This window comes from Actinomycetota bacterium (assembly GCA_019347575.1).
Taxonomy (GTDB): Bacteria; Actinomycetota; Nitriliruptoria; order Nitriliruptorales; family Nitriliruptoraceae; genus JAHWKY01.
This window is the reverse complement of sequence record JAHWKY010000002.1, coordinates 173,014-216,316: the sequence shown is the minus strand read 5'-3', so window position 1 is coordinate 216,316 and position 43,303 is coordinate 173,014. Positions and strand designations below refer to the sequence as shown.

Here is a 43,303-nt window from a genome sequence, read left to right as displayed (position 1 = left end):
GCCGTGGGCTCTCCCCACCCCCCCCCCGCCCCCCCCCCGCAGCGCCCGCGACGGGCCGGCGAGTCCGCCGCGGTCCCCCCCCCCCCGGCCCCCCTGCCCCCGCAGGGGCCCGCCCCCCCCGTCCCCCACCGGGGTGTCCCCACCCCCGTGGGGGCCCCCCCCCCCCCCCACCACTGGTCCACCGGCACAGCGCGCCCCGACGGTCTCCGACCAGGAGTACCCACGTATGGGCAAGCTCGGCACCACCACTCACTCCGTCGAGATCGACGGCAAGCACATCACCTTCGAAGGCGGCAAGCTCGCCGCCCAAGCCGGAGGCGCGGTCGTCGCGTCGCTCGGCGAGACCACCATCCTGACGACGACCACCTCCTCGTCTCAAACCAAGGAGTTCCTCGGCTTCTTCCCGCTCACGATCGATGTCGAGGAGCGGATGTACGCGGCGGGCAAGATCCCCGGCGGCTTCTTCAAGCGCGAGGGGCGTCCGTCCGAGAACGCGATCCTCACCTGTCGTCTCACCGACCGACCGCTACGTCCCACGTTCGAGGACGGGCTGCGCAACGAGATCCAGGTCGTCAACACGATCCTGCAGACGACCCAGACCGACCCCTACGACGTGCTGGCGATCAACGCCTCGTCCGTCTCCACGATGCTCGCGGGCGTGCCCTTCCACGGGCCCGTCGCGGCTCTGCGTTACGCCATGCTGCGTGACGGCAGCTGGGAGGCGTTCCCCAACTACGAGACCCTCGAGAACGAGGCCGTGTTCAACATGGTCGTCGCCGGCCGCGTCACCGACGGGGGCGAGGTCGCCATCCTGATGGTCGAAGCCGACGCCACCGAGAACGCGTGGCGGATGATCGAGATGGGCGCCACCAAGCCGACCGAGGAGGTCATCGGGCAGGCGCTCGAGGACCTCAAGCCGATCCTCAAGCAACTGTGCGAGGCGCAGCAGGCCTTCGTCGACGAGATGGGCGTCCGCGAGACCGCGGAGTTCACGCGCTTCCTCGACTACACCGACGAGGTCTTCGAGGTCGTCGATGCGTTCGCCAACGACGGCGTCGCCGGCATCTACGACCAGCATGGCCTCACGAAGGATGAGCGCAGCGAGAAGCTCGGCCAGTTGCGTGACGAGTCCGTCGCGCACGCGGTCGAGAAGGGCGTTGCGGACCTCGACACCGAGGCGCTGACCAAGCAGGCGAAGGAGGCCTTCCGGTCGGTCGAGAAGAAGATCGTCCGCAAGATGATCTCGGAGAAGGGCGTCCGCATCGACGGTCGCGCCCCGACCGACATCCGCTCCCTCGAGGCCGAGATCGACCTGCTTCCGCGGACGCACGGCAGCGGCTGGTTCCGTCGTGGCGAGACCAACGTCCTGACGGTCCTCGCGCTCGGTTCCATGCGCGCCGCCCAGCGGCTGGACACGCTGTCGCCGGAGGAGGAGAAGCGTTACCTCCACCACTACAACTTCCCGCCCTTCTCGGTGGGAGAGACCGGTCGCATCGGCTCGCCCAAGCGCCGAGAGATCGGTCACGGAGCGCTTGCCGAGCGAGCGCTGCTTCCGGTGATCCCGGATGAGGACAGCTGGCCCTACACCATCCGCCTGGTGTCGGAGGTGACGTCGTCCAACGGCTCGACCTCGATGGCGTCCGTCTGCGGATCCACCCTCGCGCTCATGGACGGTGGGGTGCCCATCCACGCTCCGGTGGCCGGCATCGCGATGGGTCTGATCAAGGAGGGCGACACCTTCACCACCCTGACCGACATCCAGGGCACCGAGGACTTCTACGGCGACATGGACTTCAAGGTCGCCGGCACCGCCGAGTTCGTCACGGCCCTGCAGCTCGACACCAAGCTGACGGGTATCCCGTCGGACGTGCTGGGGTCGGCGCTGTTGCAGGCCAAGGACGCCCGCATGCAGATCCTCGAGGTCATGCTCGGGGCCATCGACGAGCCCCGCGCCGAAGTCAAGGACGGCGCCCCGCGTGTCATCAACCTCACCATCCCGCGCGACAAGGTCGGCGAGGTCATCGGTCCGAAGGGCAAGGTCATCCGCGAGATCACCGAGGAGACCGGCGCCGAGATCGATGTCGACGACGACGGCAGGGTCGGCACGGTGCGCATCTACGCCGACAACAACGCGGCCGCGGCGGCTGCGGAGCAGCGCATCAACGCCATCGCCAACCCCACGATCCCCGAGGCTGGGGAGCGCTACCACGCGACAGTGGTCAAGACCGTCGACTTCGGGGCCTTCGTCAACCTCACACCCGGGATCGACGGGCTGGTCCACATCAGCAAGCTGAGCAAGATCGTGGGCAAGCGCCTCGACCACGGCGAGGAAGCCGTGAACGTCGGTGACAAGCTCTGGGTCGAGGTCCTCGAGGTCCTCGACGGTGGACGCAAGTTCAAGCTCGACCTCGTCGAGGGAGGCGAGGGCGACCGTGGCGCCGGTGACCGCGAGGAGCCAGCCGGGTCCGACCGTGACCAGCAGCCGGACACGCCCGCCGCCGAGCGGTCCAGCGACGACGACGCGCAGGATGCTGGGCGCTCGGACGACGACGATGCGAAGGATGCTGGGCGTTCGGACGACGATGACGGAGCCCGACGCGAGCGCAAGCGCACGCGCACGCGTTCCCGCGACTGACGCGTGGACTTCCTGACCGCCGAACTCGACTCGGGCATCCGGGTCGCGACCGAACCGATGCCGAGCGTCCGCTCCGTGGCGCTCGGCTTCTGGTTCGCGATCGGGTCGCGTGACGAGGGACCGGACGAAGCCGGTGCCAGTCACTTCCTCGAGCACCTGCTCTTCAAGGGCACCGAGCGCCGCACGGCGAGGCAGATCGCCGAGGAGCTCGACGCCATCGGGGGCGACCTCAACGCCTTCACCTCGAAGGAGTACACCTGCTTCTACGCGCGTGTCCTGGATCGCGACCTCCCGGTCGCTGCTGACGTCCTCGGTGACATGGTGGTGAACGCGACCAACACCGCCGACGACGTCGAGGCCGAGCGGCAGGTCGTCCTCGAGGAGATCAACATCCACTTCGACTCCCCCGACGATCTCGTACACAGCGACTTCGCACACGCGCTGCTCGGCGACCACCCGCTGGCCCTCGAGACGCTGGGGACCCACGAGTCGATCACGGGCATGTCGCGGGACACGATCCACGACTACTTCCTCACGCACTACCGCCCCGAGAACCTCGTGGTCGCGGCGGCTGGCAACGTCGACCACGAGGCGGTGGTCGCGCTGGCCGAGGGCATGCTCGGCGATCTGGGCCGCCCAGGTGGGCGCGCCTCCACCCGCCAGCGCCCCGACCGTTACATCACCTCACCGGTCACGGTCCGCACCCGTCCGACCGAGCAGGCGCACGTCGTGCTCGGCGGGCGTGGCCTCGAGCAGGACGACGACCGTCGGTGGGCGTTGCGTGTCCTGAACGTGGCCCTCGGCGGAGGTATGAGCAGCCGACTCTTCCAGGAGATCCGTGAGGAGCGCGGTCTGGCCTACGCGACCTACAGCTACACCCAGACCCACACCGACGGCGGGGCCTGGGGCGCCTACCTCGGCACCGCCCCGGGGCGGGTCGACGAGGCGCTCAAGGTGCTCGTCGACACCCTCGACGGCGTGATCGACGACCTGACGGTCGCGGAGGTCGAGAGGGCCAAGGGCAGCCTCAAGGGAGGGATGGTCCTCGGTCTCGAGGACACCGGGTCGCGGATGAACCGACTCGGCAAGATGATCTCGACCGGAGCTGAGCTGATCACCGTGGACGAGGCCATCCGCCGGACCGACGAGATCGATCTCGACGCGGTCCGTGCGGTCGCACGTGACCTGCTGGCGCGCCCGCGCTGCCTGTCCGTGGTGGGACCGTTCGCCGCCGACGAGACCGACCGCTTCGCCGACTACGTCGCCTGAGGCTCCCGGAGCGAGGTTCGCGGACAGACCCGTCACGCGCTGGCCCACCGCCACGCCGCCTCGGGCCCGTCGGCGAGGGCCTCACGCAGCTCGTCTGAGGGATGCCGGCCCCGGCGCGTGAAGCGCTCCAGGAACTCCTCTGCGAGGCCGGCCTGGGGGATGGCGAGGCGTTCCGCGCCCGCGAGCGCGGCCTCCAGCACGGCTCGCGCGAGGGGTCCCAGGTCCTCGTCGCCCAGACCCCGTGTCGCGGCCCGCTGCAGCAACTCGGGGAGTCGCGCGCGGTGGGGTCGCAGCCGATCGAGGGCCGCCTCCATGGTCCGGTCGTCGTAGAAGAGACTCGTGACCAGCGTGATGGCGGCGGGGAGCCACCGTCCGGGGAGCGCGTCCACCCCGCGGATCTCGACGTAACCACGCAGGCGGGCCTCGGGGAACAGCGTCGTCAGGTGCAGCGAGAGGTCGGAGGCGCGCGGGTGGCCGTAGCGGGGATGGCCCTCGGCGACCCATCGCCCGAACCTCCACCCGGGCTCACCCGCGAGGTACCGGCCGTCGCGTTCGAGCAGCATGACGTCGGCACGGAGCGCGTCGGCCACGGCGTGCTCGAGGGGGTCGTCGTTCCCGGCGACCAGCGGGGGCGGCACGCCGGTGCGCGTGGGATCCAGCTTGCGCCAACCCATCGCCCGACCGTTCACGGCGCCGGGGCGGGGACTCGCCGCGAACGCCGCGGTCAGCACGGGGGCGACGAGGTTCGCCAGCAGCCAGCGTCGACGAGCGTGGTCGGGCGGACCGAGGTCGAGGTTCACCTGGATCGATGCCGACGCGCACATCAACAGGTGGCCGTACTCGCCGCCGCGCCGGCCGAAGTACGTGGTCATCGCCTCGTAGCGGGGGACCTCGAGCTGGACCGGTACCTGCTCGGGCCGGCTCCAACAGTCGAGTCCGGCCGCGGCCAGGCCCGCTCCCGCCGCCCCGAACCCCGCCCAGACCTTGGCGAGGACGCCCTCGAGGTCATCGATCGCGGTCGCGCAGTCGGGCTGCGGTGGCCCCGCGAGCTCGAGCTGCGCCCCCGGTTCCTCCGTGACGAGGGTCCCGTCGAGGAACCACGCCGGACGCGCGTCGGTGGCCCCGGGGCTGCGCTCGATCCCGTGGATGTCGTCGACGATCGCGACGATCTCGACGAGCGCGAGACGGGCCGCGGGACGTCGACCCTGCGCGAGCCAGAAGGGGAACAGCTCGAGCTCGAGGCCGACCTGACCCACGACCGGGTTCGACGGACGGGGCGCGTACACGTGCGCGGCCAGCCACGCCCGTACATCGTCGTCATCGTGCAGAACGTCGTCCACCGACGGGAGCCTACGACGCCGGCCCTTCCGGGTAGCGTGATTGCGTCGAGGGAGAGGCGGGATGTGGCGCTGCGGGTCGGTGTCCTCGGAGCTGCGGGTCGGATGGGGCGCACGGTCTGCGCCGCCATCGCGGATGCGACCGATCTCGACCTGGTCGCGGCGCTCGACCCCGGGGGAGCGGGCGAGACGCTGCACGGCGTGGTCGTCACCTCCGACCGGGCGTCGCTCACCGGTGCCGGGGTCGAGATCGCCGTCGATTTCACCCACCCCGACGCGGTGCTCGACAACGTCGTGTGGTGCCTACAGAACGGCATCCACGTCGTGGTCGGCACCACGGGCCTACCCGAGGATGGCCTCGACCGCATCGCCGATCTGGCGTCGCAGGGCACGGCCAACGCCTTCATCGCCCCCAACTTCGCGATCGGCGCGGTGCTGATGATGCACTTCGCACGCCTCGCCGCACCTCATCTGCCGCACGTCGAGATCATCGAGCTCCACCACGACCGCAAGGCCGACGCGCCCTCAGGGACCGCCGTGCGGACCGCGGACCTGATCGCGGACGCGCGGGAGCAGGCACCGGCGACGGTCATGGGCGAGGTGCTCCCGGGTGCGCGGGGAGGGGAACGCCACGGCATCCGCGTCCACAGCGTGCGGCTCCCGGGCCTGGTGGCACATCAGGAGGTGCTGTTCGGTGGCGAGGGGCAGACGCTGAGCATCCGGCACGACAGCACCGACCGAACGTCGTTCATGCCCGGTGTGCTGCTGGCCGTGCGCCGCGTCCGGGACCGGCCTGGCCTCACGGTCGGCCTCGAAGCACTGCTCGGGCTGTAGTAAGCGTCGACAGGTCGCTGGCGGGCGCCCACGGGGAGGTCGGGTGGCACGGTAGCTTCCGTGTGTCCGTCCACCCACTGGGGCCACCCGTGACCACCACCGATGAGGCCCGCTACACCGAGGCGCTGCGCCGCTACGTCGGCGCCGGCGATCCGCGGATGTCGCAGGCCGTGTTCGATCGCATGCGCGACTCCGGCGTCGAGCCCGACGCGGAGCACTACCAGCTCCTGCTCGGCGTGTACACCAAGTCACGCGACCTCACCGGCGCGCAGCAGGTCCTCGAACAGATGCGTGCTGAGGGCTTCGAGCCCGATACCGATGCGTTCGCCCAGATCGCGCTCGGGTACGCCCGCTCCGGGCGCACCCGGGATGCGCTCGAAGCGCTCGACGTGCTGCTCGAGAGTCGCACCCGCCCCAGCGAACGAGCGATCTCGGATCTGCTCGGACTCGCGTTGTCGGCACGTCGCTACGACAGGGCGCGGGTGCTCGTCCGCTGGCTGGCCCACGAGGGGACGGCGGCGCACCCGTCGGAGTACAACGCCCTGCTCGAGGACTGCATCCAGCGTCGCGCCATCAACGACTCCATCTCGCTGGTGCAGACGATGATCGACGTCGGGGCGCCACCGAACCCAGCCCGAGTCAGCGACCTCGTGACCATGATGGCGCGGTCGGGCCACCCCGACCGTGCACGGGAGCTGCTCGACCTCTCCGAGAAGGCCGGAGTCGACTTCGATCCGCACGTCGAGACCGAGTTGCTGCTCAGCTACGCCGGGAGCGGCCGGGTCAAGGACGCACAGGCGAGCTACGACCGGCTACGCCAGGCAGGGGTCCATCCCAACAGCCTCCACCACAACGCGCTCCTGCAGGCACGCCTACAGGTCGGCGACACCGACGGTGCGTGGAGGCTCGCCGAGGATCTGGCGGACGGCGGAGGCGTGCCCACGGTCGCCAACCTCGAGCGTCTCCTCGACCTGTCGGTCTCGGCCGGCCAGCTCGACCGGGCGTGGGGCGCGTTCGACTGGATGCTGCTGCTGGGCATCCAGCCCCACCCGGCGAAGGTGTCGAGCATCATCAGCGGGTTCGTGCGGGCCGATCGCGTGGACGACGCCATCCGGGTCCTCGACACGGCCCGTCAGGCGCACGTCCCACCGGACCGGCGCCAGGTGCGCGAGGTTGTCGACGGGCTCGTCAAGCAGCGGCGCCTGGACGATGCCATCGCGCTCCTCGATCGGCTGCCCACGAACTCCGAGCCGACGCACGCAGGCGACTACGTCGCGCTGCTGGGCGCACTGGCTCGCGCGAAGCGCCACGATGATGCGGTCGCGCTGGTCGATCGGCTCCTGGCCCGTCGCATCGACCCCCCAGCGGCGCAGTCGTCGGCGATCGTCAACGGCCTCGCCGCGGCGAAGCGCCTCGACGACGCCAAGGAGGTGCTCGAGCGCCTGGCGACCGCCGGGGTGTCGATCGACGAGCCCACCTACCGCGAGCTCATGTGGGCGTTCGCACAGAAGGGCAAGGCCGACGAGACCCAGTCCCTCTACGACCGTATGGTCGCCGCCGGCATCACCCCCGACGATCGCCACCAGAAGGCGGTGGCGTGGGCGCGCGGCGAGACCGCGAGGCGGCTCCCCGAGGGAGCCGGCGAGGTCGCGCCACCAGCGCCCGACGTCGCACCGGATCCGGTATCCGATCCTGGCGCTGCGGAGTCGGATCCGTCGGGTGGGTCGGCCGACGGGGTCGCAGCCCCCGACACCGCGTCCACACGGGGAGGTGGCGAGAGCTGAACGTGGACCAGGGCAGCGACCTGCGCGGCCTGTCCGGGCGCATCACGACCGTCGCGGTCGTGGCGAGCGCCCCGCTGGCTGCGGTCGTCGTCGGAGCGGCGGTCGCGCTCGTGACGGCGGGCGCCGATGACCGCACGGCCTCCCTGCTCGTGCTGGTCGCGACCGCGAGCTGTCTGCTCGTGGTCGTCGTCGGGGCGGTCGCGCTGTACCGCGGTGTGGCGCGACCCCTGGCCCGTCTGCGCTCGGTCCTCGCCCACGCCGATCCGGACGCGATGCCGCCCGACGTGCTCGACCGACCCGACGAGGTCGGCGCGCTGGCGCGATCGCTCGCAGGGGCCGTGGCACGCGTCAACGAGCAACGCGAACTGGTCGAGGAGCTGTCGCTACGGGACGCCGACACCGGCCTGTACGCGGTGCGCGAGTTCCGTCAGCGCCTGGAGAACGAGGTCGCCCGATCACGGCGGCACGCCCGCACGCTCACGTTGCTCGTGGCGAGCGTCGAGGGACGGGAGTCCCTGACCACGGCGGAGGCACGGGCCGTTGCCGCACAACTCGAGGCGAGCATCCGGCCCACCGACATCGCCGCGAGGACGGGGCTGGCTCGCTTCGCGGCGATCCTGCCCGAGACCGCCGGCCACGGCGCCGAGGTCGTCGCCGAGCGTCTCCGCACCGCGGTGCGCGAGCTGCCTGACGACCTCGTCCTCAGCGTGGGGTTGGCGGCGTTCCCCGGCGACGCCGGGACAGCTGACCAGCTCGTCATCGCTGCGGACGACGCCACCGGTGCCGCCAGCCTCCGCGGAGGAGACCAGATCCGCCACTACGGCGACCTGTGATGAGCACCTGGCGTGCGAGGGGAGAGCCTGCGCAGGACGATGATGCGCGTCTGTCGCGTGACGTCGCGGCACGCGTGTGGACGTTCGCACGACCGCACCGGCGCAGGTTCGTGGGCCTGTTCGCGGTCGTCGCCGTCTCGGCCGTGCTCGGCGCGATCCCGCCCCTGCTGTACCGCTCCATCATCGACACCGCGATCGCTGACCGGCGCCTGGGCTTGCTCACGGTGCTGTCGCTGGGCGTCATCGTCGTCGCGGTCGCGACCGCGGCCACCGGGGTCGTCGCGCGGTGGCTGTCGGCGACGCTCGGCGAGGCGGTGGTCTACGACCTGCGAGTGACGCTGTTCGAGCACATCCAGCGGCTGCCGTTCGCGTTCTTCACCCGCACCCAGACCGGCGCGCTGACCAGCCGGCTCACCGAGGACCTGCAGGGCGGCTACCGCGTCTTCACCGAGACCATCGCGTCCGTGGCGAGCACCATCCTCGGAGTCGTCGTGACGCTCGGGGCGATGTTTTTGCTCGACTGGCGCCTGACCCTGCTGTCGCTGTCGATCGCCCCGCTGTTCATCATCGTCACCCGCCGTATGCGCGGACGCCTGCACCGATTGATAACGGCCGTCGCCGACGCGAACGCCGCCATGAGCACGCAGATGACCGAGCGATTCCAGGTGGGCGGGGCGCTCCTCGTCAAGCTGCTCGGCCGTTCCGATCGCGAACGTGAGGCCTTCGGGGCGCGTGCGGGACGTGTCCGTGAACTCGGCGTGGACACGGCGTTGACCAGCCGGATCTTCCACGTCGGGTTCTCGCTCGTGGCGACGGTGGGCATCGGCCTCGTCTACTGGGTGGGTGGACGCCTCGTGATCAGCGAGACGGTGACCATCGGCACGTTGGTCGCCTTCGCCGCCTACCTCACCCAGCTCTACGCCCCGTTGACGATGCTCGCCAACGCGCGTGTCGACCTGGCCAAGGCGCTCGTGTCGTTCCAGCGCGTGTTCGAGGTGCTCGACTTCCAGCCGGCGGTGGCTGAGCCCGCCGCGCCCGTCCGCCTGGAACGACCCCGCGGTCATGTCGAGTTCGACCGCGTCTGGTTCCGCTACCCGCGCGCGGTCGACGTGACCCTGCCATCGCTGCGGGGCGAGCTGCCGGTCGAGGAGTCGGACCGTGAGTCCGACTGGGTCCTCCGCGACGTGTCCTTCACCGTCGACCGGGGCGAGACCGTGGCCCTCGTCGGTCCTTCCGGCGCCGGCAAGACCACGGTCACCATGCTGGTGCCCCGCCTCTACGACGTGGTCGAGGGCGCGGTCCGTGTCGACGGCCACGACGTGCGCGAGCTGTCGCTCGACGATCTCGGCAAGGCGGTCGGCATGGTGGTCCAGGACACCCACCTGTTCCACGACACCGTGCGCGACAACCTGCTGTACGCCAACCCCGATGCCAGCGAGCGCGACCTGATCGAGGCAGCGAAGGCGGCACGCATCCACGACCTCATCGCCTCGCTCCCCGATGGGTACGACACGCTCGTCGGTGAGCGCGGCTACCGCTTCAGCGGGGGTGAGAAGCAGCGACTGGCCATCGCCCGCCTGCTGTTGCAGGACCCCGCGATCGCCGTCCTCGACGAGGCCACCGCGCACCTCGACTCGGAGTCCGAGCGGCTGATCCAGCAGGCCCTCGGCGAAGCCCTCGCCGGACGCTCGTCGATCGTGATCGCGCACCGGCTCTCCACCGTCGTCAACGCCGATCAGCTGCTCGTGCTCGATCGCGGCGAGGTCGTCGAGCGCGGCACCCACGGCGAACTCATCGAGGCAGGCGGGCTGTACGCCGAACTGCACCGCATCCAGTTCAGCCAGCCGCACCTGCAGGTCATCGAGGGGGACGTCGAGACGGCTGCCGACCTCGCCGCAGGTGGCCAAGCCTGAGGTGCGTGCTGTTGTAGAGGAGGTTGTCGGTGGACCTGGACCTGACCGATCGCGCGTTCATCGTGACCGGCGGCACGAGCGGGCTGGGGTTCGCGACGGCGCGCGCACTGGTCGAGGAGGGCGCTCAGGTCCTCGTTTCGTCACGAGATCCCGCGAAGGTCGGTGACGCGGTCGAGCGTCTGGGTGGTGGACGGGTGACCGGCCTCGCCGCGGACGTGACCGACGCTCGGACGCCGGGGCGTCTGATCGAGCGTGCCCGTGCGGCGTTCGGTCGCCTCGACGGGGCGTTCGTCAGCCACGGCGGACCTCCCGCCGGACCCGCGTCCGAGCTCGACGACGACCGCCTTGGTCGATCGCTGGAGCTGGCCACGGTGGGCCCCATCCGCCTCGTCCGTGAGGTCGCCGCGGCACTCGAGGATGGTGGGGCGATCGCCGTGCTCACCTCGTCGTCGAGCGTGCAGCCCATCGCCGGCCTCGCTTCGAGCAACGTGGCCCGCCCCGCCGTCTGGGGCTACGTCAAGACCCTCGCCACCGAGCTCGCACCGCAGGGGATCCGCATCAACGTCGTCCTACCTGGCCGGTTCGCGACCGAGCGCGTCGCGCAACTCGACGCGGAGCGTGCCGAACGTGAGAGTCGCTCGGTCGAGGAGATCCGCGCCGACGCCGAGGCGGGCATCCCGCTGCGTCGACTCGGCGACCCACTCGAGCTCGGCCGGGTCGCCGCCTTCCTGCTGTCACCCGCTGCGTCCTACGTGACCGGGGCGGCGTGGGCGGTCGACGGAGGTGTCATCCAGGGCCTGTGAGCGGTCCGTCGGGTCCCGGAGGGCCGTCGCTACCCTCGACCGATCCTGCCCTTGAGGGATGCTGTGACGACGAGCTTCACCGAGGAGGAACGCGCGGTCCTCGCGCGCTTCTTCACCAACCTTGACGAGCCGGTCTTCGGGCTGGTCAACCTGCCGGAGGTGGTCAAGGGCGCTCTGTTCGCCCGGTACTCGCGGTACGGAGGCTCGCTTCGTCGGCTGTTCCTGGACGAGTTCGCCGGCGACCTGTCGGAGCTGAGCAGCTCCCACACCGCCGCCGAGGTCGGCATCGAACGCGCCGAGGGCCTCTACCAGCGCGTGTTCAGCGAGTACGGGGATGACTCGGTGGCCCAGCTCGGCGGGGCGCACGTCGCCATCGAGGGCGTGTCGAACCTGCTGACCAAGCACATCGAGTGGCACCGCCTCGCCGCCTACCTCGAGCAGTCCACGCGCTACATCCCCTACACCGACAAGCGCGACGGCCGCTACCGCTACTACCGCGACCCCGACATCCTCGCGGGGCCGCACGCCGAGGCGTACACGACGGCGCTCGACGCGATCTTCGACGCGTACGCGGCCGCCTACGCACCGACGCTCGAGTGGGTGCGCGCCACCTACCTCCAGGACGAGACCACCTCCGACTTCGTCTACCGCGCTGCGACCAAGGCGAAGGCGCTCGACCTCATCCGGGGGATGCTGCCCGCCGCCACGACCTCCAACCTCGGGATGTTCGCCGTCGGGCAGAGCTACGAGGCCCTCCTGCTCCGGCTGCGCTCGCTCGAGCTGGCCGAGGCGCGCGACGTCGCCGCGCTGCTGCTGCAGGAGCTGCGCCGGATCATCCCCAGCTTCCTGACCCGGGTCGACCGCGACGACCGGGGCGTGGTGTGGTCCCACTACCTCCGCAGCCGACGAGACGAGACGCGGGCGCTGGCCGCCGAGCTCATCGGTGACGAGAAGCCGGACCCGGCCGACCTCGTGACGCTGGTGGACTGGTCGCCACGCGACCCCGACGAGGCCGAACGCGAGCTGTGCGCCGCGATCCTGTACGCCGCCACCGAGCTGCCCGAGGTGCAGCTGCGCGACCGTGTCGCCCAGCTCGCACGTGAGGATCGCCTGCGGCTCATCCGCACCTACGTCGGCGAGCGCGGCAACCGCCGCCACCGTCCCGGTCGTGCGTTCGAGCGGGTCTGGTACCGCTTCGACGTCCTCGGCGACTACGGCGGCTTCCGCGACCTGCAGCGTCACCGGATGCTCACCATCGAGTGGCAGGACCTCACCACGCGGCACGGCTACGACGCGCCGGAAGAACTCGACGACGCTGGCGTCGCGGCAGCGTTCCACCAGGCCCAGGAGCGCTCCGCCGAGTTGCACGCCCAGCTCGTCCCCGACCACCCCATCCAGGCGCAGTACGCGGTGTGCTTCGCCTACCGCGTCCGCTACGTCATGCAGCTCAACGCGCGAGCAGCGATGCACCTCATCGAGCTGCGGTCGACGCCGCAAGGCCATCCCCAGTACCGCGCGATCGCGCAGCAGATGCACCGCCTCATCGCGGAGCAGGCCGGCCACACCGCGATCGCCGACGCGATGGCCCACGTCGACCACGGCGCCGCTGAGCTCGAACGCCTCGAGTCCGAACGCCGCGCCGAGCAACGCCGCAGGCAGACCTGACCCTGTAGAGGTTGTCGCCGGGGTTGTCCCCAGTTCTCCACACATCGGTGGATCGGGTCTCGACGTGTCACACGCCGAGGGTACGTTCGGGCTATGAGTTCGCACCCCCGCCCCGACAGCCTCGGCCCCGACGACCAGCCCTTCGTCGTCCCCCTCGCGCCGCCTGCCGTGGCGCTCGAGCTGCCCGACGACGCCGCCACCGTCCCCGAGCTTCGTGAGGTGCTCGACATCCTGGAGGCGGAGTCGCGGATCATCGCGCGGGCGGTGGAGCTGATCTCTCGGATGCTGGCGTCGGGGGATGTCGAAGCCGCGACCGGGGTGCCGTTGGAGCTGTGGCTCAGCCAGCTCGGGCACGCCACCCGCGCGGACCGGCGGATGCTGCTCAAGGCCGCCACCACCCTGGTGGACATGCCGGCCACGTTCACCGCGTTCCGCTCCGGGCAGCTGTCGTGGAGCCAGACCCGCGCGATCGTCGACGCCGCCTCCCGGTTGCGTCAGGCCGAGCGGGGCGTGCTCGACGACGCGCTGGTCGACGACCTGGCCGCCGCTCGCAGCGACGACCGGACGAGATCACCTGGCGGGTCGTGCTGTTCGCCGGGGAGCTCGTCGCGTCCCGGCTGGAGACCTCCGATGTCGATCCAGACGGGGTCGTCAACCGGGCTCACATGCAGCCGCGCCTGGACGGCACCGGCGGCAAGCTGTACGCCGACCTGGACGGGCTGGGTTTCGCCATCGCCGACCAAGCCTTCGCCACCCGCATGGGCCGCCCCGAGGGACTCGAAGCCGACCCGGCTAACCAGCCCGACCCGTCCGCACGCGCCAGCAACCGCGACGCGATCTCCCGCTCACGGGGCGATGCGCTGGTGGACATCTTCCGCGAGTCCCTCGCCGGTCACGGCGGTTGCAGCGACAGCGACGACGCAGCCGACGACCACGACGAGCGGCACGACGGCGACGACGACAGCGACGGTGACCGTGATGGTGGCGGTAGCGGCGGGCGCGACGGAGATGGCGGTGGCGGGTCCGCGTGCACTGTCAAGCCGGCCCAGCCGCTCGTCCTCGCGACCACGACGCTCAACGACCTGATCGGGCTCACCCACGGCCCCGGCGAGCTGCTCACCACGCTGACCGGAGGGCGGATCCGCGTCACCAACGCCGCGTTGCGACGCCTCATCGACGAAGGAGGTGCGTCCCTGCGGCTGATCGTCACCGAGGACACTGGCCGCGCAGTGGGGGTGGGCCGCAAGACCCGCATCCCGCCCGACTGGCTCCGCGAGGCCTCCCTCGCCCTGCACCCCGAGTGCCTCGAACCCAACTGCCGAAGATCCGCCCGTGGCTGCGACCTCGACCACGCCATCCCCTGGGACCCCGGCGGATCTGACCGACCCGCCGGAACCACCGACCTGGACAACCTCGGGCCGCTGTGCCGTTCAGGGCACACCCGCAAGGACCGGGGCGGCTGGAAGCTGTCCCCGATGCAGCCCGACGGCAACCGCTACTGGGACCACGACCGGTCCGGGATGCGGATCTCCATCCCACCCGCGACCCGGGGGCTGACCCGACCCAACCGACGTCCCAGCGAGGGCAAGGACCCGGGCATCTGACGCCCCGCCCCGTGAGCCCCACCGCGGTGGGGCCCACACCCATGCCTGGGGGTGCCGGTAGGCCGCGCTGCGTCCGTGACGCGTCAGCTGTGGGTCAGTTCAGGCGAGACTTCGCCTACGAACATCGGGGGCTCGATGACGACGAGTTCTCCGTAGCGCTCGTGCAGCTGTTGCTGGAGTGGGTCCCCGATATCGCTGGGGACGACGACGACGCCGCGGGCGAGTTGCGCCGTGATGATGCGCGGGCCGAGGTCCCCTGGGTCGGCGATCCTCCCCTCCTCGATCAGGAGGGCTTCGACCTCGTCCCGAGTGTCGTACAAGATCTGGGCTGGCACGCACATGGGTGCGACCTCGATGGAGAGGGGTACGGGTTCGGCGGCATCAGCCCGGTTCGTCGGTAGGTCGTCGACGGACGGGTCTCGTCCGGACGGCTTCGTCGATGATGGCGCGTGCTCGCTCCAGGGACAGCACGGTGGTGTCGACGAGGTGCACGATCGAACGTGCCTCGTAGTCGTGAAGCCCTCGTACAGGCCCGGGGTCGCCGCGAGGGCCGCCGCGACGTGACCCACTTTGCAGCTCTGCCAGGTCGTTGGCTAGCCAGTCGGTATCCACAGTTGGTTGAGGCCTCTGCGCCTCCGTCCACCGGACGCATGCAGATGTCGGCGAGGATGGAACCGAGGCGGCCGGGCCCGGTTGGATCACGACGTCCGGAGACGGGGCCGAACCGATCGCGAGAGCCACGGCGGCCACGAACACGAGTGCGCCTGTCCCGCCGATGGCTGCCACGATCGTTCGGCGACGTTGAACTCGCCGGCCGCGGCGGGCCATGGCGTCGAAGTCGGGCATCGTGAGATCGGTGCTCGCGGCTCGCTCGAGTTGCTCACGCAGCTCGTCAGGAATCACGTTCTCCTTCGGGCGGCACCCTGGTCTGTAGGTGGTCGCGAAGGGCCGCTCCTCCAGCACCACGTTGCGCCGCTGCGGGTCAGCAGCAGCGGCCAGCCACAGCGGTGCCCGGTCTGCCTTGTGCCTGAGCAGCCGTCGTACTCGCGACCGACCTTGCCAAGCGACCCTCGGCGATCCCGTCGGGCCAGTTCATCCCGGTCGCCACGACCACCCCGGTCGGGTTGCCGTACAGGATGCTCGACTGGGCCGCGACCTGGGCGGTGTCGCAGCGGCCCGAACCTGCATGACGGAGGAAGGGAGCCCGACGTCCTCGGAGAGTTCACGTTCGGCGAGTGCGGATGAGCGTCGCGGCACCGGCCATCAGCATGACTACCGCCACGGCCGTCACAGCCAGCGGATCGGCACCGGTCCGGGGCAGCTCGCCTCCGTCTATGCCGGGGCGGCGAACCGTGACCGTCTTGGCGTGCTCCGAGAGACCGGTGATGACCAGCCGCACGGTGATCTCACCGGGGGGGACCGCATCGCGTCGGATCGCGTATGCAGCGTTAACGATGGTCCCGGTCGCCGGACAACCCCACTCAGGGCCCACGCTGGGGACGGTCACCGTCAGCACCCGGTCATCGAGTGCCGCTGTGGCGGGCTGCGGGGCTCCGCAAGTGTCGCTGGTTGTGCCGACGACGAAGAACGTGTCGAAGTCGACCTCCGGCTGCGTCTGCAGCGGAATCTGCGAGGCGACCACCCGCGTGAAGCCCAGGTTCTCCCAAGTCTCATCCCATTGTTGTTCGTTCAGCGCGATCTCGGGCAGGTCGGTGCTCCCCAGGGCGATGAAGATGCTCCATTCCTGGCTGAGAAGGGTCTGCAGCTCGACCGGGACGGGGTCCGCCTGGACGGGGGACGCAGCGGCCATGATCGCCATCAGAGTGACGAGAGCCGCAATGACGGTTTTACGGGCGGCGTGGTGCGAGCAGCCCATCCAGGTCCTCCTGTGCTCGGAAGCCGACCGCGCCCTCCCGGCCGAGCAGGTAGGCGCGGAAGATGCTGCCCCAGAACCCCACCGCCTGGGCAGCGTCGTCCTCCAGCACCACGTTCGCCCCGCTGCGAGTCAGCAGCAGCGGCCAGCCGCAGCGGCGCCCAGCCAGCTTGGTGCTGGTGCAGCCGTCGTACTCGCGGCCGACGTTGCCCAGCGACCCTCCTGCGATCCCGTCGGGCCAGTTCATCCCGGTCGCGACGACCGCGCCGGTCGGGTTGCTGTACAGGGTGCTGGGCTGGGCCGCGACCTGGGCGGTGTCGTAGCGATCCGTCCCGTCCCAGCGCAGCACCCGGCTCGACCCCACAGCCGTCTCCGCCTGGTCCTCGGCTTGCTGGCTGACCGCGGCGGTGCCGCCCGCGATGTGGACCTGCTGGATACGGGAGGCGTGCCGCTGGAGGAAGTCGAGCGTCTCCGCGTGCAGCGCCGGGTTGGGGTTGGTCGCCGTCGGGGCGGGGGTCATCAGCATCGGTGCGCGGTTGGCGTAGGCCCAGGTGCTCATCGTCATGGCGTCGGGGAAGCGGTCACCGGCCACCAGGGTGACCTCGATGTTGCCGCTGCGTGCCGCCATGATCTCGTCCGCCAGCGCGGCAGCGGTGTGGTAGCGGGTGGCCCCGTCGATCCGCCGGATGGTGTAGCGGTTGCAGTCGTTGAACGCCGTGAGGATGTCGTTGCTGACGGCTGCGGTTCCTCCCACGACGTAGATCGTCCGACTCGCGCACCCCAGGAGCCGGTCGATCTCGTTGCGGATGGGCGAGTCCAGGGTGCCGAACCGGTCGATGTCGTCCTCCTCGACCAGCAGCACCGGCGCGTCGCGAACCGCAGCGAAACCGGAGGGGGCGAGCGAGTCCGCGAAGCCGTCATCTTCCGTCAGGCCCCGGCCCCGAGCGAGCACCACCGCGGTCGGCAGCCACTGATCCAGCGCGCTCGGTGTGCTGTCGCCGGGGAAGACCTCGCGGGCGATCCTGACGCTGGTCTCGAGGCGATCGATCCCGCCGAGCCGCACGGTGCCGTCCTCGAACGCCGCGCGCAGGTCGAGGAACCCCACCCCGACGTTGAGCCCAGCGACTGCGAACTGTCGCAGGGTGCCAAGGACACGGTTCTCCGCCCGCAGCGCCGGCAGCGCCGCACCGACCCCGGTCGTGTAGGCGGTTGCAGCCGGGTTGCTGCTGGTCAGCGCCGAGATCGCAGCAGCGACCTGCGGGGCGGCCAGCGATGTGCCGCCGCCATCGTTGATGAACCCGAACGGTGTGTTGCCACCGTGGTCGCCGTTGGGGAACCACGACGTGATGATCTCGTTGGCGTCCGCGGCGATGTCCAACCACTGCCCCTGGTTGGACATGCAGCCGTGGAACTCGGCCACCTGGGAGAGGTGATTGTCGATGTCGGTGCCGCCGACGGTCACGGCCCCGTGCGCGGCACCAGGGAACAGCTCGGTGCCGGTGGCGAATTGGCACCTGTCATTCCGAGGTCCGCCAGGAGCGCGGACGTTGCCGGCGATGCCGACCACCGAGACGCCCCGTCGCCCGGCAGCGTTGACGGCGAGCTGCCACTGGTCGGGCCAGCCGTCGGGGTCTTCGCCGCCCTGGAGGTTGTTGAAGTTGTTGGTGAACTGCAGGCTGAGGTTGATCACGCCCACGTTGGCGCTGCCAGCACGGGCGGCGGCGCCCCGGATGGCCTCGGGTGCAAGCAGAACCCGCCGTTCTGCCGTGACCGGCACGGGTCGGCGAAGGTGCCGTCGGGCCGTTGTTCGGGCTCCAGGACGCGGTAGGAGATGTAGTCGGTGTCGTAGCCGACCGATGCCATCCCACCCTGCGCGTCGGGGTACGCGGCACGGTTGTTGGTGGTGGCGGCAGCGACCCCGGCGACGCTGGTCGCGTGGTTCAGCCAGGGGTTGAACGGCGTGGCGGTCTGGGCGCAGCTCGATCCGGAGGTGACGCAGTCGAACTCGTCGGTGCGGAGCGGGTTGGCGAGGTCGGGGTGGATCTCGCGGTTGTTGTTGGCGCCGCCGAGGTCGAGGCCGGAGTGGTGCATCGACATCCCTACGTACCCGCGCTGCAGGGGAGTGTACGTCGCGGTGATCGTCGACGTGTGCTGCCGCGCGATCTTGGGCTGGGCAGCCGCCAACCACATGCGCACCAGCCTCGTCCTGGACGCGCTGACGATGGCGGCCGGGGCGCGGCGCCCCCCACCCGGGCTGATCATCCACTCCGACCGCGGATCGCAGTACACATCGAACGAATGGCTACAGGCGGTCTCTGACGCCAACGCGCGCGCCTCGATGGGACGCGTCGGCCCACGCCCCAAACCATGCGATCTCCTGCCCATCCGCTTGCCCGACGCGGGCACTACGCCACCGCGTCGTGTGGGACGTCTAAGGCAGCGAGGGTGATGCACTCATCGCCGTCCGGAACGCAGATTCGCGCTGCGACGTCGATGCGCGAGCCGAGCGACACCGTCGGGCCCCACCGAGCTACGACAGCGATCTCGTTGCTGGTGTACGGGTGAGGGTCGCTGACCTCGGGTTCCCACACGCCCTCCTCGGTCCGCACCCACAGCTGATCCACATGGATATCGGCAGTCGTCAACGGCGCCGGCGAAGAGACATAGAAAGCAACGCAGAGTGTCCCGCACCTGGAGTCGCCGGGATCCTCATCTCGCCATGCGATGCTGCCCTCGAGCGAGTACTCCGCCCCACCCAGCACTTGTGGGCCGGGTGAGGCCGCGGGGAACGGGGCAGGATCGCCGCCGCAAGCCCCAGCGAAGAGAACGACGATCCCGGTGGTCAGCGCGGCGATCCGCGTCCTTGAAGGGCCGGCCCCAACGCGGCCACGCGCGGCTGCTACCGGTGAGGTCTGCGACGCCGACGAAATCATGTCGCAGCCTCGAGCTCGGCCATGGCGGCTCGCCCGACAACCTCCGGTCCACCAACCACGTACGCGCCCTTCACATGTGAGCGCGACGCGTAGGCAGCCGTAGAGGGGTGCAAGGAGCTCGTGACGTTCGGTTCTGGGGTGAACAGAATCGGCCAACCCAGTCGGCCACCAGACTCCTTGTACGCTCTCGTCAGTGCCCCTGCGCTGACGGCGTCGGGCCAATTCGAGCCGGTAGCCAAGACAACACCGTCGGGCGACGAGAAGAGGTTCTCGGCGATCGCGACCGCTGTGTCGTACCTCGTGTCGCCGGAATGGCGGGTCATCGACCGGTAGTTGGTGAGGTAGGCGACGCGGTCCCAGACTGCCGTGCTTACCGCGGCGGTGCCCCCTGCGAAGTGGATGTGCGAGATCCGGCTCGCGTTGTTGGTGAGCCAGGCCTCCGTCGCGTCAGGGAGACGGCCGTTGGTGAGCGCCTTCGGAACGAGGATCAGGGGGGAACTGGTCTTGGCTGCCCACGCGCTCATCGCCGTGGCATCGGGGAAGGCTTGACCCGAGGCGATCCCAACCTCGACCGAGCCGCTTCGACGGCGTAGAACCTCCGAGGCAACCGCCGTGGATGTGCTCCAGCGATCGGCGCCGCCGAGTCTGACGGTGCTCGGAAAGCAAGCTGCCTCGAGACTGGTCTCGAACGTGTTGGAGATCGCGGCATCGCCGCCGACGATGTAGACGGTGGTGTTGCCGTTGTCAGCGGATGGACATCCCCCCGCCCTCTGCATCTCGTGGTAGACGGGTGAGTCGCCGTTGAGCCAACGGTGATATTCCTCATCCCCGTCATCGATCAAGAGCACCGGTGCGTCCACAACACCCGCCATCGATGCGGCGACGAGCGAGTCCGCGAATCCTTGACCCCCGGGTGGATCGGTGGCTCGGGCAAGGATGAGCGCGCTCGGTACCCAGATCGAGGCCGGGCTCGCACCTGGAGCACCAGGGAACGTCTCCCGCGATACCTCCACTGCCGTCTCGAGTCGGTCCCGCCCGAAGAGCCGGACGGTGTCCGCTGTCGCGGCGGCACCAGCGTCCAGCAGACCCCAACCCAGGGCTATGTTGGGATCGCTGTACGGCGTGACAGCGCTCAACACACGATGGGCAGCACGTAGAGGCTTCTGGCCGTCGGCCGTCATCAGGGCGATGGCACCGGACACTGTTGCCGCAGCGCCAGATGTGCCCGTGTTCCAGTCAGCCCCGTCCTTGGGAGCGAACGCGAACCCCGGGGAGTCGCTGTCTGGATCGCCCCCCCACCCCTCCTCGAAGGTGGCAGTCGTGACGTTCTCACCGATTGCGCCAAGATCGAGCCAACTGCCGAACTGGGAGTTCCTACTCCTGCGCCTTAAGGGGTCACTGAGCGTGGCGTTTCCCACGGCGATCGCTCCGTGCGTCGCCGCGGGGTAACGCCGGGAGGAGTCGGTCTCGTTTCCCGCTGAGCCGACGACGACGATGCCGCGTCTCCCCGCGTAGTTGATGGCATCCTGCAGGACGTGCTTGAAGTACGTGCTCCCACTGCTGATGTTGATCACGCCGACATCATTGCTGGCCGCTTCGTCGGCGATGATGCGAATGGCCTCATCCCGGTAGCAGAGAAGGTCTCGTGACTTGCAGCCCCCGTGGTCTCGACCCTGGCTAGTCCTGAACGAGATGAACTTCAAGCCCCAGCCGACGGCGGCCATCCCCTGAGTGGTGCCCGTTTCGGCGGCGAGGATGCTCGCCATCTGTGTTCCATGCATGTCGATGAAACCGTACGGGTCGGACGCGTAGGGGCAGTTGTTCTTCGTGTTCGTGACGCAGTCGCGCTGGGGCATGGCGAGATTCGCATCGAGGTCGAAGTGGACTAGGTCGGTGCCGTCTGCTTTCCGTCCGAGGCTGACGCCGGTGTCGATCACGCCTACGCGCTTGGCGCCCTGCCCTTTGTTCATCACGTCCCAGGCCACCTCGAGGTTGTACCAGTCGCGCAGGTAGTCCCGCTGGGCGGGTGCTCCGTCGACGGAGTTGCTGTATCGCCAGTCGGGTGGTGCGACGGTGTCTTCGGTGACCTCTCCGCCCCGCGAGGAGTGCAGCACGCGGGGATCTGCGCTGTAGAGCTCCACCGCCTCGTTCTCCGTGCCCTCTGGGACCTCGACGAACCACCACAGCCGGAGAAGGCGATCCTCCGCGGATGGGAAAACGGGTGTGGCATCGGTGGCGAGCGGCAGCAGCAGGCTGGGGTCTATCCCGAGGAACTCGGGCGCCATCTTGACGAGGACAAAGCCGGGCGCCGGCGTGTCGTCGCTCCCGCTGGCTCCCGTTCCAGCCCGGAAGATCACCGGAGCGTTCACTTCGGTCCCGAACGTCCCGTCCGGAACTCGCCGTCGCAGGAAGAAGCAGTTGGCCCCGTCTACGAGCGGGACGAGCACGTCGAAGGTCGAGGCTTGTTGATCCACGCCCGTGACTGCGACTTGAGGGTCGGTCCCGACGTCTAGGTTTCCGTCTCCGTTGGCGTCCCGGTAGAGGTGCACCGCGGTGCTGCCGGGCGGGACCGATCCAGCGACCGAGGTAGGAGATGCGTCGAACGTGAGGCCGTCCGGTCGGGTGACGACGATGTCGCCGGCCGTCTCGCTGCAGACAGGTCGGATGTTGGCGCGGTAGGAGGCGATGCCACTCCACAGCCCGGAGGCGTTGCGAGCGCGGACGTGGAACCACCAGATGCCGTCGTCCATGTTGCTCCAGCTCGCCGTCGTTCCAGTGCCTCTGGAGGAAGTGCCGGGGTTGGCGTCCACGTCGCGCGTCAGCGTGTAGTCGTACCCGTTGATGGGGGCAGTGTCGGACGCGGACCACGCGAAACGGGGATCATCGTTGGTGTACCAGCTGTTCTGGTTCGGATGCGTTGTGGAGCTGACCGCCGGTGGGGCGGGCGGGGTGTCGTCGATGTTGACGGTGTAGCGGGCCGGGGCGGACCAGTGCCCGGCGGCGTTGCGGGTGCGGACGGCGAAGGTCCAGCTGCCGTTGGCTCGGTTGGAGTAGCTCGTGCTCGTCACCAGACCTCGCTGTGTGAACCCGGGAGAGGCGGTGGGGTTGTTGAGTTCGATGGTCCAGTCGTAGTCGGTGATCGGGGCGGTGTCTGATGCGCTCCAGGCGAAGCCGGGGTCGTCGTTGCTGGACCATGTGGTCTGGCCGTGACCGGTGGTGGAGCTGATGGAGGGGGCCGTGGGGGCGGTGCCGTCGAACCGCACCTGGCGGTGCAGAGTCGTTGAGCCGTTGCCGGCGGCGTCCACAGCTCGGACGTGGAACCACCAGATGCCGTCGGCGTGGTTGGTGTAGGACTTGGAGACGTCGCCGTTGGCGTCGGTTGTGGTCGGCTCGATGGTCGTGTCGGGGATCGTCGTCGCGTTCTTGTCGAGCGCGATGCTGTAGCCGGCGATCGTGGACGTTGGGTCCGAGGCGACTGGCCACGTGAAGGTGGGCGCGTTGCTCGAGTACCACAGCGCCGGGTCGGGGTGCGTCGTCGACACGAGTGGGCCCGGCATCTGGGGGGTGGTGGTGTCGATGCGTACGAGGTGTTCGCCACAGCTGGCTGGGTCGTTCCACAGCCCGGCGCCGTTGCGGACGGCTACGACGAACCGCCAGCGGCCGTCAGGCACTCCCGGGATGGTGATCTGGGAGCCGGTTGCGTCGACGGTGTCATCCACGCCGCACTCGGAAGCGCTCACCGAGCCGTCGGGGTAGGCCTCCAGGAGGTAGCGGTAGGCGTCGATGCCGGACACGTCGTCGGCATGGACGTCGAACTGGGGCGTGTCGTTGGCGTACCAGGCGTCGGGGTCGGGGTGTGTGGCCGATGTGACCGTCGGAGTGGCCGGCCCGGTTGCATCGACCTGGAACCGGAAGCCGGCGACGTCACTCCACAGTCCTGCCGCGTTCTGTGCCCGTACGAAGAAGTACCAGTCGCCATCGGCGAGACCCGCTTCGATGCGGGAGGTCTCCGACCCTTCGGGGACGGTGTCGACGTTGGGCGAGTTCGTGCTGGAGAACACCCAGCTGTAGGCGACGATCGGGGCGGTGTCGGTCGCCGACCACGCCATCGCGGCATCACGGACCGTGTACCAGCGGGACTCGTCGGGATGCGTCGTCGACGAGATGGTCGGCGGCAACGGTGCCGTATCGTCGATACGGATGCGCCGGTGCGCCGGTGCTCCCCAGTTGCCTGCTTTGTCGCGGGCGCGGATATGGAAGTACCACTGCCCCGGCGCCAGGTCCGAGTAAGCCTGGGTCGTCGCCGTGCCGGACTCGTCCTCGGGGATCTTGTCGGGCCAAGTCCAGGATGACTGGTCGAGGCTCCAGCTGAGGGCATCCAAGCCCGAGGTGGCGTCGGTGGCGGTCCAGGTGAAGGTCGCATCGTCGTCGACCGACCAGGTATCGGGGTCGGGGTGGGTGGGCGAGCCGACCTCGGGGGCGGGCGGGGCCGTGGCGTCGATGAGCACGCGTCGATGGCCGACCTCCTCGTCGTAGACCCACCAGTACCCCGAACTGGGCCCCCAGAGGCCCTTGGGAGCGCTCTGTGCGCGGACGTGGAACCACCACTCCCCGTCGGCCACGTCGGTGTACTGCGCGAACCGGTCCAGGCCGGTCTTGACGGTCTCCTCCGGCCACTCATCCGGCAGCGTCTCTGTTTCGTGGTCGAACACGAACGAGTAGCCGACCGGTGTATCGGTCAGCTCCATCGTCCACTCGAACCGTGGATCGTTGCTCGAGGACCAATCGGTCGCGGAATGGGTGGACGACGATGCAGCCGGTGTGGATGGGGCGGTTTCATCCAGGTGCACCGGGAACCGGCCGATGGCCCCCAGAGCACCCGTGTCGAACACGTAGCGGACGTTGAACCACCACTCCCCCCCACCCCAATCTGGACTCGAGACCGTGTAGCTCGAACCCGCGGCGCATCGCGCGTTGGACTGGTCGAAGGTCACCGTCGGGTCGGCCGAGAACAGCCAGCAGCTCTCGACGATCTGCAGCGCACCCCCGTCGAAGTCGCGATCGTCGAAGTCGAAGTCGACCTGGCCGTGGTTGAAGCGGGTGTTGTACCAAGCCTCGGTCTGCGGGTGGGTCAACGCGGTGACGTAGGGTGGCTGGGGCGTGTAGGTGACCACCACTCGCGGGGCGTACGCCGCCGTCGCTTCCGACGAGTGGAACACGACGACACCGGCGGTATCGATGTGCTCGCGGCCGTGCCTCAGGCCGAGCCCGAAGTTCGGCGTGGTCCGGTCGGCCCAGCCCGGCAGCGCCGCTGTGACGTCCAGATCCACCCACCTGCCTGGATCGCCGGGATCGAACGGGGGCAAGATCGCAGTGTCCAGCGGCGTGGCAGGAAAACGCCCATCCAGCTCCGTCCAGGTCGAGGACGAGGACCAATCTTCGTTCAAGGCGTACACCGACAGCGGATGCTCGCCATCGTCGCAGTACCAGTGGATGTTCTCATCCGCCGCGACACAGTCGTAGGCGTACAGGCTCAGCGATGCGGAATGGATCTGCGACGCCGCCGGGACCTCCGACACGTCGAAGTCGAAGAAGGACCGGACGCGCTGGTTGGAGGCGGTCGCATCGACGTACGAGCCCGCCCGCAGGTCGAAACGGTGCTGGTACCACGACAGCGGCGCGCAGCCGCCGCACCCGTTGCCGAAATAAAGGGTGTAGGCGTCCAGGTCCAGGCCCGTCCCCTTCGTGAAGACCACGGTCGGGTCGAGGGCCACAGGGAACTGTCGGCCATGCAGCCACTGCGGATCCAGGCCCACGGAGAGGTCGAACCCGTGGCTGTTCGCTGACAGCGACAACGATCCGCCCGTGGCCTCGACCGCGGGCTCGTCCGGTTCGCGCCCGAGTTCGTACGCCACCGGCGCGCCCAGGGCGAGTCCCACCGCCTCATCGACGCTGCCTTCGAAGCGGACACCACCACCAGGGAGCTGGAACGCTCGGCCGAGCGCTCCTTCGGCATCCTCCAGCGCGAAGGAGAACGAGGTCGGTGCCGCCTCGGAGCGCAGGACGATCTCCTCTTTGACGCCCGCAACCGACACGCGGTAGCGGAGATCGGTATCCGGCGCCACATCCTTGTACACGACCCAACCATCGGCGTCGACCGTTGGGGTCCCGATCGTCAGCGACGGGGCGGTCAGACGCACCGTGGCCGACTCCGATGTCAGTTCCAGCAGCCCGTCGCTGGACGCCCCGAACCGCACCGGCACCGCCAAACCGGGAGCCGCCAACGGCCACGACGCATCGCCCGTGGCAACCACCGCCGGATCGGCCCAGTCCCAGGACCCCTCCTCGTCCCGACGGAAGACAGGGGCGTTGAACACCTCCATGCGTTCTGACCCATCCGCGAGCACCTCCCGGTGGGTGAACGGCGTCCACGACTCCGCGTCGGCTTCGATCTCGGCGGACACAGCTTCGCCGGCGGCCGTGGATGCGGCGCCATCGCGAACCGCGAACGTCAACGACGACGTGACCAACATCGAGACCACGAGCCAAGTGACCCAAGGCCCGGTCCCTCTACCTACGTGCCCGATTAGTCTCGTTGACCCCACCCGCTGGCTGATCTCCCCGCATCCCCTGGTGGGGCGCTCTCACCTACTAGTACGGATGAGTGCCCCTCCTAGTTACGCGCGAGCGTGAGGATGTCGACCTAGCCTTCCACCACTTCGATGGTGACGCCGTCGACGACGCCCGGCTGGAAGATCAGGTCGTCCCAGGTGACGAACTCGACGAAGATCCGGTGGACGCCTGGCGCCAACGGGTAGGTGAAGGTGCCGGTGGTGCAGGGATCCTCGAGCGTGCAGCCGTCGAGCACGTGCGGGTCGACCACCACCCCGTCCACGGTCAGGCGTAGGCGGCCGAGCTCCTCGGGATCCTCGGGCGCATCGGCCGCGTCCACGACCGGGGGACCCACGGTTCCGCCCGTGACCTCGACCTCGAACTCGACCTCCGGACCCTCGACCGTCGCGCCGTCCTGCGGTGAGGTGATGGTCAGCTCGACGTCCTCCCGGCTCGGCAGCAGCAACGCCTCGGGGATCCACGCGTCGGTGAGGGCCGGTCCGGCAGCGACCGACGCGACGGCCGCGACGGCCACGAGCCCCGCGAGCGGGAGCACCTCGGTGATGTCCAACGCCGTCAGGCCGTGCAGCAGCAGGCCCACCAGGATCACCGCCCCGGCGGGCGCCGCCCACGGCGACAGGTCCGACAGCGTGTCGCTGTCGACCGGAGCCGCCGCAGCGAGCAGGGCGACGACGGCGAGCGGGACGACGAGGTCGCCACCCTCCTCGATCCTCACGCGACCGAGGAGCACGAGCGCGAGGACGCCGCCGAGACCGATCGCGACGAGCGTCAGCACCGACTGCCACTCCGCGCCGTGGCCGGCGTGCGCGAGGACCGGCAGCGAGCTCACGTGGCAACCTCGTGCGCAGACGACGGTCGAGCGATGGGGACCGCCCACCCGATGCGGTGGGCGCAGGGGTCTAGGATAGACCGGCCAGGAAGAACTCCACTCGACGGCAGGAGCAGCCGATGCCCGTCCTCGGCAGCGTCGTGACCGCGATGGCCACACCGTTCACCAGCGATGGCGCGCTCGACCTCGATGGCGCTCAACGGCTCGCGGACCATCTCGTCGAGTCCGGCACGCAGACCGTCCTCGTGTGCGGGACGACCGGCGAGAGCCCGACCGTGACCGACGAGGAGCAGTGGCGCCTCGTGGCTGCGGTCCGCGACGCCGTCGGGGGTCGTGGCAAGGTCATGGTGGGCACCGGGACCAACGACACCGCCAAGACCGTCAAGGCGACCGAACGCGCGACACAGGACGGAGCGGACGCCATCCTCGTCGTGACGCCCTACTACTCGAAGCCGTCGCAGACCGGGCTGCTGCGCCACTTCACGGTCGCTGCCGAAGCGACCGACCGCCCGGTGGTGCTCTACGACATCCCGGGTCGGACGTCCCGCGAGATCGCCGAGGACACGCTGGTCGAGCTCGCGTCCGTGCCCAACATCGTCGCCGTCAAGGACGCGGTCGGTGACCTCGTGAAGATCGGCAACGTCGTCAACCGCACCCAGGGGGCGGAAGGTGGCTTCGAGGTCTACTCCGGCGACGACATCAACCTGCTGCCGATGCTGGCGGTGGGCGCGGTCGGGATCGTGTCCGTGGCCGCCCACGTCGCGGGCCGCGAGATCGCTGATCTCGTCGCGCTGGCCGACACCGACCTAGCCAAGGCGCGTGAGCTGCACCTGCGGCTGCTGCCGTTCTTCCAGGCCCTCATGCTGCTCGAACCCAACCCCGCTGGACTCAAGGGCCTCCTCACCCACCTCGGCTTGCCCGGTGGACCCGTCCGGCCGCCGCTGGCTGACGCGCCGGCCGACGTCGTCGAACGTATCGTCGCGGCCTACGAGGCCGCCGGTCTGTCGCGCTGATGGCGGCGCCATCACCACCGGTCGTCATCACGTTCCTGGGTGGGGTCGGCGAGATCGGCCGCAACATGGCGACCATCGAGATCGACGGCCGGATCGGCATCATCGACTGCGGCGTGACCTTCCCGGGTCCCGACCAGCCCGGGGTCGACCTGATCCTCCCGAACTGGTCGATCCTCCGCGAGCGCGCCACCGAGGTCGACGCGGTGTTCCTCACCCACGGGCACGAGGATCACATCGGGGCGCTGCCCTACCTACTGCAGGACATCCCGGCAGTGACGGTGTACGGGACGCGCCTCACGATCGCGTTCGTCGAGGCGAGGCTGGAGGAGTGGCCCGACGTCGAACCGCCCGAGTTCGTCGAGATCTCCCCCGGAGACGTCATCGAGCACGGCCCCTTCGAGGTCGAGGTCGTCCAGGTGACCCACTCGATCCCCGACGGCTGTGCGCTGGCGTTCCGCACCCCTCACGGGCTCATCGTGCACTCGGGCGACTTCAAGCTCGATCAGACTCCCGTCGACAGCGTGCCGACCGACCTCGCACACCTCGCACGGCTCGGTGACGAGCGTGTCTCGCTGCTGCTCGCCGACTCCACCAACGCCGACGTCCCGGGCCACATCCGAACCGAGCGCATCGTGGGGAAGGCGCTGCGTGACGCCTTCGAGGACGTCGAGGGCTTGATCGTGGTGGCGTCTTTCGCCTCACACGTGCACCGCATCCAGCAGGTCCTCGACGCCGCCGCCGAGGTGGGTCGACGCCCCGTCTTCGTCGGCCGGTCGATGGTCCGCAACATGGGCATCGCCGCGGAGATGGGCTACCTCGAGTTCGACCGGCAGGCGGAGGTCCCGATGGAGGATGTCGGCCGCCACGACCGGTCCGCGCTGATCATCATCTCGACCGGGAGCCAGGGCGAGCCCTACTCAGCGCTGTCGCTCATGGCTTCGGGCGATCACAAGTACCTCGACCTCGGCGAGGGGGACCTCGTCGTGCTCGCGTCGAGCCTCATCCCCGGCAACGAACACGCGGTCTTCCGGTCCATCAACGGGTTGGCGCGACGTGGGGCGCGGGTCGTGCACAAGGGCGTCGCCGACGTGCACGTCTCCGGCCACGCCGCTCGCGAGGACCTCATCCTGTTCCACAACCTGCTCGAGCCCGAGTTCGTAGTGCCTGTCCACGGCGAGTACCGCCACCTGCTCGCGCAGCGCGACATCGCGGTCGTCACCGGCTGCCCCCCCGAGAACGTGCTCGTCGTCGAGGACGGCGACGTCGTGGTCCTCGAGGACGGACGCGCGCGTCTCGGTGAACCGGTCGGGGCGGGGCAGGTGTTCGTCGATGGGCTGCTGTCCGACGTGGGTCCCGCGGTACTGCGCGATCGTCGCCGCCTGGCCGGAGACGGCATCGTGGTCGTCGTGGTCACCATCGATCCCCACCGGGGCGAAGCGGTCGGCGACACGCTCGTCGTCCAGAAGGGCGTGGTCTACGACGACACGGAGCGCAGCCTGATCGAGGGCGCGACGAAGGCCGTCGACCTCCAACTCGAGGGTCTCAAGGCCGGTCGGTTCACCGACGTCGCAGCCCTGCAGCGCCACATCGTGCAGGCTGCTGCGACGTTCTGGCGGGCGGAGACGGGCCGGCGCCCCGTGATCCTGCCGCTCGTCCTCGAGTCCTGAGGTCCCCGCGACCCCGGTCCGGTCTTGACCAGTCGGAGCTGTCGCTGGCGACCGCCGGCTGTTGGGCGACCACGCCCGTAGTTACACGGCTGTCAGCTACCCTTCTCGGCGCGGACCTCGCGGCGCGGTCGTCGGTGTGGCGCCGCGACCGCCCGTGTACGCCACCAGCGCCTGCAACATCAACGGAGGAGAACGCACGTGTCCGCCACCACCGGGACCCGCTCGAACCCGAAGCGGTCGGCGGCCGGCGGCTCCGGTGGCTCGAGCAAGCGCAGCACGTCGAGCCCCAAGGGCGGCGGGAAGGGCGGCGGTGGCAAGGGTGGCCGCGGCCGGGGCAAGGGCAGGGGGAAGGGCAAGGGAGGCGGCAAGCGCCCCGAGTCGATGCCGCTGCTCCTGCGCATCGCCGGCGGCATCGGACGCCACGTTGGCGACCAGCGCCAGGACGTCGTCGGCATCGGGCTGATCCTGCTCGGCGTCCTCGTGGCTTTGGGCATGTACTGGAACGCGGCGGGGCCCGTCGGGGCGTTCCTCGAGGCGGTCTTCCGGGGACTGGTCGGGGTGTACGGCTACGCCGTCCCACCCGTGCTGTTGTACTTCGGGGTCCACGTCGTGCTCGACCGCCCGGGGCGCGAGCGCGGTCGGGTCGGCGTCGGGTTGCTCCTGATCGGCACCGCCGTCATCGCGGGCTGGCACCTCATCAAGGGCATGCCCGACATCGCGGATGGGTACCGGGCGCTGTGGCCTGCCGGAGGGCTCATCGGCCACGCCATCGCGCGTCCTCTCCGGGCCGCTCTCAGCGTGTGGGGAGCCTCGGCGGTCCTCATCGCGCTGCTGTTCCTGGGAACCTTGATCGTGACCAAGACACCGCTCGCCGAGGTGTGGGCGGCGGTCCGACGTTTCTTCGCCTCCGCCACGGAGGCCGCGACCGGCGGCTCCGCAACCGCCGCAGACGACACCGCGGACAGCGGGACCGGATCGGAGGATCCAGACCGCCGGCGGCCCACTTCGCCGGAAGCCGCGACCGACGACGCCACCGAGCCGTTGCGGCGTGCCGTCGTCGACCTCGCCGGGGCAGCAGCCACGGACGCCGGAGGCGGTGGCGTGCCAGCCCCGAGCAACGAGGGGCCCGTGCTCGTCACCTCCTCGGCTGCAGCCGGCGACGGTGCCGAAGGAGGCGGCCCCGCAGCCGAGGTCGCCAGATCCGGGGACGGCAAGGCCAAGCGGGTCGTGCCTCACGTCGATTGGAGCCACTACGAACTGCCCCCGCTGGACCTGCTCCGACACGGCCAGGCCGTCGTGGACGCGGGGGAGCGGCACATCGAGGCTCAGGTCCGTGCCCTGCAGGAGACCTTCGACCAGTTCGCCATCGACGCTTCGGTCGCTCGCTGGTCACGGGGCCCGACCGTCACCCGGTTCGAGATCGAGCTGGGGCCCGGCGTCCAGGTGCGCAAGGTCGCCAACATGGGCGACGACATCGCCTACGCCCTCGCCGCTCCGGACGTGCGCATCGTCGCCCCGATCCCCGGCAAGTCCGCGATCGGGGTCGAGGTCCCCAACCGCGAGCGCGACCAGATCACCCTGCGCGACATCCTCCGCAGCGACGTCGCGGCTCGCGATCCCCACCCGCTGCTGGTGGCGCTCGGGAGCGACATCGCCGGCAAGGCCGCGATGGTCAACCTCACGACCATGCCGCACCTGCTGGTCTCGGGCGCGACCGGGGCGGGCAAGTCGGTCAGCCTCAACTCGATGCTGACCTCGGTGATCATGCGTGCGCGCCCCGACCAGGTCCGCATGATCCTGATCGATCCCAAGCGGGTGGAGCTCAACGCCTACGAGGGCGCCCCGCACCTGCTCACGCCGGTCGTGGTGGACCCGCGCCGAGCCACGGATGCGCTGCAGTGGGCGGTCAAGGAGATGGAGATGCGCTACGAGACGCTCGCGCGTCTCGGCTTCCGCGACATCGACGGTTACAACCGAGCCATCGCCGCGGGTGAGGTCGCCCACCCCGTCACGGGACGCACCGGCGACCCCGAGGCCGACGACGAGGACGCCTACCGGCACATGCCCTACATCCTGCTCGTCATCGACGAGTTGAGCGACCTCATGCTCGTCGCGCCCCGCGACGTCGAGGACGCGATCTGCCGCATCGCCCAGATGGCGCGCGCCGTCGGCATCCACATGGTGATCGCGACCCAGCGCCCGTCCGTCGACGTGATCACGGGGCTGATCAAAGCCAACATCCCGTCGCGGCTCGCGCTGTCCGTCGCGTCGCAGACCGACTCGCGCACGATCCTGGACATGGGCGGCGCCGAGAAGCTGGTCGGCAAGGGCGACATGCTGTTCCTGCCCGCCAGCCAGGGCAAGCCGGTGCGCCTGCAGGGCTGCTTCATCTCCGAGCAGGAGATCCGCGCGGTCGTCGAGTACGGCAAGCGACAACGCGAGGCGGACTACATCGACGGCATCGTGCGGTCCGGCAAAGAGGCCGAGGACGTCGACATCGCCCGCGGTGACGACGACTCCGACGAGGTGCTCCTGCGGCGCGCCGCGGAGCAGGTCGTCAGCTCCGGCCTGGGTTCGACCTCGATGCTCCAGCGCAAGCTGCGCATCGGCTTCGCCCGGGCCGGGCGACTCATGGACGAGCTCGAGCAGCTCGGTGTCGTGGGGCCCAACGAGGGCTCGAAGGCGCGCGAGGTCCTCTGGACCGACGAGCGTCTCGCCGAGGCGGTCGCCGCCGGCTCGTTGTAGGGGGACGGCAGCCAGGTAGCGCGACCTGGCCGGACGACCGCGCCGTGCTGACCGCGGGGCGTGGTCGCGGTCGTACGGTACGAGGGTGAAGATCGCATCCGGGACGGGCCACATCCGGCGCTACCTCGCCCTGGCGACGCTCGTGCTCAAGCACGGCCGCCGGGACCTGCTCGAGGGCGCCGCGTTCGACGACGTCTTCACCGAGGACCGCTCGGAGGACGACAGCGGTGACGCCGAGGGCTTCGTCGCCGATCTCGAGTCGCTCGGTCCGACGTTCGTGAAGCTGGGCCAGCTCCTGTCGACCCGCCCCGACCTGCTGCCCCCCGCGTACCTCGATGCGCTCGACCGTCTGCAGGACGCGGTGGACCCGTTGCCCTTCGAACAAGTCAGGCAGGTGGTCGAGGAGGAGCTCGGCGTGCGGCTGGGGACCGCCTTCGCGAGGTTCGACGAGGTCCCGCTCGCGGCGGCGTCGCTGGGGCAGGTGCACCGTGGGGAGCTCCGCGACGGCCGGCCCGTCGCGGTCAAGGTGCAGCGACCCGGCATACGGAGCAGGGTGCGCGAGGACCTCGACGTCCTCGAGACCCTCGCCGGGCTGGTCGAGCGCACCGAGACCGGCGAGAAGTACCAGCTGACCGCCATCCTCGACGAGTTCCGGCGGTCGCTGGCACGGGAGCTGGACTACCGGCGTGAGGCACGCAACCTCCAGACGCTGGCGGGCAACCTCAGCGAGTTCGAACGCATCGAGGTGCCGCAGCCGGTCGATGACTACACGACCTCACGGGTGCTCACGATGGAGCTGGTGGCAGGCCACAAGGTCACGGAGCTGACCGATCTCGGCCGCCTGGACATCGACGGTCAGACGCTGGCACAGGAGCTGTTCGAGGCGTACCTGCGCCAGATCCTCGATGACGGCTTCGTGCACGCCGACCCGCATCCCGGCAACGTGTTCATCACCGACGAGGACCACCTCGCTCTGCTCGATCTGGGCATGGTCGTCCGGCTCGACACGGCGGTTCGAGACCAGCTCCTGCGCCTGCTCCTCGCCGTCGCCGAGGGCGACGCCGTGGGGGCTTCCGAGGCGGCGATGGCGATGTGCGATCAGCAGGAAGGCGCCGACGAGGCCGCGTTCCGCCGTGAGATCGCCGAGGTCGTGGGGCTCTACCTCGACCTACCCGCCGAGGACCTGCGGATCGGAGGCATCGTGCTCCGGCTCGCCCGCGTCGCGGCGAGCACCGGTCACCCCCCACCCCCCGAGTTGACGCTGCTGGGACGCACGCTGCTCAACCTCGATGCGGTGGGGCGATCCTTGGCCCCCGAGTTCGAACCCAACGTGGCGATCCGGCGCATCGCGGCCGAGGTCGCCAGCAAGAGCCTGATCGAGACGCTCACGCCGAGTCGGGCGATGCGGTCCGTGCTGGACGCCAAGGAGTTCGCCGAGGAGCTGCCGGGGCGGCTCAACCGCATCCTCGAGCGTGTGGACCGCGGCGAGCTGCGTCTGGAGATCGACGCCATCGACGAGACCCGCCTGACCCGCGCGATCCAGAAGGTCGCCAACCGGGTGACGATGGGGCTGGTGCTGGCGGCGCTCATCGTCGGAGCGGCGATGCTGATGCGCGTCGAGACCGAGCCGCGTCTGTTCGGCTACCCCGCGCTGGCGATCGTGGCGTTCCTGCTGGCCGCACTGGGGGGTGTCGGGCTCATAGCGTCGATCGTCTGGAACGACCGCCGGGACCGGCACTGAACGTCCTCAGCGGTAGCGCCACTCTCCGGTGGCCTGCCCCCGTTCGCCCTTGAGCTGGCGGCGCATGTTCACGAACGCCAGCGCGACGCCGGCCGCCACGACACCGAGCATCACGAGCCCGATCGCGTCACGCGGCCTCTCGGTATCCAGGGGGAGCTCGATCTTCCCGCTGCCCTCCTCCTCGCCGTGTTCCGCACCGCCCTCCTCGCCCGTCGGCTCGGTCGGGGCATCCGTCGGCGCCGGCCCCTCGGTCGCGGCGGCGGGGCCGGTCAGGAGCAGGCCGAGTGCCACGATCGCCGCCGCAAGGATCGGACCCAAGCGCAGCAGCATCGGGGTGCGGGTGCTCATCATGGGGCGGCACTGTACCCAAGGAGCCCAACGCCCCGTGCATCTCCCCGGTCCATCGGGGCGAGCGTGTGGTCCCCGCAGGGCATGGCGACGAACCCCATCTGCGCTGGTACATCGCAACCCTGGAGGGTGCGATGTGCCAGCTCGATGCGCCTAGTCTCCGGTGTCGGTCCGGTGCCGGTCGGTGTCGAGGAGTGATGGTGCTACGTCCCCGTGATGTCGCCGCGAGCGCGGAGCGGCTGCGGGCGGACTCGCTGGAGCTGCTCACCTCGCTCACCGACGATGAGTTGTCGCGGGAGGCGGTCCCCGGATGGTCGGTGGCCGACGTGTTCCGTCACCTCGCCGAGACCGACCGCACGCTCGTCCTGGGACGCCACCTCCTCGACTTCCTCCCCGGCGTCGGCGACGACGAGTTCGAGCGCGCGAACGACGCGGCGCTGGAGCGGCTGCGTGACCGGAGCCGTGACGAGCTGTCGGATGAGCTCGCGCGGTGGGGTCGCCGGCTGCTGACGATCGTGCGTCTCATCCCGACACCACTGGCCTCGGTCCGGATCCCCACCCTGTTCGGCAGGGTCGAGGTCGGCTGGTTCGCTGCGCTACGCGTCTACGACGAGTGGGTCCACCAGTACGACGTGCTCAGGGCAGTGGGGCGTTCCGGACCTCGACTCGATCCCGCGACGCGGGATCTGCTCGCCGAGTTCGTCCTCCGCGCGTTGCCAGCCAGACCGCTGCGATCGCTGGAACGTCGTGAGGGCGCGGTCGCGTTCGACCTCGACGCCGACCTGCCGACCTGGCGCTTCGACCTCGCCCGACGCCAGTACGGCCCGCTGGTGGAGTCGGTGCGGACGGTCACGGTTCGCACCGACGTCGAGACCATCGTGCTCATCGCGGCCGACCGGGTGCGGTGGCAGGACGCGGAGCGTGCCGGTCGCCTCGCCCTCGACGGCGACGATCGATCGTCAGCGGAAGCCGTCCTGGGCGTGGTGCGGATCGTCTGAAGTTCGACCGGGTCATCGACAACGCCGACGGCAAGGGTGGGCACGTCCGTTGAGTTCTCCCCCGATCGTGCCGGTTATCCCGTTCGATCGGGGGTGGAGTTCCGCAGCCCTGACTCGACGCCGCTGGTGACCAGCGCCGGTCGCAGATCAGTCGGGGCGGTGTCCCGCTCCTGCACCGGCACGTGAGCGCCGCCGCCGCCGTCGGGGCACGCCTCGGTGACGAGCGCGCCGGCGTTGACCTCCGTCGGTGGCACCCGCTGCAGCGTCGCCTGCTCGTAGTCGTAGGCGAACGACAGCAGCTGCGGCTCGGTCCACGCCGTGCTGAGGAACGCCAGGTTGATCGGACGGTGGCCGTTGCCGGTGGCGCCGGCGGGCACCGCAACGGTCGGGTAGCCCGCCGCAGCGCCGATACGGACCGTGCCGGTCCCGGATGACACGATCGCGTTGAGGTCGTGCTGGGCCAGGGTGTCGTCGATGATCGCTCGCGAGGTCTCGGTGACGGTGATGCTGCCCGGGATGGTCGACTCCACCGTCCCCGGCTGCGCTGCCGACGCGACCAGCAGCGAGTTCCCGTACGGGTAGCGGTCGGAGTGCTCCTGGCTGTAGAGCACGACGTCGTAGAGGGACTGCACCCCGGTCGGTGGGTTGGCCTCGGTCTGCAGGTAGCGGTCGAGGTAGGCCTTGAACTCGTTGGCGACGAAGCCGAGCTCGGCGAGTCCCACCTGCCCCAGGGTGCCGAAGTTGTCGATCTCGACGAGGGTCGCGCCCTGAGTCTCCAGCTCGTCGTACGCCTCGCGCAGGACGGAGCTCGTCGGGGTGCGGTCGGTCACGCCCAGCCGGACGCCCTCCAGCACGTCGGTGCGCAGGAACGGCAGGTAGTCCAGCGCCGGGGGCAGGTGCGGTCGGCTCTCGAGGCTGCGTGGATCGGTGGGGTCGACGCCGGCGGTCGCGCTCAAGAGCGCGGCGGCGTCGGTGATGTTGCGCGTCATCGGGCCGGTGGTGTCCCAACTCGGTGCCAGCGGGATCACGCCCGAGCGCGACACCAGGCCGACGGTCGGCTTGACCGCGGCCAGCCCCTGCACCTCCGCTGGCGACAGGATGCTGCCGGATGTCTCCGAGCCGATCGTCACGGTCGCGTACGCCATCGCCCCGGCAGTGGCAGGGCCGGACGAGGAGCCGCTGGGGTTGCGGGCGAGGTCGTAGGAGTTCAGCACCTGCCCGCCCAGCGAGCTGTAGCCGTTGGGCATGCGCAGATCGACCCAGTTGGCGAACTCGGCCAGCTCGGCCTTGCCGAGGATGATGGCGCCCTCCTCGCGGAGTCGCTCGACCAGGAAGGCGTCGTTGTCGGGGATGTTGCCCTCGAGCGCGATCGAGCCCGCGGTCGTCGGCATGTCGCCGGTGCCGATGTTGTCCTTCAGCAGCACCGGGATGCCGTGCATAGGGCCGCGGACGTGACCCGCGCGGCGCTCAGCGTCGAGCTGGTCGGCCTGTCCCAGCACGTCGGGGTGCAGCTCGCGGATGCCGTTGAGCTGCGGACCGGCGCCGTCGAACGCCGCGATCCGCTCCAGGTAGCGCTCGACCAGCTCACGGCTGGTGATGTCTCCCTGCTCCAGCGCCTCCTGCAGGTCCACGACCGTGACGTGCTGCAGGTCCAGGCCCGCGAGGTGGCGCAGGCAGTCGACCGGGTCGGTGCCGGGCTCGGTGGCCACCCCGTTCGAGGCGGGCGTGGCGGCGAGGACGGTGAGGGCGGCCAGGATCAGGGTCAGTCTGCGCATGCGGCGGACTTCGACACCGAGGGGCGTCGTCCCTGCTCGGGCGCGCCGTCGCCACGGCGGAGGTCGTGCTGGAACGCCGTGCGGGTGATGGGAAGCCGTAGGCTGGGACCGGGACCCACAGGTCCGGCAGCACTTGAGCATCGGCGCACCTTGAGCATCGGCATCGGCGAGGCGCTGCGCAGCGCCCGTGAGGAGCAGGGCCGCTCGGTCGAGGAGGCGGCCCGGGCGACGCGCGTACGCAGTGACTACATCCACGCGCTCGAGGAGGAAGAGTTCGCCATCTTCGGCGGGGACGTCTACGCGAAGGGGTTCATCCAGAGCTACGCCCGTTTCCTCGGCGTCGACGAACAGCCGCTGCTCGACGCCTACCGCCGCTACGTCCAGCACGACGACTACGACCCGCGCCGCCTCGCGACGCGCCCCGTCGCGCAGCCGACGCGAGCGCCGTTGCCCGGCTGGGTCCTGTGGGCCGGCATCGGTGTCGCGGTGCTCATCATCGCCATCGCCGCGGCCAACGTCTTCGGTGGGCGGACCCCCGAGCCCGCCGCCATCCCCACGGCGCCGGCGAGCGAGGTGTCGCCGCCGCCCACGGTGAGTCCCAGCCCCAGCCCATCGCCCTCGCCGACGTTCGACGACATCGACCTCGTAGTGCTCGTCGAGGAGCCGTGCTGGATCGAGGCCTCCGTCGACGGCACGGTCGTCGAGGCGGGCCGTGTGTACGAGCCGGGGGAGACGCTGTCGCTCGAGGCCGACGAGGCCGTCGAGATCACGTTCGGGAACGCCGGCGGGGTCCGCGTCGAACTCAACGGTCGTGACCTCGGTCCGCCGGGATCCCGCGGCGCGGTGGTCACGGCGACCTACGATCCGTCGGGGCGGGTGGGAGCCGACCAGGACGCTGCCACCGGCGAGCCCCAGACGGAGACGACCTCCCCGGCGTGAGGACGTACCCTCCCACCGATCGCGCAACCCTCCGCCAGGGCTCCCTCTTGACCTCCGTGACCGATCCGTCCGTCCCGACCGCTGCACGCGTCGCCATCGTGACGCTGGGCTGCGGCCGGAACGAGGTCGACTCCGACCAGCTCGCTGGGGTGCTCCACCGGGATGGCTACACGCTCGTGGACGACCCCTCGATGGCTGACGCCGTGCTCGTCAACACGTGCACCTTCATCGCCCCCGCCAAGGAGGAGTCGATCGAGACCATCCTCGCGGCGTGTGACCTCAAGGGTGCAGGCGTCCGCGCGGTGCTCGTGGTCGGATGCATGGCACAGCGCTACCCCGACGAGCTGGCCGAGGCCATCCCCGAGGCTGACGCCATCGTGGGCTTCGACGCCTACCCACGTCTGCCGAGCCTGTTGGGTGAGGTCCTCGCCGGACGCCCCATGGAACGGGTGCAGGCCACACGCCCCGCCGCCCCCGAGCACCGCACGTTCAGACCGAGCCTGCCGCTGCTGGTGATGCCGACCGAGGAGCCACCACCTGAGACGGCTCTCGACGTCCCGGTCACTACCCCACAGGACGACCTCGACCGGGTCCCCGCCAGCGGACCGAGGTTCCCGTTGCGCCGGTACGGCAGCGACGAGGCGCGGCCGCCGTGGGCCTACCTCAAGATCGCGTCGGGCTGCGACCGTGTGTGCACGTTCTGTGCCATCCCGTCCTTCCGCGGCCGGTTCCGGTCGCGGCCCCCGGACGAGATCGTGGCGGAGGCGCGCTGGCTGTCCGGCCAGGGCGCGCGCGAGCTGGTGCTGGTCAGCGAGAACACCACCTCCTGGGGCAAGGACATCGGAGGACGCGAGCTGCAGCCGCGGCTGCTGGAGCAACTGACCGCCATCGACGGCGTCGAGCAGGTGCGGCTGATGTACCTGCAGCCTGCGGAGCTGCAGCGGCCGCTGGTCGAGGCCATGGCGGCCAACCCGAAGGTCGCGTCTTACTTCGACCTGTCGCTGCAGCACGTGTCGGCCAGCGTGCTGGGCCGGATGGCTCGGAGTGGCTCACCCGAGCGCTTCGCGCAGCTGATCGCGGACATCCGCGCGCTCGATCCCGACGCCGTGTTCCGGTCCAACTTCATCCTGGGGTTCCCCGGCGAGACCGACGACGACGTCGCCGCGCTCGAGCGCTTCCTGTGGGACGTGGGGCTGGACTGGGTCGGCCTGTTCGCCTACAGCGACGAGGACGGCACGGCGGCGACCTCGCTGGACCGCCAGATCCCCTCCCACGAGGCTCAGCGGCGCGTCGCGCACCTCGCGCCGGTCGTGGAGACGGTGATGCAGCAGCGTGCTGAGCGCTTCATCGGCCGCGTCCTGGACGTCACGGTGCAGGGATCGGAGGCGGGCGTGTGCGTGGCGCGCTCCTTCCGGGAGGCCCCCGACACCGACGGCGAGATCGGTCTCGTCGGACCGGACGGGGCTCGCGTCGAGCTCCCCGCAGGACGTCGCGTCAGCGTGCACGTCGCCGCGGCCGATGGCGTCGATCTGGTCGCGACCGTCGACGCCCAGACGGCGTGAGCCGGGTGCCCGAGCCGGTCGACCCCGCCGAGGACGGAGGTCTGGCCGAGGTGCTGTTGCCCTCGGCGGAGCCCGACGACGTCGTCGATCTTCGCGAGCTGCGCGAGACGACCGAGCCCCACTGGTTCAACTTCCCCAACCTGCTGACCTTCCTGCGCGCGCTGCTGGTCCCGGTCATCCTGTGGCTGCTCGCCAAGGAAGATCCGGGCGCCCGGTGGTGGGCGTTCGGGATCTTCGCGTTCGCCGCTGCTACCGATTCGATCGATGGGTGGGTCGCGCGGCGCTGGCACGGCGTCACGAGGTGGGGTCAGCTCGCCGATCCGATCGCCGACAAGCTGCTGATCATCGGCTCGCTCGCCAGCCTGGCTGCGGTCGACCGGCTGCCGTGGTGGGCCGTCTGGGTGATCGTCGTCCGGGAGGTCGCCGTGACCCTGCTGCGGCTCGCCCTCGTGCGCCGCTACGACAAGGTCATGCCCGCATCGTCCTGGGGCAAGACCAAGACGGTGACCCAGGTCGCGGCGGTCATCGCGTTCCTGTGGCCGGGGGCATCCGTGTCGCTCCGCGACGTGCTGCTGTACCTCGCCGTGGGCATCACCGTGGTGTCCGGCGTCGACTACGCCTTCCGGGCCGGCCGGCTGGCTCGTAGCGCGAGGAGCGCCGTGTGAGAGGTGCGGTCATGTCGGTGGGATCGGAGCTGCTGCTCGGCGACCTCGTCGACACCAACGCTGCCTGGGTCAGCCAGCGTCTGCGCGAGCTCGGCGTGGGCGTCCACGCGCACGTCGCGGTCGGTGACGAGCTCAACGAGATGGTGCGCACCCTGCGCGACCTGATCGCGCGGAGCGACCTCGTCGTCGTCGGAGGTGGGCTTGGGCCGACGTCAGACGACATCACGCGTGAGGCGATCGCGGCCGCGGCCGACCTCGAGCTCGAGTCGCGCCCCGACCTCGAGGACCGCATCACCGAGCTGTTCGCCTCGCGCGGCTACCGCATGTCACCCTCGAACCTGCGCCAGGCACGGGTCCCTGCCGGGGCGCGGGTCTTCGATCCCGTGGGGACGGCCCCGGGGTTCGTCGTGGAGGTGCCGCGTCCCGACGACGCCGCCACGTGTGCGGTGTACGCCCTTCCCGGGGTGCCCTGGGAACTGCAGGAGCTGTTCGTCCGCGACGTCGCACCCGACGTGCTCGCGCGCAGCGGGGGCCGCGCGACCGTCACGCGCGTGGTGCACGTGGCGGGCCTGGGGGAGTCCACGGTCGGGGAGGCCGTGGCCGACACCATCGCCGACGCTGACGCCGCGGGTGACGTCGCCATCGCCTTCCTCGCGACCCGCCGCGAGATCCAGGTGCGGGTGACCGCGTCGGGCGAGGGGATCGACGACGCGCGGGCTCGCACCCAGCCGTACGTCGACCGGATCGTCGGGTCGCTCGGCCCGGTCGTCGCGGGCATCGACGACGAGGACCTCGAGCAGGCGGTCGTGCGCCTGCTGGAGGACCGCGGCGAGTCCGTGGCGACCGCCGAGTCGGCCACGGCGGGCGGCATCGCGGCGCGACTGGCCCGGGTCCCGGGGACCTCGGGCGTGCTCAAGGGCGGCGTGGCGGTCTACGCGACCGACAGCAAGAGCCGCGTCCTCGGCGTGGACCCCAAGCTGATCGAGGCGCACGGGCCGGTCAGTGCCGAGGTCACCAGCGACCTGGCGGTGCGGGTGCGAGAGCTGTTCGCCGCCGACTGGGGCATCGGGGTCACCGGCGTCGCCGGACCGTCGACGCAGGGCGGCCAGGACGTCGGCACCGCGTTCTGGGCCGTCGCGCGTCCGGATGGCGAGGTCGAGGTCCACGGGCGCAACATCCCCGGCGATCGCCTCACCGTCCAGGAGCGGCTCGGCAGCGCAGCCCTCGAGCTGCTCCGGCGCCGCCTCCTCCCGTGAGGTTGTTCCTCGCGCTCGATGTCCCGCAGGCGGTGCGGGACACGCTCGCTGCCGGGGTGGCCGCGTTGCGGGCGTCGCGCGACGACCTGTCCTGGACCCGTGCGGAGAACTGGCACCTCACGCTGGCGTTCCTCGGCGAGGTCGCGCTCGGACCCGACCCGGTCGTCGCCGCCATCGAGGACGAGGTCGTCGCCGTCGCCCCGATCGATCTGCAGCTCGACCGTGCTGGCCGCTTCGGGCGTCGCATCCTGTGGATGGGGGTGGCGGACGACCCGCCAGGCGCGATCGCGGCGCTGGGCGAGCGGCTGCAGGAGGCCCTGGCGGAGCACGACCTCCCGGTCGACCGCAAGCCGGTACGGCCCCACCTCACCCTCGCGCGCGTCCGGGGGAGAGGTCGAGGGGCCGTGACGTCCCACCTCGTCGACGAGGTGCCGCCGACCCCGGGTGCCTGGACTGCCTCGTCGGTCGAGGTGGTGGCGTCCCACCTCGGAGCCGGCGGGGCGCGCTACGAGGTCGTGGCGAGCGTGCCGCTGTCGGCGTCGAGGGGTTGACGGGCGATGCGCGAGGCGGCCTGGTCGAGCAGCTCCTGAGCACGCTGACTGGTACGACCGCGATCGCCGTACATGCTCCGGACGCGGTGACGGGCGGCGTGGAGCCGCGCGCTGGAGCCGTCCGCGGCGGCGACGAGGTCGTCGATGCAGTCGTCGTCGGGGCGTGACGAGGTCGCCAGCCCGAGCGCGAAGGCGGCCATCCACGCGGTGCTGCCCGCGGAGCGGATCGGGTCGCGGTCGTTGATCAGTTCCTGCGCTCTACGGCTGTCGCTACTTGAGAGCGGCATGTCGCTCATCGTTTGCTCCCCTCGTGTCGGCCTGCCTGCTCGCCCTTGGTGAGGATCGCGGAAACGGCCCTGAGCGTGTCGAGCACGCCGGCACCGTAAGCGAACGGGTCCTCGAACAGCGGTGCCTGCGCGAGCAGCTCGGTACGGATCGAGTCGAGCAGCTCGAGGCGTGTGGTCGCAAGCCGCTCCGGCTCGGCCGTGGCTGGCCGACCCTTTCGGACCGCGGTCTTCGGTTCGCTGAGCGTCCGGCCCACGTCGGCTCCCCTTTCCGGCGGAGCCGCAACCGGGATCAGGGGTGCGGCGGTGGCCCTGACGGTACCCCCCCTCTCAGCCCCCGGGTACGACCGAACGGTCAGCGCGCGGACCTGTGCGGGTCAGGACATCTGGGCTGGAGGGATGGGCCGGCCGGACGTCGCGTCTGGCCCGGCTGGTGCGGGCTCGGACGCGTCCCCCGATGGGGCCGTCGCGTCCGCGTCGTCCGCCGCTACCTCGCGGGGCACGGGTGGAGGCAGCGGCTCGCTGCGCGCGCGCAGGTCCGCGATCACCTCCCAGATGCGATCGAACACGCGCATGACCTGCTGCGCGTCGTAGAGCGCACCGTGGGCCTGGCCCTTGTCGTGGCCCACCCCGAAGGCCCGGCACGTCTTGGCGAGGCTGCGCGGCGCCTCGGGACCCCCCGCGATGAGCGGCAGCGCCAGGGTCTCGACGTCGACCAGGTGATGGTCCCAGGTGGGTTCCCGCCCGAGCTTCTTGCACGCCTTGTGCATCTGGCGGACGTCGAAGTCGGGCACCGCGCCGACGATGACCGCGC

The 43,303-nt window shown here is 70.3% G+C and carries 34 protein-coding genes (1 of these 34 cut by a window edge); 21 read left to right on the top strand and 13 right to left on the bottom strand.

Annotated features, from left to right (window positions below; genetic code table 11):
• The first annotated feature begins 226 nt into the window (after nt 1-226).
• Both KY469_02240 and KY469_02235 read left to right on the top strand, forming a co-directional pair.
• Nucleotides 227-2,635, top strand: coding sequence for a polyribonucleotide nucleotidyltransferase (locus tag KY469_02240; GenBank protein MBW3661892.1), 2,409 nt, complete (start codon nt 227-229; stop codon nt 2,633-2,635).
• Nucleotides 2,636-2,638: 3 nt separating this feature from the next.
• On the top strand, nt 2,639-3,904 hold the full coding sequence (locus tag KY469_02235) for an insulinase family protein (protein MBW3661891.1): 1,266 nt from the start codon (nt 2,639-2,641) through the stop codon (nt 3,902-3,904).
• A 32-nt stretch (nt 3,905-3,936) separates the two neighbouring features.
• Here KY469_02235 and KY469_02230 read toward each other — a convergent pair whose 3' ends face one another.
• A complete protein-coding gene (locus KY469_02230) occupies nt 3,937-5,244 on the bottom strand; it encodes a hypothetical protein (GenBank protein ID MBW3661890.1) in 1,308 nt (435 codons plus the stop codon).
• A gap of 69 nt (nt 5,245-5,313) precedes the next feature.
• On the opposite strand from KY469_02230, the gene dapB reads away from it, so the two are divergent.
• The 8 genes from dapB to KY469_02190 all read left to right on the top strand — a co-directional run bounded on the left by dapB (nt 5,314) and on the right by KY469_02190 (nt 14,677).
• Nucleotides 5,314-6,075, top strand: a complete 762-nt coding sequence (gene dapB / locus KY469_02225; GenBank protein MBW3661889.1) for a 4-hydroxy-tetrahydrodipicolinate reductase — start codon at nt 5,314-5,316, stop codon at nt 6,073-6,075.
• 89 nt (nt 6,076-6,164) lie between these two features.
• Nucleotides 6,165-7,859, top strand: a complete 1,695-nt coding sequence (locus KY469_02220; GenBank protein MBW3661888.1) for a hypothetical protein — start codon at nt 6,165-6,167, stop codon at nt 7,857-7,859.
• Nucleotides 7,860-7,861: 2 nt separating this feature from the next.
• The gene (locus tag KY469_02215; GenBank protein MBW3661887.1) at nt 7,862-8,692 is read left to right on the top strand and encodes a diguanylate cyclase; all 831 of its coding nucleotides are present in this window, start codon (nt 7,862-7,864) and stop codon (nt 8,690-8,692) included.
• Nucleotides 8,692-10,605, top strand: a complete 1,914-nt coding sequence (locus KY469_02210; GenBank protein MBW3661886.1) for an ABC transporter ATP-binding protein/permease — start codon at nt 8,692-8,694, stop codon at nt 10,603-10,605. Before KY469_02215 ends, KY469_02210 begins: the two co-directional genes overlap by 1 nt.
• 29 nt (nt 10,606-10,634) lie before the next feature.
• A complete protein-coding gene (locus KY469_02205) occupies nt 10,635-11,408 on the top strand; it encodes an SDR family oxidoreductase (GenBank protein ID MBW3661885.1) in 774 nt (257 codons plus the stop codon).
• 63 nt (nt 11,409-11,471) lie between these two features.
• On the top strand, nt 11,472-13,073 hold the full coding sequence (locus tag KY469_02200) for an FAD-dependent thymidylate synthase (protein ID MBW3661884.1): 1,602 nt from the start codon (nt 11,472-11,474) through the stop codon (nt 13,071-13,073).
• 93 nt (nt 13,074-13,166) lie between these two features.
• Nucleotides 13,167-14,159 (top strand): DUF222 domain-containing protein, encoded by a 993-nt coding sequence (locus KY469_02195; protein ID MBW3661883.1) that lies wholly within the window; start codon nt 13,167-13,169, stop codon nt 14,157-14,159.
• Nucleotides 14,160-14,233: 74 nt separating this feature from the next.
• Nucleotides 14,234-14,677: an HNH endonuclease gene (locus tag KY469_02190; GenBank protein ID MBW3661882.1), complete on the top strand. Its 444-nt coding sequence runs from the start codon at nt 14,234-14,236 to the stop codon at nt 14,675-14,677.
• 83 nt (nt 14,678-14,760) lie between these two features.
• Here the strand turns inward: KY469_02190 and KY469_02185 are convergent, their stop codons facing one another.
• The 4 genes from KY469_02185 to KY469_02170 form a co-directional block, all read right to left on the bottom strand.
• Complete coding sequence (locus KY469_02185; protein MBW3661881.1) at nt 14,761-15,018, bottom strand: hypothetical protein; 258 nt, start codon at nt 15,016-15,018, stop codon at nt 14,761-14,763.
• An 881-nt stretch (nt 15,019-15,899) separates the two neighbouring features.
• On the bottom strand, nt 15,900-16,553 hold the full coding sequence (locus KY469_02180) for a hypothetical protein (GenBank protein MBW3661880.1): 654 nt from the start codon (nt 16,551-16,553) through the stop codon (nt 15,900-15,902).
• Nucleotides 16,525-18,327, bottom strand: coding sequence for a cell wall-binding repeat-containing protein (locus tag KY469_02175; protein MBW3661879.1), 1,803 nt, complete (start codon nt 18,325-18,327; stop codon nt 16,525-16,527). The genes KY469_02180 and KY469_02175 overlap by 29 nt, the downstream gene beginning before the upstream one ends.
• Entirely contained in the window at nt 18,237-18,641 is a 405-nt protein-coding gene (locus KY469_02170) for a hypothetical protein (protein ID MBW3661878.1), read from the bottom strand. Before KY469_02170 ends, KY469_02175 begins: the two co-directional genes overlap by 91 nt.
• A gap of 31 nt (nt 18,642-18,672) precedes the next feature.
• Between KY469_02170 and KY469_02165 the strand changes: the two genes are divergently transcribed.
• Nucleotides 18,673-18,999, top strand: a complete 327-nt coding sequence (locus tag KY469_02165; protein MBW3661877.1) for a DDE-type integrase/transposase/recombinase — start codon at nt 18,673-18,675, stop codon at nt 18,997-18,999.
• On the opposite strand, the gene KY469_02160 is transcribed toward KY469_02165, so the two are convergent.
• The 3 genes from KY469_02160 to KY469_02150 all read right to left on the bottom strand — a co-directional run bounded on the left by KY469_02160 (nt 18,956) and on the right by KY469_02150 (nt 26,945).
• Nucleotides 18,956-19,174, bottom strand: a complete 219-nt coding sequence (locus KY469_02160) for a hypothetical protein (GenBank protein MBW3661876.1) — start codon at nt 19,172-19,174, stop codon at nt 18,956-18,958. The genes KY469_02165 and KY469_02160 overlap by 44 nt on opposite strands.
• A gap of 305 nt (nt 19,175-19,479) precedes the next feature.
• Nucleotides 19,480-26,016: a cell wall-binding repeat-containing protein gene (locus KY469_02155; protein ID MBW3661875.1), complete on the bottom strand. Its 6,537-nt coding sequence runs from the start codon at nt 26,014-26,016 to the stop codon at nt 19,480-19,482.
• Between the two features lie 170 nt (nt 26,017-26,186).
• Complete coding sequence (locus tag KY469_02150; GenBank protein ID MBW3661874.1) at nt 26,187-26,945, bottom strand: hypothetical protein; 759 nt, start codon at nt 26,943-26,945, stop codon at nt 26,187-26,189.
• 119 nt (nt 26,946-27,064) lie between these two features.
• Here KY469_02150 and dapA point away from each other — a divergent pair, with 119 nt between their 5' ends.
• From dapA to KY469_02130, 4 genes are all read left to right on the top strand, one after another.
• On the top strand, nt 27,065-27,958 hold the full coding sequence (gene dapA, locus KY469_02145) for a 4-hydroxy-tetrahydrodipicolinate synthase (GenBank protein ID MBW3661873.1): 894 nt from the start codon (nt 27,065-27,067) through the stop codon (nt 27,956-27,958).
• Complete coding sequence (locus KY469_02140) at nt 27,958-29,625, top strand: ribonuclease J (GenBank protein ID MBW3661872.1); 1,668 nt, start codon at nt 27,958-27,960, stop codon at nt 29,623-29,625. Before dapA ends, KY469_02140 begins: the two co-directional genes overlap by 1 nt.
• A 198-nt stretch (nt 29,626-29,823) precedes the next feature.
• Nucleotides 29,824-32,370 (top strand): DNA translocase FtsK, encoded by a 2,547-nt coding sequence (locus KY469_02135; GenBank protein MBW3661871.1) that lies wholly within the window; start codon nt 29,824-29,826, stop codon nt 32,368-32,370.
• A gap of 85 nt (nt 32,371-32,455) precedes the next feature.
• Nucleotides 32,456-34,111 (top strand): AarF/ABC1/UbiB kinase family protein, encoded by a 1,656-nt coding sequence (locus tag KY469_02130; protein ID MBW3661870.1) that lies wholly within the window; start codon nt 32,456-32,458, stop codon nt 34,109-34,111.
• A 6-nt stretch (nt 34,112-34,117) separates the two neighbouring features.
• Here the strand turns inward: KY469_02130 and KY469_02125 are convergent, their stop codons facing one another.
• Nucleotides 34,118-34,462 (bottom strand): hypothetical protein, encoded by a 345-nt coding sequence (locus tag KY469_02125; GenBank protein MBW3661869.1) that lies wholly within the window; start codon nt 34,460-34,462, stop codon nt 34,118-34,120.
• Between the two features lie 197 nt (nt 34,463-34,659).
• Between KY469_02125 and KY469_02120 the strand changes: the two genes are divergently transcribed.
• Nucleotides 34,660-35,457, top strand: a complete 798-nt coding sequence (locus tag KY469_02120; protein MBW3661868.1) for a maleylpyruvate isomerase family mycothiol-dependent enzyme — start codon at nt 34,660-34,662, stop codon at nt 35,455-35,457.
• A gap of 74 nt (nt 35,458-35,531) precedes the next feature.
• On the opposite strand, the gene KY469_02115 is transcribed toward KY469_02120, so the two are convergent.
• The gene (locus tag KY469_02115) at nt 35,532-37,232 is read right to left on the bottom strand and encodes an amidase (protein ID MBW3661867.1); all 1,701 of its coding nucleotides are present in this window, start codon (nt 37,230-37,232) and stop codon (nt 35,532-35,534) included.
• 150 nt (nt 37,233-37,382) lie between these two features.
• Between KY469_02115 and KY469_02110 the strand changes: the two genes are divergently transcribed.
• The 5 genes from KY469_02110 (at nt 37,383) to thpR (ending at nt 42,205) form a co-directional block, all read left to right on the top strand.
• Entirely contained in the window at nt 37,383-38,171 is a 789-nt protein-coding gene (locus KY469_02110; protein MBW3661866.1) for a DUF4115 domain-containing protein, read from the top strand.
• Between the two features lie 47 nt (nt 38,172-38,218).
• The gene (gene rimO, locus KY469_02105; GenBank protein ID MBW3661865.1) at nt 38,219-39,733 is read left to right on the top strand and encodes a 30S ribosomal protein S12 methylthiotransferase RimO; all 1,515 of its coding nucleotides are present in this window, start codon (nt 38,219-38,221) and stop codon (nt 39,731-39,733) included.
• A 98-nt stretch (nt 39,734-39,831) separates the two neighbouring features.
• Nucleotides 39,832-40,398: a CDP-diacylglycerol--glycerol-3-phosphate 3-phosphatidyltransferase gene (pgsA, locus tag KY469_02100; protein MBW3661864.1), complete on the top strand. Its 567-nt coding sequence runs from the start codon at nt 39,832-39,834 to the stop codon at nt 40,396-40,398.
• A gap of 11 nt (nt 40,399-40,409) precedes the next feature.
• Nucleotides 40,410-41,654 (top strand): CinA family nicotinamide mononucleotide deamidase-related protein, encoded by a 1,245-nt coding sequence (locus KY469_02095; protein ID MBW3661863.1) that lies wholly within the window; start codon nt 40,410-40,412, stop codon nt 41,652-41,654.
• Nucleotides 41,651-42,205, top strand: coding sequence for an RNA 2',3'-cyclic phosphodiesterase (gene thpR, locus KY469_02090; protein ID MBW3661862.1), 555 nt, complete (start codon nt 41,651-41,653; stop codon nt 42,203-42,205). Before KY469_02095 ends, thpR begins: the two co-directional genes overlap by 4 nt.
• Here thpR and KY469_02085 read toward each other — a convergent pair.
• The 3 genes from KY469_02085 to KY469_02075 form a co-directional block, all read right to left on the bottom strand.
• Nucleotides 42,160-42,501 (bottom strand): hypothetical protein, encoded by a 342-nt coding sequence (locus KY469_02085; GenBank protein MBW3661861.1) that lies wholly within the window; start codon nt 42,499-42,501, stop codon nt 42,160-42,162. The genes thpR and KY469_02085 overlap by 46 nt on opposite strands.
• Nucleotides 42,498-42,746 (bottom strand): hypothetical protein, encoded by a 249-nt coding sequence (locus tag KY469_02080; protein MBW3661860.1) that lies wholly within the window; start codon nt 42,744-42,746, stop codon nt 42,498-42,500. The genes KY469_02085 and KY469_02080 overlap by 4 nt, the downstream gene beginning before the upstream one ends.
• Nucleotides 42,747-42,866: 120 nt before the next feature.
• Nucleotides 42,867-43,303 carry the 3' portion of a 3'-5' exonuclease gene (locus KY469_02075; protein MBW3661859.1) on the bottom strand. The gene runs 271 nt beyond the window's last position, so 437 of the gene's 708 nt are visible here — the last part of the coding sequence; its start codon lies off the right edge, out of view; the stop codon is at nt 42,867-42,869.

Excerpts from the sequence above, each read along its gene's own strand:
- KY469_02185 (MBW3661881.1), bottom strand. The coding sequence starts at position 15,018 with ATGTGCGTGCCAGCCCAGATCTTGTACGACACTCGGGACGAGGTCGAA.
- KY469_02155 (MBW3661875.1), bottom strand. The coding sequence starts at position 26,016 with ATGTTGGTCACGTCGTCGTTGACGTTCGCGGTTCGCGATGGCGCCGCA.
- KY469_02140 (MBW3661872.1), top strand. The coding sequence starts at position 27,958 with ATGGCGGCGCCATCACCACCGGTCGTCATCACGTTCCTGGGTGGGGTC.
- KY469_02240 (MBW3661892.1), top strand. The coding sequence starts at position 227 with ATGGGCAAGCTCGGCACCACCACTCACTCCGTCGAGATCGACGGCAAG.
- dapA (MBW3661873.1), top strand. The coding sequence starts at position 27,065 with ATGCCCGTCCTCGGCAGCGTCGTGACCGCGATGGCCACACCGTTCACC.
- KY469_02180 (MBW3661880.1), bottom strand. The coding sequence starts at position 16,553 with ATGGGCTGCTCGCACCACGCCGCCCGTAAAACCGTCATTGCGGCTCTC.
- KY469_02095 (MBW3661863.1), top strand. The coding sequence starts at position 40,410 with ATGTCGGTGGGATCGGAGCTGCTGCTCGGCGACCTCGTCGACACCAAC.
- KY469_02115 (MBW3661867.1), bottom strand. The coding sequence starts at position 37,232 with ATGCGCAGACTGACCCTGATCCTGGCCGCCCTCACCGTCCTCGCCGCC.
- KY469_02085 (MBW3661861.1), bottom strand. The coding sequence starts at position 42,501 with ATGAGCGACATGCCGCTCTCAAGTAGCGACAGCCGTAGAGCGCAGGAA.
- KY469_02210 (MBW3661886.1), top strand. The coding sequence starts at position 8,692 with ATGAGCACCTGGCGTGCGAGGGGAGAGCCTGCGCAGGACGATGATGCG.
- KY469_02170 (MBW3661878.1), bottom strand. The coding sequence starts at position 18,641 with ATGCACCACTCCGGCCTCGACCTCGGCGGCGCCAACAACAACCGCGAG.
- KY469_02125 (MBW3661869.1), bottom strand. The coding sequence starts at position 34,462 with ATGATGAGCACCCGCACCCCGATGCTGCTGCGCTTGGGTCCGATCCTT.
- KY469_02195 (MBW3661883.1), top strand. The coding sequence starts at position 13,167 with ATGAGTTCGCACCCCCGCCCCGACAGCCTCGGCCCCGACGACCAGCCC.